The 57,671-nt window shown below is 38.5% G+C and carries 45 protein-coding genes (2 of these 45 cut by a window edge); 21 read left to right on the top strand and 24 right to left on the bottom strand.

What is annotated here, in order from left to right; all coding sequences use genetic code 11:
• Both LVD47_RS00390 and LVD47_RS00395 read right to left on the bottom strand, forming a co-directional pair.
• Window positions 1–2,159 carry the 5' portion of a SusC/RagA family TonB-linked outer membrane protein gene (locus tag LVD47_RS00390; RefSeq protein WP_236973529.1) on the bottom strand. 1,324 nt of this gene lie to the left of the window's left edge, so the window shows 2,159 of its 3,483 coding nt (coding positions 1–2,159); its start codon is at window positions 2,157–2,159; the stop codon falls past the left edge of the window.
• A gap of 44 nt (window positions 2,160–2,203) precedes the next feature.
• On the bottom strand, window positions 2,204–3,163 hold the full coding sequence (locus LVD47_RS00395) for a FecR family protein (RefSeq protein ID WP_236973530.1): 960 nt from the start codon (window positions 3,161–3,163) through the stop codon (window positions 2,204–2,206).
• Window positions 3,164–3,350: 187 nt separating this feature from the next.
• Here LVD47_RS00395 and LVD47_RS00400 point away from each other — a divergent pair, with 187 nt between their 5' ends.
• The 9 genes from LVD47_RS00400 (at window position 3,351) to LVD47_RS00440 (ending at window position 15,210) form a co-directional block, all read left to right on the top strand.
• Complete coding sequence (locus tag LVD47_RS00400) at window positions 3,351–3,881, top strand: RNA polymerase sigma factor (RefSeq protein WP_236973531.1); 531 nt, start codon at window positions 3,351–3,353, stop codon at window positions 3,879–3,881.
• Window positions 3,882–4,280: 399 nt separating this feature from the next.
• A complete protein-coding gene (locus LVD47_RS00405) occupies window positions 4,281–5,354 on the top strand; it encodes a substrate-binding domain-containing protein (RefSeq protein WP_236973532.1) in 1,074 nt (357 codons plus the stop codon).
• A gap of 416 nt (window positions 5,355–5,770) precedes the next feature.
• Window positions 5,771–7,192, top strand: coding sequence for a sulfatase-like hydrolase/transferase (locus tag LVD47_RS00410; protein ID WP_236973533.1), 1,422 nt, complete (start codon window positions 5,771–5,773; stop codon window positions 7,190–7,192).
• Between the two features lie 33 nt (window positions 7,193–7,225).
• The gene (locus LVD47_RS00415) at window positions 7,226–8,563 is read left to right on the top strand and encodes a BNR-4 repeat-containing protein (RefSeq protein ID WP_236973534.1); all 1,338 of its coding nucleotides are present in this window, start codon (window positions 7,226–7,228) and stop codon (window positions 8,561–8,563) included.
• A 743-nt stretch (window positions 8,564–9,306) separates the two neighbouring features.
• Entirely contained in the window at window positions 9,307–11,736 is a 2,430-nt protein-coding gene (locus tag LVD47_RS00420; protein WP_236973535.1) for a sodium:solute symporter family transporter, read from the top strand.
• A gap of 15 nt (window positions 11,737–11,751) precedes the next feature.
• A complete protein-coding gene (locus LVD47_RS00425) occupies window positions 11,752–12,555 on the top strand; it encodes an HpcH/HpaI aldolase family protein (RefSeq protein ID WP_236973536.1) in 804 nt (267 codons plus the stop codon).
• A 4-nt stretch (window positions 12,556–12,559) separates the two neighbouring features.
• Entirely contained in the window at window positions 12,560–13,504 is a 945-nt protein-coding gene (locus tag LVD47_RS00430) for an aldo/keto reductase (RefSeq protein ID WP_236973537.1), read from the top strand.
• 7 nt (window positions 13,505–13,511) lie between these two features.
• Window positions 13,512–14,426: a Gfo/Idh/MocA family oxidoreductase gene (locus LVD47_RS00435; RefSeq protein ID WP_236973538.1), complete on the top strand. Its 915-nt coding sequence runs from the start codon at window positions 13,512–13,514 to the stop codon at window positions 14,424–14,426.
• A 4-nt stretch (window positions 14,427–14,430) separates the two neighbouring features.
• Window positions 14,431–15,210, top strand: a complete 780-nt coding sequence (locus tag LVD47_RS00440) for an SDR family oxidoreductase (protein WP_236973539.1) — start codon at window positions 14,431–14,433, stop codon at window positions 15,208–15,210.
• Window positions 15,211–15,241: 31 nt separating this feature from the next.
• Here the strand turns inward: LVD47_RS00440 and LVD47_RS23930 are convergent, their stop codons facing one another.
• The 18 genes from LVD47_RS23930 to LVD47_RS00530 all read right to left on the bottom strand — a co-directional run bounded on the left by LVD47_RS23930 (window position 15,242) and on the right by LVD47_RS00530 (window position 42,368).
• Window positions 15,242–16,117: an AraC family transcriptional regulator gene (locus tag LVD47_RS23930; RefSeq protein WP_236973540.1), complete on the bottom strand. Its 876-nt coding sequence runs from the start codon at window positions 16,115–16,117 to the stop codon at window positions 15,242–15,244.
• 125 nt (window positions 16,118–16,242) lie between these two features.
• A complete protein-coding gene (locus LVD47_RS00450) occupies window positions 16,243–16,623 on the bottom strand; it encodes a Rid family detoxifying hydrolase (RefSeq protein ID WP_236973541.1) in 381 nt (126 codons plus the stop codon).
• Between the two features lie 208 nt (window positions 16,624–16,831).
• Complete coding sequence (locus tag LVD47_RS00455; RefSeq protein ID WP_236973542.1) at window positions 16,832–17,944, bottom strand: dipeptidase; 1,113 nt, start codon at window positions 17,942–17,944, stop codon at window positions 16,832–16,834.
• A gap of 16 nt (window positions 17,945–17,960) precedes the next feature.
• Complete coding sequence (locus tag LVD47_RS00460; RefSeq protein ID WP_236973543.1) at window positions 17,961–18,947, bottom strand: 3-hydroxyacyl-CoA dehydrogenase family protein; 987 nt, start codon at window positions 18,945–18,947, stop codon at window positions 17,961–17,963.
• A gap of 17 nt (window positions 18,948–18,964) precedes the next feature.
• A complete protein-coding gene (locus LVD47_RS00465; RefSeq protein WP_236973544.1) occupies window positions 18,965–19,714 on the bottom strand; it encodes an SDR family NAD(P)-dependent oxidoreductase in 750 nt (249 codons plus the stop codon).
• Between the two features lie 249 nt (window positions 19,715–19,963).
• Window positions 19,964–21,049, bottom strand: a complete 1,086-nt coding sequence (locus tag LVD47_RS00470; protein WP_236973545.1) for a Gfo/Idh/MocA family protein — start codon at window positions 21,047–21,049, stop codon at window positions 19,964–19,966.
• 293 nt (window positions 21,050–21,342) lie between these two features.
• Entirely contained in the window at window positions 21,343–22,164 is an 822-nt protein-coding gene (locus tag LVD47_RS00475) for a 3-keto-disaccharide hydrolase (RefSeq protein WP_236973546.1), read from the bottom strand.
• A gap of 121 nt (window positions 22,165–22,285) precedes the next feature.
• On the bottom strand, window positions 22,286–23,728 hold the full coding sequence (locus tag LVD47_RS00480; protein WP_236973547.1) for a hypothetical protein: 1,443 nt from the start codon (window positions 23,726–23,728) through the stop codon (window positions 22,286–22,288).
• Between the two features lie 19 nt (window positions 23,729–23,747).
• Complete coding sequence (locus tag LVD47_RS00485; protein WP_236973548.1) at window positions 23,748–26,705, bottom strand: PVC-type heme-binding CxxCH protein; 2,958 nt, start codon at window positions 26,703–26,705, stop codon at window positions 23,748–23,750.
• Window positions 26,706–26,772: 67 nt separating this feature from the next.
• Entirely contained in the window at window positions 26,773–28,110 is a 1,338-nt protein-coding gene (locus LVD47_RS00490; RefSeq protein WP_236973549.1) for a purine-cytosine permease family protein, read from the bottom strand.
• A gap of 47 nt (window positions 28,111–28,157) precedes the next feature.
• Window positions 28,158–29,657, bottom strand: coding sequence for a sulfatase family protein (locus LVD47_RS00495; protein WP_236973550.1), 1,500 nt, complete (start codon window positions 29,655–29,657; stop codon window positions 28,158–28,160).
• Window positions 29,635–30,897, bottom strand: a complete 1,263-nt coding sequence (locus LVD47_RS00500) for a glycosyl hydrolase family 28 protein (RefSeq protein WP_236973551.1) — start codon at window positions 30,895–30,897, stop codon at window positions 29,635–29,637. The genes LVD47_RS00495 and LVD47_RS00500 overlap by 23 nt, the downstream gene beginning before the upstream one ends.
• Before the next feature lie 12 nt (window positions 30,898–30,909).
• Window positions 30,910–32,370 carry a neutral/alkaline non-lysosomal ceramidase N-terminal domain-containing protein gene (locus LVD47_RS00505; RefSeq protein ID WP_236973552.1) on the bottom strand — a complete coding sequence of 487 codons (1,461 nt, stop codon included), beginning with the start codon at window positions 32,368–32,370 and terminating at the stop codon, window positions 30,910–30,912.
• A 211-nt stretch (window positions 32,371–32,581) separates the two neighbouring features.
• Window positions 32,582–34,012 carry a hypothetical protein gene (locus LVD47_RS00510; RefSeq protein WP_236973553.1) on the bottom strand — a complete coding sequence of 477 codons (1,431 nt, stop codon included), beginning with the start codon at window positions 34,010–34,012 and terminating at the stop codon, window positions 32,582–32,584.
• Window positions 34,013–34,022: 10 nt separating this feature from the next.
• Window positions 34,023–35,519, bottom strand: a complete 1,497-nt coding sequence (locus LVD47_RS00515) for a neutral/alkaline non-lysosomal ceramidase N-terminal domain-containing protein (protein WP_236973554.1) — start codon at window positions 35,517–35,519, stop codon at window positions 34,023–34,025.
• 60 nt (window positions 35,520–35,579) lie between these two features.
• Complete coding sequence (locus LVD47_RS00520; protein ID WP_236973555.1) at window positions 35,580–37,109, bottom strand: hypothetical protein; 1,530 nt, start codon at window positions 37,107–37,109, stop codon at window positions 35,580–35,582.
• Between the two features lie 114 nt (window positions 37,110–37,223).
• On the bottom strand, window positions 37,224–38,852 hold the full coding sequence (locus LVD47_RS00525) for a RagB/SusD family nutrient uptake outer membrane protein (RefSeq protein ID WP_236973556.1): 1,629 nt from the start codon (window positions 38,850–38,852) through the stop codon (window positions 37,224–37,226).
• A gap of 21 nt (window positions 38,853–38,873) precedes the next feature.
• Window positions 38,874–42,368 carry a TonB-dependent receptor gene (locus LVD47_RS00530; protein ID WP_236973557.1) on the bottom strand — a complete coding sequence of 1,165 codons (3,495 nt, stop codon included), beginning with the start codon at window positions 42,366–42,368 and terminating at the stop codon, window positions 38,874–38,876.
• 333 nt (window positions 42,369–42,701) lie between these two features.
• Here LVD47_RS00530 and LVD47_RS00535 point away from each other — a divergent pair, with 333 nt between their 5' ends.
• The 5 genes from LVD47_RS00535 to LVD47_RS00550 all read left to right on the top strand — a co-directional run bounded on the left by LVD47_RS00535 (window position 42,702) and on the right by LVD47_RS00550 (window position 46,577).
• The gene (locus LVD47_RS00535) at window positions 42,702–43,259 is read left to right on the top strand and encodes an RNA polymerase sigma factor (protein WP_236973558.1); all 558 of its coding nucleotides are present in this window, start codon (window positions 42,702–42,704) and stop codon (window positions 43,257–43,259) included.
• A gap of 35 nt (window positions 43,260–43,294) precedes the next feature.
• Complete coding sequence (locus LVD47_RS00540) at window positions 43,295–44,446, top strand: FecR family protein (protein ID WP_236973559.1); 1,152 nt, start codon at window positions 43,295–43,297, stop codon at window positions 44,444–44,446.
• A gap of 406 nt (window positions 44,447–44,852) precedes the next feature.
• Window positions 44,853–45,329, top strand: coding sequence for an OsmC family protein (locus LVD47_RS00545; protein ID WP_236973560.1), 477 nt, complete (start codon window positions 44,853–44,855; stop codon window positions 45,327–45,329).
• A gap of 343 nt (window positions 45,330–45,672) precedes the next feature.
• Window positions 45,673–46,116 (top strand): AAA family ATPase, encoded by a 444-nt coding sequence (locus tag LVD47_RS23935; RefSeq protein WP_369427728.1) that lies wholly within the window; start codon window positions 45,673–45,675, stop codon window positions 46,114–46,116.
• Window positions 46,117–46,160: 44 nt separating this feature from the next.
• On the top strand, window positions 46,161–46,577 hold the full coding sequence (locus LVD47_RS00550) for a hypothetical protein (RefSeq protein ID WP_236973561.1): 417 nt from the start codon (window positions 46,161–46,163) through the stop codon (window positions 46,575–46,577).
• Between the two features lie 7 nt (window positions 46,578–46,584).
• Here LVD47_RS00550 and LVD47_RS00555 read toward each other — a convergent pair whose 3' ends face one another.
• Window positions 46,585–47,199 (bottom strand): hypothetical protein, encoded by a 615-nt coding sequence (locus LVD47_RS00555; protein ID WP_236973562.1) that lies wholly within the window; start codon window positions 47,197–47,199, stop codon window positions 46,585–46,587.
• A gap of 137 nt (window positions 47,200–47,336) precedes the next feature.
• Window positions 47,337–48,620, bottom strand: a complete 1,284-nt coding sequence (locus LVD47_RS00560) for an MFS transporter (RefSeq protein WP_236973563.1) — start codon at window positions 48,618–48,620, stop codon at window positions 47,337–47,339.
• A 129-nt stretch (window positions 48,621–48,749) separates the two neighbouring features.
• Between LVD47_RS00560 and LVD47_RS00565 the strand changes: the two genes are divergently transcribed.
• The 4 genes from LVD47_RS00565 to LVD47_RS00580 all read left to right on the top strand — a co-directional run bounded on the left by LVD47_RS00565 (window position 48,750) and on the right by LVD47_RS00580 (window position 53,239).
• Window positions 48,750–49,907, top strand: coding sequence for a Gfo/Idh/MocA family protein (locus LVD47_RS00565; RefSeq protein ID WP_236973564.1), 1,158 nt, complete (start codon window positions 48,750–48,752; stop codon window positions 49,905–49,907).
• A 250-nt stretch (window positions 49,908–50,157) separates the two neighbouring features.
• Window positions 50,158–51,762: an ArnT family glycosyltransferase gene (locus tag LVD47_RS00570; RefSeq protein ID WP_236973565.1), complete on the top strand. Its 1,605-nt coding sequence runs from the start codon at window positions 50,158–50,160 to the stop codon at window positions 51,760–51,762.
• 12 nt (window positions 51,763–51,774) lie between these two features.
• On the top strand, window positions 51,775–52,830 hold the full coding sequence (locus LVD47_RS00575; protein WP_236973566.1) for a sugar phosphate isomerase/epimerase family protein: 1,056 nt from the start codon (window positions 51,775–51,777) through the stop codon (window positions 52,828–52,830).
• A gap of 85 nt (window positions 52,831–52,915) precedes the next feature.
• Entirely contained in the window at window positions 52,916–53,239 is a 324-nt protein-coding gene (locus LVD47_RS00580) for a hypothetical protein (RefSeq protein ID WP_236973567.1), read from the top strand.
• A gap of 235 nt (window positions 53,240–53,474) precedes the next feature.
• On the opposite strand, the gene folE is transcribed toward LVD47_RS00580, so the two are convergent.
• Together folE and LVD47_RS00590 are read right to left on the bottom strand one after the other, a co-directional pair.
• Window positions 53,475–54,149, bottom strand: a complete 675-nt coding sequence (folE, locus tag LVD47_RS00585; protein WP_236973568.1) for a GTP cyclohydrolase I FolE — start codon at window positions 54,147–54,149, stop codon at window positions 53,475–53,477.
• Between the two features lie 115 nt (window positions 54,150–54,264).
• The gene (locus LVD47_RS00590; protein ID WP_236973569.1) at window positions 54,265–55,110 is read right to left on the bottom strand and encodes a prolipoprotein diacylglyceryl transferase; all 846 of its coding nucleotides are present in this window, start codon (window positions 55,108–55,110) and stop codon (window positions 54,265–54,267) included.
• A gap of 603 nt (window positions 55,111–55,713) precedes the next feature.
• Here LVD47_RS00590 and LVD47_RS00595 point away from each other — a divergent pair.
• The 3 genes from LVD47_RS00595 to LVD47_RS00605 all read left to right on the top strand — a co-directional run.
• A complete protein-coding gene (locus LVD47_RS00595; RefSeq protein WP_236973570.1) occupies window positions 55,714–56,478 on the top strand; it encodes a glycine zipper 2TM domain-containing protein in 765 nt (254 codons plus the stop codon).
• A 401-nt stretch (window positions 56,479–56,879) separates the two neighbouring features.
• Window positions 56,880–57,152 (top strand): hypothetical protein, encoded by a 273-nt coding sequence (locus tag LVD47_RS00600; protein WP_236973571.1) that lies wholly within the window; start codon window positions 56,880–56,882, stop codon window positions 57,150–57,152.
• Between the two features lie 142 nt (window positions 57,153–57,294).
• A protein-coding gene (locus tag LVD47_RS00605; RefSeq protein WP_236973572.1) for a hypothetical protein crosses the window boundary here: on the top strand, window positions 57,295–57,671 show its 5' portion. Its footprint extends 34 nt past the window's final position; only the first 377 of its 411 coding nucleotides appear in the window; its start codon is at window positions 57,295–57,297; its stop codon lies beyond the right edge, outside the window.

Below are 57,671 nucleotides of genomic sequence, written 5' to 3' on the forward strand. Positions count from 1 at the left end.
TATTTGTCATCAAAAGAATAATTTACCCGGCTCAAGTATGAAAGAAGTGACCATTCACTCATTTGCGTATTTGCATTATACTCAGTCGCTGCATTCAAAGTAGTAACATAATCATTTGCAAATCCATTAGCTCTTATAAATGATGACTTATTCTCTTGTTTTTGGGCTGTAAATCCCAATATGGCATTTAATTTATGTATATCATCCAGAGTTTTGGAAAAATTAAAAAGGTTTTCATTAAGCCAATTTAAGCTTTCACTTCCCCAAAAAGCTCCTGTAGGAGCTTGATTTCTTCTAATAATTTGATTTTCAAACTGATCTCTTCGATCATTTGAAACATTTGCTCCAAACCTTGTCTTGAAAGTTAAACCGGATAAAAGCTTAACTTCGGCATTTACATCAGCCAATAACTGTAACCGGGTCTCCTTATCCTTTAGATGTTCAACAATAGCCAAATTATAAGGCGACCTGTTAGCCAATAAAAACGTACTATATTCTTCCGATTCTCCCCAATACCCCAGTCTTGGAGGCAATATCGGAGTGGAAGACAAAGCTCTGTGGACAATACCCTCTTTCCCTTCGGTATCTTTATCTCGAGATACAAGATATGTTGGCGATAATCTTAGTCCAATTGACAAATATTCATTTATATCCGTGGTAATATTAGCACGAGCTGAATATCTTTTGTAGGAAGTATTTTTAACTATTCCAGTTTGATCATAATATTCCCCGGATACAAAAAATCGAGTATTTCCAGAAGACCCTGAAGCTGATAAATTATAATTTTGGGTAATTCCTGTTTGAAGAATTGCCCCTATGTGATCATATGAAGGTAAGTTAGGATCGTTTAATAGATTTTGATCGTAACGAAAATTATAAGGCCTTTCTAAAGGAGGCACACTTAGATCACCTCCTGCCTGAACCCAATCACCGTCTTTTTCATCAGCAATTAATTCCATTTGTTCTTTGGCATTCATCATTTTTGGTATGCGCTCTACATTGGAAATTCCTGTAAAAGCATTCAAATCTAATTTTAATTTTTGGCCCTTTTCCCCTTGTTTTGTTGTAACAATTACTACTCCATTTGATCCTCTTGATCCATAGATCGATGTGGCTGCAGCATCCTTAAGAACTTCTATCGACTCAATGTTTGCAAGGTTCATATTTGCAAATGTACTCCCATCAACGGGGAATCCATCTACTACATATAAGGGTGCCACACCCGCTGTTACAGACCCTACACCACGAACCCGAATATTCGCATTTTTCCCGGGTTTACCCCCACTTTGCTGAACCAAAACACCTGACATCTGTCCTTGCAATGCTTGATCCACTCGAGCCACCGGCCTTTTTTGTAATTTTGCACCGCTAACTTTCCCAATTGCCCCTGTTACATCACTCTTCTTCTGCGTCCCATACCCCACGACGACCACCTCATCCAATGTCTGAGAATCTTCCAGTAATGTAATTGTTATTTCGTGCTTTCCGTTTAATGGAACTTCCTGGGTCTGGTAACCAATATACGATACTATCAATACCGCTTCTTCATCGACATCCTCCAACATAAATTTCCCATCAAAATCGGTAGCTGTACCCTTATCTGTCCCCTTGACCAATACATTCACCCCGATCAATGGTTCACCTGCCTGATTCGTTACCGTACCCGACACATTAATTACCAGACGTTTATTGTAAATATCCAATGCCGAATGGGTGTGTAATCGATCTACGGTTTTTCCAGCTCTTTTCGCCATGGTCTTTTTTTCGCTATCGATGATTTTACTCAAATGCTGGATCATATTTTCCAGCGACTCAATCCCTTCTTTATCATTCCTGTACAGGATGACATACCGGCTTTCGAGAATGGTATATTTCAACTCTGTTTTGTCCAATGCAAAGTCCAGCGCATTATCAATGTTTTCCATATCCTCATCCGGAACCTCCACTTCGACAGACTCTACAATTCTCCGGTCGTAGGTAAACAATACGTTATATTTGGCTTCCCATTTGCGAATTAATTCTATTAGTGCTCTCTTTTCACCTTGAATCTCCTTAAAGGTCCCTGCAGTTTTTTTAGCTTTTGCTTCTTTAGGCATTGTGAGGCACAGACACACTACACCCACTACCATAAGGAAGCCCATGGTAAATTTCCATTTCATTTTCACATTATTTTGTATTAAATAATTCCTGCTACTACGTAGCTTTATTTTTTAAGTTTTACTATTTCTCCAACTTGTTCCAGTTTCGCACCCAATGACAACTCCAGTGCACTTTTCATCACCTCCCAATTGGCATACGGGACTCCAACATCCATTGGGATATCAAGCATAGTAGTATCTTCGACTTCAAATTGCTTTCCATATATTCCTTCCAACCGGGTAAGAATTTCCCCCAGGGGCTGATCTATGAACTTCAGTTCTCCTTCGGTCCAGGACGCTGCTTCGGCCTTGCTTACGTCCTTATATTTTTCTAATTTTCCACTGTTTACAGGTTTTATCACCCGGTCGCCACTGGTCATCAACAGCTGTGTCGAGTCACCGGATCCTGAATTGAAACCCAGTTTGATTTTTCCATCGTACAAATACACATCAGTCCCCAGGACATCTTCCCGCACATTGAAAGAGGTACCCAGTACTTGTATACTGGCATTTTCACTTTCCACCTCCAGAGGAACATTATCCATGTGGGCTATATCAAAAAAAGCTTCCCCGGTCAGCTCTACTTCCCGCTGCCCGACCTTTTCCCAGTCCGCATTCCAGCGAATGGTTGAATTGGCATTGAGTAGTACTTCACTATTATCTGATAATTCAATTTGCAACGTCTCACCATTCCCCGTACTGTACTCTTCCCAACCCAGGTCCCGGTTCCAAAACCATATCGAAGCAGCTAACAGCACTGCCAGTGAAGCGGCTACAGACCAGCCTGCTATTCTCAATACCGATCGTCTCTTAACAAGTTTCTCAGGAAAACCGTTTTCCGGCAATGGATGTCGGTCTCCTATCTCACCCCAATTTGCTTTCAGAGGGTCTTCAATCCACTCCTTTACTTCGTCTTTACCAGATAGGTCTAAAAGTTCTTCCAATTCATCCGTCGAGATGGTATTCTCCTGGTATTTATTATATAAAGCCTCAAAACGGACAATATTTATTCTTCTTTCTTTCATTAAATATAATCTCTAAGTATAAAGATTTTACCCCCTCTTACTCTGATGAATTTTATCAATTATTTATTCGGTAGACGGACAACCAATCCAATTGTCCCGGTTACTTTTAATTTTTTTTTAAAATTTTATATCATACCTTTGTGATTACCCCAAACCACAAAAACTAATTCACAACTAGAATACAAAAATGGATAGTATAGAAAATATACTAAAGGTTTATGAAAAAAGAATTTACGCTTTTTTCCTCAAGAACATCAAATTACCTTCTGTGGCAGAGGACCTTACTCAGGATGTCCTGATAAAGTTGTGGATCCGAAGAAAAAACCTGGGGAACATACAAAATATTGACAGTTTTGTTTTTACTATTGCTAAAAACCATGTCATAGACCACCTTCGAAAAGCAAAATCCGATCAATTATATAAAGAGGCTTTAGTCCATCAAATTAAAACCCAGGAACCAAAAGCCCTGGATAATATAATCTATAAAGATTACAAAAATATTCTTGATGGACTACTGAATGATCTCCCACCAAGACAAAGAGAAATCTTCCAATTAAGTCGAATAAAAGGGCTTTCTCATGACGAAATTGCAGAACAGCTCAATATTTCCAATAAAACAGTCCGGAACCATTTATTTGAAGCACTCAAATACCTCAAAACCCAAATTAATTTGGACACTATGTCTTTAATTGGTATAATTATACTAAACACTGCTTAAATTTCCCCATTTTTTACTAAATTAGACAGTTTTATAGAGAATCACAATAGTAAAATCTTCTATTCAGATCGCATAATTTAGAAGGCAGGTTCTTTTAAGAGCTTGTTTAAGTTTTCATAATGGAGGGAAAAAGAACAAATTTGATTTTAGACGAGGATGATTTTGAAGATAAATGCGGGACATTTATCAAGATAATCAGACGAAAAATTAAATCAAATTTGTCTTTTGTAGCCCGTTAATGGATTTTGTAAACAAGCTCTAGTGTCTGATAATCAATCATCATTCCCAAAAGAGAATTCTATTCTTATATTTGCGCAAAAATATTATTGCCTGGAAAACAGACTTAATATCGAATGGAAATGTGTCCAATATTATAATTAAATAAATATTCATCGCTTTATGGATAAGCAAAAAAAATCCAATAAACAATACGGCATCAAAGAGATAGCTAAAAGAGCCAATGTTTCAATTGCTACAGTAGATCGCGTAATTCACAACCGAACAGGTGTGGCCCAAAAGACAAAAGAAAAAATTCAGAAAATAATCAAAGAAATCGATTATCAACCCAATTTATTGGCGAGTCGATTAAAATCCAATAAAGAATTTGTATTGGCTGTCTTAATCCCCAAAGTGTCTGAAAATACTAATTTCTGGGAAGCTCCGTATAATGGTATACTAAAGGCAAAAGAAGAAATCGAAAAGTATGGTGTAATTTTTAAAACCTTCCTTTTCGAACTTTCCAATAAAGATTCATTTATGGAATCCGCCATCGCACTTCTCGATGAAAATGTAGATGGGATCCTGATGGCACCGTCTTTTGTCAAGGAAGCGGAGCAAGTAGTAAAAATTTATGAAAAAGAAAAAATACCTTACTTATTTATTGACTCCAATATTGCCGCAAATGGGAGTATTACCTATATAGGTCCCAATCTATACCACAGTGGTTTTGTAGGAGCTCAATTGACCAAATATGTCCTGCACAATGAAAAAGATGAAATCCTTGTGACCAATATTTCAAAAACGGATACGAATATTGACAACCTTAAACAAATTGAAAAGGGGTTTTCAGATTATATTACCACTAATAAAATTCACAATAGACTTCAATCAATAGCCATAAAAGACGGAGACTATAATCAATTTAAAACCGAACTCGATAGTTTTCTGGAAATTAATCCAAACATAAAATCCATTTTTGTCACCAATTCCAGAGTATTTTCCATTGCACGATATTTAAAAGAAACCAATCGAAGAAATATTACTCTAATTGGATTTGACTTTATTGCAGAAAACGTCAAATATTTAAAAGAAGGGGTAATCGATTTTCTCATTTGCCACAAACCAGAAGAACAAGGTTACAGAGGTATTATGTCTCTTTATCACCATTTGATACTTATGCAAAAAGTAGAAAAAACACAGTTTATGCCGATTGATATTGTTACGAAAGAAAATTGTGACTTCTACCCGAATTAAAAGTGAAATAATTATCATACAATTTGCCCCCAGATTACCCGTAAAATTTTAGTCTTACTAACTCTATTTTTGAAGTCATTTCAAAAAATATTCAATATTGTGGGCGTAAACCTTTTGGGGTTTCAAATTTTTTCTATATCTTTCGGTAACGTTACCGATATAATTGTAAAAGTCATATATAGATATTCAACCTTTACAAAACGAAGTTGTGGTTTTTTTATAGTTAATTGAGGCAGAGCGCTAATTCTAATTAGTTTCTCTGCCTTTTTTGATTATAAAAATTGCTTCATTCCAACGATTCCATTCCCCCAATGTTTGGCATATCATTAAACGCTACCATACTACAAAGTTATGGTATAGAACGCTATCACCTATTTTTATTATATTTCATGAAAATTCTAACGAAACTTACTTTCATGAAAAATACTTTTTATCCCTTCTTTACCTTATTAATTTTATGTATTACCTGTACTATAACCGTTTCAGGTCAATCACATTCAGACAGACCCAATTTTATCATCGTTGTATCCGATGACCAGGGGTATGGAGATGCAGGATACAATGGCAATGAAGAAATTATAACCCCCAATATGGATGCACTTGCCAATTCAGGATTTCGACTGGACAGGTATTACAGTGCACCGGTGTGTTCACCCACACGGGCCAGTATACTCACAGGAAGATATCCTACCCGTACCGGTGTATTTAAATGGGGACACGCCTTGCGGCCGCAAGAACATACTATTGCCAATATTCTAAAAGACAACGGCTACCGTACCGGTTTTTTTGGAAAATGGCATTTGGGATCTCTCCGCGAAGATCAACCTACAAACCCGGAGGCTCATGGATTTGAAACCTGGTACGCCGCAGCAAATTTTTATGAAAACGATCCCTGGATGAGCCACAATGGTCATCCTGTACAATTATCAGGTGAAAGCTCTGACGTCACTGTAGAACTTGCTTTGGAATTTATCGAAGAGATATACCAAAACGAAACACCTTTTCTCGTATTTGTTTGGCTGGGATCACCCCACCTACCCCATGAAGCAGAAGATTTCCTGAAAAACCTTTACCCGGACCAACCGGAAAACATGAAAAATTACTACGGAGAAATTACGGGAATCGATCTTGCTTTGGGTAAATTACGAAACCGATTGAATAAATTAGGTATCTCAGAAAATACCCTTCTATGGTACTCCAGTGACAATGGTGGGAAACTCCCCGAAGCAAATAACGGTATTCTAAGTGATCAAAAAGGTACCTTGTACGAAGGGGGTATCCGCATACCTTCTTTGTTGGAATGGCCGGGAATGATAGCCACGGGAAATAGTAAAGTACCTGCTGGAACGGTCGATGTTTTCCCTACGTTACTGGATTTTGCAAATATCGATATGGATATAGACTATCCGATAGATGGTATAAGCCTCGCTCCTTTACTAAGAGGCGAAATGAAAGCACGAAATAGTCCTTTGGGCTTTTGGGATTACAGCGAAATTAAAGGGCACAGTATGAGAAGCGACCAAATAATTCAAAACTATAAAAAATATTTGGATGGAGAAGCAGACGAAAGTGTAATTAATGATGCCCTGTTAAATACACCTGACCAAAATTATATAGGGTTGGAAAAATACCCGTATTCAGGCGGTTTTGCATGGATTGAAGAAGACTGGAAATTACACCAAAAGGGAAATTCCTTTGAACTATACAACCTGGCAGAAGATCCGGGAGAAAAAAACAACCTCATTTCCAACTACCCGGAAAAAAGTAAAAGCATGAAGTCTAATTTAAGAAAATGGCAAGAATCCGTTATCCGAAGCATCAAAGGCTATGATTACTAAAACCTCTGTTTCATAACTATAATGTAATCTGAAATGCTAAGATGCAACCTTCAAGCCTGTATTAAAATAACACTACTATCAATAGTAGTAGTTGCATGTAATACTATAAAAAAAAGTACCATTAATCACCGAATTGAAAAAAAATCCCTGGAATATGATTTGATTACAGAAGATGGAGCCTGGTGTTGGTTTTCTGATCCCAGGGCATTGTATTACAAAGGTAATCTTGAGAAGATTTATTGGGGATATATCAATAGCCAGGGAGATGTTATGGTCAGTTCTCGCAATCAAAAAAATCAAAAAATTGAAAATTTTATTTTACATGACACTCTGGAGATTGACGATCATAATGTACCCTCACTTTTAATGCTTCCCTCTGGTCACTTACTCGCATTTTACAACGAACACAACGGGAATGTATACATGAGAAAAAGTATAAACCCGGAAGATATCACCCGTTGGCAACCGGAACAAATAATCGCAAAAAAAGAGAGAGACTTCAATTACACATATACTAATCCTGTACGGCTGGAAAGTGAAAATGGACGGATTTATATATTTGGCAGAAAAGTTGGCCCCACCCGATCATTTGATAACTGGAAACAATATTATAAATTTTCTGATGACAATGGAGAAACCTGGAGTGATGAAAAAATAATCTTTGACAACGAAGGTCGGATCAACCCTCCGTATATGAAAGTATTTTCCAAAGGAAAGTCAAGAATAGATTTTCTATTTACCGACGGCCATCCCAAAATTGGGGACGATGTCTCAGTTTACCATATGTATTATGAAAATGGAAAATTCTACCAAACCAATGGGTCCGTATTGTCAAATTCGATACAACTCCCCATTCCTATGTCCAGGGTCAATAAAGTTTACGACGCCCGAAAATCTAAAATAAGGGGATGGATTTGGGATATTGGTTTGAATAATCAAAATCATCCTGTTATTACATATGCCAGATTTCCCAGGGAAACAGACCATAGATACCACTATGCCTACTGGGATGGTCGGGAATGGATAGACCAGGAGATTGCACGGGCCGGTGGCTTTATGACCGCTCTAAATCAAGGGGATGAAGTGAGAGAAGGTCATTATTCAGGGGGAATTGTGCTTAATACCCAAAATACTAACCAGGTTATTTTATCCCGGCAAATAAACGGACACTTTGAACTGGAAGAAAAATTGCACATGCAGTACGGGAATTGGAAAACCACAACCCTAACTTCCAATTCCGAAAAGGATAATACAAGACCTTACATTATTCCTGGCCTATCCAATTATCCTATTATCTTGTGGATGAGCGGTTATTACAACCATTATACTAAATACAATACCGGAATACGATTATTTGAATATAAAAAATGAGTAATAAATGCGTTGTTTTCAGCATTAGTCCTTCGTAACAGATTACCTCAGTTATAGACCGTTATTTTATTTATATCTTACCCAAATTTGCAACGGAAAACCTTAGGCATATACTGAAGATATTTTATAAAAAACCTATTGAATATTAATTCGCTTTATACATGGAAACCCCGCCACGAAGTGATCCTTAGGGTAAAGACTTTCGGAAAACTATGCCGATTTTACATAAAAATATTTGATCCCCAATGTAATATCCCTGAGTAAAGATGATGAGAGTATTCACACTATATCATTTTTAGCACTCCTCATAGCTATTTTCGATATATACCGAAAAGAAAATGCATATAAGGAATAGTAGCATGGTTCGCCAGTAGAATTTTATCCGGAAAATTCAACACAAGGAAAGGAAATGGCCAGAAATGATATTCCTTTACCCCATATATTAGATACTAACTAGAGAATATTGTCATCAAATTCTACACCTCCCGGTTGATATAGCTAATTATTGAAAAATAATACCGGTTTTTAAAAAGATAATAATATCATATTTAAAAATAATACGGGATCTTTGAAAATACAGATATTCCGGGTAAGAAAAGCGAAAGAAATCGGAATTTAATGAAATATGTAGTCATTTTTCTCCACCTCTGTATGAATTTCTTTGGTGCAGAATGTGAAGAAACAAGGCTCGTCTCCCGGATCAATCGTCATGGTTATAGTCTTTAAATTTAAATAATGAATACGTGAAGCAAAGGTACCACATTCAATTTTTTTTAATTATCCTTTTATCTATACTATATAAATCGTCGGTATATGCCCAGGAAATTAATTTTGCAGGCTTTTTAAAAAACACGGTTGAATCCGACCAGGCCTTTTGGGTTAGGGTGCATGCTGCCGAAGCTTTGATTACAAATAATTATTCTCTTAATTCGCAAGATATTTTTGCGAAAGAACTACAAGGAAATAGTTCGGAAAAAATTGGTGCTCTCAGGGTACTCTATAAGGGAAGTGCGCAGGATACTTTGAAAAAAGATAGTATTGCCCGTGAAATATTAAATGTTTTTACCACATCTGAAGATCATAGAACCCGATTAGTAGCACTGGAAACAATGGGAAAATTGGGACTTTTCTTTCCAAAAAATAAAGAAATATCAGAAATTGCCAGTCAGGGGAACGGAGGAATGCAAACCATGGCACAATGGGTAGTAGCAAATTCCGGGAAGGAGAAGGACGTTGAAGCTTTGTGTGATTTTTTATTCTCTAATGATACCACTCAATTCAGATACGCAGCCTACGCATCAGGGTTTTTAAAGCCTTTGTCGAATCATCTGTTCAACCAATTGAAAAGGAAATACGAAGAACTTGAAGAGAACCATCCGTTCAGGGTGTATCTGGTAAGTGCATTATGGGTTCATTCCACTGAAATCGAAAAAAATGGATATTTGGATGATTTATTGTCCTATAGGAATGGAGAAAAATACGAACGATACGAAGTTTTTCAGGCCTTCTCAAAAAAGGGATATCCTGAAGTGCTAAAAACGGCTGAAGAGTCTTTTTCTGATGGAGATACTGATGTGAAGGTCAGTATTGCCCAAGCATACATTTCTAATGAAGAACTTACGCAAAGTCATGTCGGTTGGTTGGATTGGGTTATACTAATTGTATATGGCATCTTGCTATTGAGTATAGGTTGGATTTATTCTTATCTACAGAAAAGTAAGGAAGATTATTTTTTAGGTGGTGGGAATGTGAATCCTTTGGTATCAGGTATTTCAATGTATGTGTCTTTTTTTAGTGCTATCACTTATCTTGCTACCGCAGGGGAAGTTATAAAAAATGGCCCATTGATTCCACTTATTACCATTGCGGCGGCTCCGGTGATTTTTATTTTGGGAAGTTATCTACTCATTCCATTTTTCATGAACCTCAAGATGATCAGTGCTTATGAAATATTGGAAAAACCCCTGGGGGTCAAAGTCCGTAAAACTGGATCTGTTATCTTTTTGATGACCCGAATTGTATGGATGGCGTTATTGATATTTTTAGCTTCCAAGGCAATGGTCGTCATGATGGGCTGGGGCAACAGCACGATCGTTATAATCTCAGTATTATTGGGAATTATAACCATTGTTTATACTACAATGGGTGGTTTAAAAGCTGTCCTTGCCACTGATGTATTACAATTTATCATTCTATTGGTCGGAGCAGTTCTGACCATCGTGATGGTTGCTTTTCAGTTTGATGGGGTAGGTAGTATAATCCCCGATTCATGGTCTTCGAACTGGCAACAGGTAGAAGTATTCAATTTTAATCCTTATGTTAGGTTGTCGGTGTTTTTTGCTTTTATCAATGTAATTACGTGGTGGGTATGTACAACCGGTTCTGACCAAATGGCAATACAGCGGTTTTTATCTACTAAAGACTTAAAATCTGCCCGCAAATCATTTGCCGTTACACAAAGCGGTATGATTCTAATGACTTTTATTCTGATGTTAGTGGGTTTTTCAGTATTGAAATTTTATGAAGCCAAACCCAATTTACTCCCAGACGGGAAAGATATATTAGTGGATGCCGACTTTCTCTTTCCACATTTTATTGCTCATCAATTTCCCATGGGTATGTCAGGGCTTGTGATTGCTGCCTTGTTTTCAGCATCTATGTCAAGTTTGAGTTCCGGGATCAATTCTACCAGTTCGGTCCTAACAATGGATATACTTCCACAGTTTTTGTCAACTAGAAGATCAAATAATGAAATCAAAAATATCAGGATCATAAGTGTAATCGTAGGAGTGGTAGTTGTTCTACTGAGTTTGTTAATTCCATTGGTACCCGGGAATATTATTGAAGTTACAGCCAAAACCAACGGGCTTTTTATTGCACCGTTGTTTAATTTGTTTTTTATGGCCCTTTTTATAAAAAACCCCAGACCGTTTAGTGTGATTTTCGGATCGTTATATGGTTTCTTAGCTGCATTTACCGTCGCATTCTGGGATGTTTTAACGGGAAATCCACCCTGGTCATTTTTGTGGATAGCTATTACTTCTTTGGTTGTCAGTATTCTGTCCAGTCTTCTCTTCAATAGAATATTACCTTCAAAAGTAGGAATGCAGAAGGGGATATTTTTGACAATGGTTTTAGCGTTGCCCTGGATTATATTTTTCATTGTTATTTAACGAATTATAGATTATATGAGGAAAAGTAAAGTTTTAAAGAAATTAAGAAATAATGAATTTGTAAGTTGCTTCAAGGTAAACCTGGTTGACCCTCGAGTATCAGAAATCGTAGGCTTATCGGGTTTTGATTGTATTTGGGTTGACCAGGAACACATCGGGCAGGATTGGTCCGGATTAGCAGCTAATATTTGGGCCTCAAAATCCCAAAATACCGATATCATGGTTCGCGTCGAACGCGGAGGTTATAATGATTATATAAAACCTCTCGAACTAGATGCAACCGGAATCATGGTACCTCATATCATGAGTGCAGAAGATGCGAGAAAGGTGATAAAAATGACAAGATTTCACCCACTGGGAAGACGGCCGTTGGATGGTGGAAATAACGATGCAGCATATACTATGATGGATTTCAATCAATATATCCTCGATTCCAATCGCGAGCGCTTCGTGGTTTTACAAATTGAGGACCCCGAACCACTTGATGAATTAGATGAAATAGCTTCATTGGACGGATTTGATATGCTATTTTTCGGTCCCGGAGATTTTAGCCAGGGTATAGGAGCGATTGGACAATGGGATCATCCGGAAATTAAAGAAGCCCGGTTAAATGTAGTAAAAGCAGCCAAAGAGCATGGAAAATTTGCAGGAACGGTTGGTAGTCCTGAAAATTTACAGGAACTGAAATCTATGGGGTATAATTTTGTGAGTGTGGGTGCAGACGTAATTGGTTTGGTTCAGTATTGCAAAAAAATGCTGGCAGCATTTGGTGAAGATGCCTCCGAAACGGGGTCAGGTAGTTATTTTGAAACAACTTAGATCCATGAAAAAACGGAAACTGGGAAATACCGGGTTCAAAATTTCTGAAATAGCATTTGGAGGTGTAGGCATCGGTATGCCTTATGCTGGCCAGAAAATGCCCGAAGAGTTGGATTCAATTCATTTATTGGAAAAAGCCCTGGATGGAGGAATTAATTTTTACGATACAGCAAGGATGTACGGGAGAAGTGAAGAAATGTTGGGGAAGGCATTTAAGGATAAACGGGAGAAAGTGGTTATCAATACCAAGTGTGTTCATTTCCTAGATCAAGATGGAAAAATACCCGCCAAAAGAGAACTCGTGAAGATAATACATAAATCATTGGAAAACAGCCTGAAAGCTCTCCAAACAGATTATATAGATGTCTATATGCTACACCAATCCTCTTTAGATATTTTGAAGAATGAAGATATTATTGACATCTTTTCACACCTTAAAAATAAGGGTACAATCAGGGCTATTGGTGCTTCCACTTACCTTCCGGAGGAAACTGATTATTGTATCAATAGTGGAGTATGGGATGTTGTTCAGGTCCCCTTTAATCTCATGGATCAAAGACAACAGGTACTTTTTAAAGCAGCGGTTGACAACGGTGTCGGCTTGATCGTGCGTTCTGTCCTTTTTAGAGGAATGTTAACAGGAAGGTCTTTAAATTATCACAAGGAATTGGAGAAGGTTAAAGAACATATTCAACGTTTTAATTCATTGATCGGACAGGACATACCTGACATGATAACATTAGCTACGAAATTTGTACTCTCTTATCCACCTGTTAGCTCAGTACTGATAGGTATGGATCAAATGAAGCATTTGGACAAAGCCTTGCAAATTGCCGACGGGAAATACTATCCTCAAACTCTATTGGGAATATTAGAAGGAATGGCATTTCCGGAACCTGAATTTTTGAATTTACCTCAATGGGATAGGAAAGGCTGGTTAAAAAATTAAAATTAATATGATAAAATTAGGTATAATAGGAATGAGTACGGGAAATGCCCACCCATATTCGTGGTCTTCGATAATAAATGGGGCATATAATGGTAAAGAAATAGACCGCATTGGATATCCTGGTGTCACGGATTATCTGAACAGGAACAAAAGTGACCTTGGCATTGGAGGAGCCAAAGTGACCCATGTTTGGGCACAAGATCCTTCCATTTCCCAAAGCATAGCAGCTTCTTCGGATATTGACTATATAGCGGATGAATTGCATGATATGATAGGGAAAGTGGATGCAGTCATTCTGGGTAGAGATGATCCGGAGAATCACAGGGAAATGGCAGAGCCATTTATTAAAAACAATGTTCCCATTTTCATAGACAAACCGCTTGCTTCCAATCGTGAGGACTTGAATTATTTCAAAAATGAGATAGAAAAAGGAAAGTTTATTTTTTCTTGTTCTTCAATGCGCTATGCCAAAGAAACTCTTATTGCAAAGGACTCAATTGATTCCCTTGGTGAAATTCAACTTGTGTCTGCTACTGGAAAAAAGGATTGGATCAAATACGGAGTACACATGATGGAGGCCGTGTTTGCTGTTTTAGATGATCCATTACCCCGTTCAGTGTGGTCAGTAGGAGAAAAAAACAAGGAGGTAGTGTATGTAGAATTCGAAAATGGGATAGTGGCAACTTTCCATCTATTTATGGACATTTCCTCTACTTTTCAGGTAAATATTTTCGGCAAAAATGACTTTAATCACTATATAATTGGTGATAGCTATTCGATGTTTCGATCGAATTTAGAGGTTTTTATCAAATCTCTCAAAAAAGGGAAATCCCTTTTAGCCTTTGATAAGACTTACAATATCATTAATACACTAATAGGCGCTGTAGAAAGTCAAAAATCAAGTCAAAAAATCAAATTATAAGGGTATGAATGTACTGGAATCGTTTAAATTAAATGGAAAAATTGCCCTGGTAACCGGGGGTGCGGGTATTTTGGGGAAATCTATTGTGGAAGCTCTGGCCGAAGCTGGGGCAACAGTTATTTCTGCTTCAAGGAGTGCAACTTCAGGAGACTCGCTGGTAAAGGAATTTAGAGAAAAGGGTTACACTATTCATTGTATGACCTACGACCAGTCGAAACACGAGTCTATCCTGGGACTTAAAAGGGATATAAAAGCAGCTTTTGGCAGGTTGGACATATTTGTGAATAATGCGGTTGCCCGCCCGATGAAAAGTTATGACGGTTCTATTAGCGAGCTAGAATTGTCTATGAAAGTTAATGGGACAGGAAATATAGATATATTAAGGGAGATGGCTAATCTGATGGAATCCCAGAATAATGGCGGAAGTATAATTAATATAAGTTCAATGATGGGCATGTTTGGTCCTGATTTATCCAATTATGAGGGTACGAAAATGGGGACCCCGCCACCCGATTACTTTTTTCACAAAGGAGGAATGATCAATCTTTCCAATTATTTTGCAAAGATCCTGGCCGGTAAAAATATTAGGGTAAATACCATATCACCAGGTGGAATTTTCAACAACCAACCCGAGCGGTTCCTTGAAAACTATTGTAAGAAAGTACCTTTAGGGAGGTTGGCCAATGGTTCGGACATCAAGGGATTAATTGTACTTTTAGCTTCAGATGCAGGAAATTATATTAACGGTGAAAATATTCTCTTGGACGGAGGGCTGCTAGCATAAAGAAAATCCAATAAAATATTTGCAGGCATTTTTACAATCCCTCCACCTCAATTTTTTTTCTGTAGGTACTGGGATTCATACCTTTGTATTTTTTGAACTGTCGATTGAAGTTAGCAAGACTGTTAAATCCGCATTGATAGGCTATTTGAGCAATGGTACGATCTGTTTCAGACATAATTACACAAGCTTGTCCAATACGGATAGAGTTAACATATTCTACAAAAGTCATTCGAAATCTTTCTTTGAAAAAATTACATAAAGCCGTAATACTCATATTGGCTACATCAGAAACTTCCTGTAAGGTGATTTTATTTTCAAAGTTCTGCATTATATACTCCATAATAACTTTAAATCGGTCAGATGGTCCTGTCGCCTGGTTGTTTAAAAAAGCCGGACTGGCAAGAACTTCATAATCTGTAGTTTTTACAAGCCTGTCAAAGATTTCAAAGAGGGTTTTTAATCGGGCAATACCATTAATATGAAGCATTTCCTTCATCAGGTTATTAATCTCTTTACGAATCTTTCCTTTTATAGCGATTCCTCTTCCTGAAAGGCGCATCAATTTTTCCATGGATTCTAATTCAGGAATATCCGTTAAGTTGGCTCCCAAAAAATCACTTTTAAAATGAATTACGACAGCATCTGCTTCCTCTTTTGCTGTACCTTCGAAGAATTCTGGATCGTTAACCCAGACATGTGGAAGATTAGATCCCATGAATACAAGGTCGTCCCGATCAAAAAATCCAATATGGTCCCCTACCATTCTCCTCCCCCTGCTACTGGTTACCTGGACCAGTTCGAAATGCTCATGGTAATGCCACGGTGCTGGAAAAAATTGTCCTTTTTCACGAAAAACTATAAAAGATTCATGAATTTTCTGCGGTAAATTATATTCAACTGCTTTCACTTAACTAGTCTTTTAATGGGTTATAAAATAACAATTTGAAAGCAAAAAATACTACCTACTAAAATAGACTTTCGCACGGAATATAAAGAAGGCCATAATATTCAATTACGACCTTCTTATTTATTTTATCCAACTTTTGCTATGCAATCAATTTCTACTTTCAAGTTTTCTGCCAAAACAGATTGAACTGTGGTCCTGGCAGGACGAACACCCGAAAAATAGGATGCGTATATCTCATTGTACCTGTTAAAGTCATTGATATCGGCTAAATGCACTGTACACTTTACAACTTTATCCAAAGAGGAACCTGCTGATTCCAATATGGCTTTCAGGTTTTGCATGGTCCGATGTGTCTCTTCCTCAATTGTTCCCAATTCAAATTTGGAACTTTTAAAATCAACGGAAGCTTGCCCGCTGACATATACCATACCGTCAATAACGACTCCATCAGAGTACGCTCCTGTTACGAATCCTTCTGCTCTATCCGGATGAACTACTTTTTCCATAAATTCTAATTTTATATTTACAATCAAATGTTTGTTTCAAATGTAACAGTTGTTTACGCAAACAACTTATATTTTTATTCAGATATTATATACTATTATTCAATAAAAGGTAATTAATTTTAAATATCCCCTAAAACTTCTCAACTAGTATCACTATGAATTTTCTAAGTATAGGATAAAGGATTCAAGTTAATTCCCAATATTGGGGTTACCCCCAGGCATTTTTTATGGCTCTAAGCCAGTTACCGTGCATTATTTTCATTATATCTTCTTTGGTATACCCCCTATTTCCAAGAAGTTCCGGTATTTTTTGTAAATCTGCAATGGTCTCAAGATCATATGGGCTTTGCTCTTTACCGAACATTCCGTCCAGGTCACTCCCCATTGCAATGTGATTTGTATTACCCGCTATTTGACAAATATGATCCCAGTGATCTATTATCTTTTCTAAAGGAGCACCGTCTTTTACCGGGTCCGATTTCCCCCTTATCCATCCGGGAACTATCATCCAAACATCAAGGGAAGCCCCTATCACTGCGTCCCGTTCGATAAGAATCTTTATTTGATCATCCGTTAATTGGCGTTGATGGTCTGCCAGAGACCTGCAATTGTGATGACTAGCCCATACCGGCCCCGTATATATATCCATTGCCTGGTAGAAGCTTTTGTCAGTAAGGTGTGTAACATCGAGGATCATGCCGAGCCTGTCCATCTTTTTTAATAATGCTATCCCTTTGTCACCGAGCGGTTCGGTCATTCCTGTACCATTGGCATATCTTCCGGGCCCATAATGAGCAGGCCCAAGTGCCCTAAGTCCGTATTCCCATGCAACATCAAGATTCTCAAGTGTAACTAATGAATCTGCTCCCTCCAGGCTAAGAATATATCCGATCGGTTTTTCCAAATCGGAAATATTGAAGTCATTCCAAAGGCTCAGGTGTTTATCTAAATCATCAAGATTTTTAATTTGCTTCATTTCACCGGAACTTTCCATTGCTTTATACCAGGCAAGTTGTCCCTGGGATTGGGCCCATGCTTGTTCAGGAGAATGCCACCCGGGCAAATCACTTCCCTCTTCAACATAACGTGCAATTTGTGTAGCAACCACGATTCCTATTCTACCTTCCCTCAGAGCAGGTAACGAAACGACCCCTTTTTCCCGGTCCATTTTGTCAGTCAGGCCCATTTCTCTGGCCCTTATTTTATCTATTGGCTGAGTTAGATCCCGGTTATATTCCAATGCATTCATCGATAAATCGAGGTGTGCATCAATAATTAATGGTCGTTGGATTGAGTTAAATGATCCTTTTTGTTCTGACATTTAAATGATTTAAATTTTAAGATGATTTTTTCTTCGATTCCATTTTCTCTTTTACAATATCAAATGGATATTGTAAGGCCAATTCTCGTATTTTGTAGCTAAATTCGGAATAGGTTTCTTCCCATAATTCAGCTTCACCTTCGGAATATTCATAAAAGCCATTGGCATTAGATACCCCATTACCACCAGATTTAACAATATCGTCTATTAATTTTGGCACTTCAGTGTTATTACTTAAAGTCGGCAGTAAATTTTTCATTACGTTATGGTATGCCTTCACTCCAGTAAGATCCATCCACCGAAAGATACCGGCCAGAGTCATATAATATCCTGGCACATTGCGGCAAGCACGGTCAACGTCTTCAATTGTAGCATAACCACCCTCTACCAGAAAAAGAGCTTCTCTGTACATAGAATACATGATACGATTTGTGATAAAACCCGGGATATCTTTTCGTACCAGGATGGGCTCTTTATTCCATTTATGTGAAAGAGCGTAAAGGTATTCACCTTTCTCTATTTCGCTCAGATCACCACAGATAATTTCCAGAAATCTTGTAGTATGTGAAGGTTCCATCCAGTGAAGCCCGAAGAATCTCTCCGGGTGCTGCGTCAATTTTTGAAGCTGTGTGATTGGAATGGCAGATGTATTGCTGGTCAATAATGCCCCTTCGTCTATATTTTCCTCTATTTTGCGGAATACAGACTCCTTTATTTTAATATCTTCCAGCGTACATTCCAGAACAATCCGGCAAGAGGATAATTGGTTATAATTCTGGGTTATATTCAGGTTTTTTATATAGTGATCCGGTTCTTTATCGATCAAACCATTTTTTCTGGATTTTTCAAAATGTTTACGTATCCTTTTTTCAGCAAACTCAAGATCGTCTGGGATAGGTGCGACACCCACTACCGGATGGCCAGCCATCAAAAGACAAGTGGTTATACTACATCCCATTAATCCCAGTCCAACTATTCCAACCGGAATTTCATTTGTATTCATTTTTTTGATTTTAATAATTAATAGGTAGCCCTACCGCCTGAAAGATCAAAGGTAAAGCCTGTTGTAAAACTGTTTTCCGGTGAAACTATGTATTTTGCTAAATTTGCTATTTCTTCCAGCGTACCACACCGCTTCATTGGAATTTTATCGGTCATATATTTCACCTGCTCTTCAGGCATATTTTCAACCATTTTGGTCCTGATAACAGCAGGAGCTAGAGCATTTACAGTAATACCAGAGCCGGCATATTCCTTTCCTTGCACTTTGGCCATACCAATAACTGCAGCCTTGGAGGCGGAATAAGCTAACATACCGGCATTACCTTCTTTCCCGGCTATAGAAGCAATGTGGAGGATTCTCCCATAATCTTGTTTCAACATATACGGGATTATATACTTAGAAAGCATCCATGACCCTTTGAAATTAACATTGAAAACACGCTCCATGTCCACACTGTCAACTTCATGGCTCATGATACCGGTATTTCCAGTAATACCCGCACTGTTAACCAAAATGTCGATACTACCATATTCTTCGATTATTTCCCTAATGATCCGTTGTACAGACTCTTCATTCGATATGTCCAAAACACGGGAATTTGCTTTCTCGCCTAATTCACCTGTGATTTCTTCCAGTCCGGAAGAGTCTATGTCCAGCAATAGAACTCTCACATTATTCGAAATTAATTTCCGCGCAATTGCCAATCCCAACCCGGATGCACCCCCGGAAATAACGGCTACTTGGTTTTCAAAAGATAATTTCATCATTGTACTTGCTTTATCATATAATTCAGAACTGGCCAATTGCCGGTCTAAGACACCTTGTTTTAATTTTTTGTTTGTTAATATTCCTTTACAGCACAGGAATATCAAATAACATAGAATTATTAATGTCTATGTTGCCTAATTTGCCTACATGACACAATTTTGGATAACCTGTCACATCAAAGCGAAAAAACTTTCAGTCTTTTCTGAATTACCATCACATCTGGCTCTTTTTAGCCTTCAAAATTTAGTTTAATCTAAATTTACCATTTTTCCTGTCCTTACAGACTCATCACAAGCGAAGGCTACTCTCAAACTATTGACTGCGTCCTGACCGTGGTCGGATAAGTCAACATCATTATAGATGGCATTTAACAAAAATTCTTGCTCCCGATCGCATAATTCCTGATGTCCGGGTTCATCTTCAAGGTTCACCCATTCATCTTCTTTGGCAAATCGTTCCTTATCATCAAGGTCTGCATGGTGGAAACGCAGGGATTCAGTTTTGGTATGTGCTTCAATTGACGATGATTTTCCACTACTCCCGGCATCTTTTGCGACAATAGAGAGAGAGCCTTTGGGACCAAAAACATCCTTTACAAAGAATGCCGTTTCACTTACCATCGGTCCCCAGCCGGCTTCATACCAACCAACGGAACCATCTTCAAAACGTATCTGCAGCTGCCCATAATTATAATTATCTTCTGGTATTTCATCTGTGAGTCGCGCACCAATTGCACTTACTTGCACTGGTTTTGCCCCAGTCATCTGGCACATTACATCAATATAATGTACGCCGCAGTCCACAATCGGACTCAAACTTTTCATTAAGTTACGGTGTAAGGTCCACATATCGGTTTGGCTCTGTTGGTTAAGATTCATCCTCATTACCAGAGGTTTGCCCAACTCCTGGGACATTTCGACAAATTTCATCCATGAAGGATGATGTCGTAAAATATATCCAACCACCAATTTTTTTCCAGCTTTCCTGGAAGCTTCTACCACTCTTTCTGCTCCTTCTACCGTGTCCGCCAACGGTTTTTCTACAAAAACATGACATCCTTTTTCAAATGCTTGTATAGCATAAGGTTCATGAGTATCAGGATATGTCGATATGCAAACAACATCAGGGTTGGTAGTATTCAGTGCTTCATCATAATTATCGAACAAAGGGTAATTTGCTTCCAATTTCTCATTGAGTTTCACTTTGCTTTCTCCTCGCGATACTAATCCCACTATTTCATAACCCTCCAAGTTATGATAGGAGGTTGCATGGGATGCTCCCATATTTCCACACCCTACAACTAGTACTCGCAATGGTTTGTTTTTTTCTGACATAGTATATATTTAATTTGGTAATAATTTATTATAAAACCTAATTCTATTAGATTACAGCGGCGTATGATAAATACTCAAAATAAGAGTTGTTTCTTAAATGAACTAAGAGCATGTTTAAATTTAACACTTTGGCCTGCAGCAGGCAAATTTCATCCTGTACTTCGTTGTATGTCGGTCACGTATTCCCGGCTATGTTCCCTCCTTCGGTCTCGTCCAGAACAAAATTTGCTCTGCATCGACTCAAAAGCTAATTTTAAACACACTCTAATGGTTACTTTGAATTCTTACTTTTTTTAAAGTTTTTTCAGTTCAATTTTTCGGAATAAAATCTCTGCTGCCTCAGATTGAACCTGGATTCTCCCTTTACTTGGCTTTACGTTAATTGCCTTATTTACTTCTACACCATTTAGTTTGACAATAATAGTATCACCTTTGGCGATACACTCCATAGTATTCCACTCACCTACAGGTTTTTCCACATCTTGTTCTCCGCGAAAATCGATGGTATCTTTCCATTCGGGGGAACGTCCATACCAATTTATTCTTCCGCTATTTATAGTCGCTAATTCACCCCCGGGTTGATATACAAAGGAACTTCCTTGTTTCTCTTCCGCCACGGGACTGGTAATGGAAAATTTATCCGTTTTATCTCCGACAACAATAAAATCTCCTGATCCCCCTTCTATAATCTGACACTCAATAGAATGCATCCAGGTACCATTGTACCCTCCATCTTCACCCTGGGAATGCAATAAAATTCCACAGTCACGGGCCCTATCCAACCTGGGTTCGTGGGTTCCTCCGCCCCACTTAAATTCTGTAGTCAAATGATAATTCTCATATTCTTCTTCTGTGGTTATACATCCCCATTCCTCACCGGAAATATGCAAAATTCCGTCTTGAACCGTAAAAACATTTTTGGGATCGGTGTTTTTGCCCCGGTCACGAATAAAGGTATACCAACCATCGAGGTTCTCTCCATTGAAAAGCTGTATGGTTGAATCTTGTGCTTTGCTTTCTTGCTTCGGGTCGTTACTACAAGATAAGATGAATACCCATGAGAAGAGAATACATCCAATCGCCAATCCTTTTTTAATTCTTATTATATTTTTCATTTCTTGTATTTTTTAAAATTCTTTAAATTTTTCTTGCCAAGTGCCTTTCACCTATTATGCTTTAATCAGTACAGGGATATGAATGACTATCACATAAGCCGGTGGAAGGCACCTTTTACCTCTACTCTTTCAGCTTTCTCATCATCTCCATCAATGTATCTGTTATCTTTCGGGAAGCATTTACTTCCAGGTAACTTGATTTGGCCCTCCATGTTTCGTATCCACCTAGAGCATGGTGTTCGGGTGTAGGAAGATATCCATTATAACCATTGGCTAATGAGATCGTAAACATATCCTCAAATGGACCCTTTTCTTTTAATTCCAAACCGATTTCAACAAATACTTCACATGGAATAGTAGCAATAACCAAATCACCAATTCGATGAGCTTGTAATAAAAGGTTTACACTCTCTGGAAATTCTTTGAGCTGAAGCGTTTCCCGTGCATATATTTCTTCGAGAGTTTTCATATTTGGTCCAGCAGCTTTTTCAACTATACTTTCTGCCCGTTCAATATCATTTTTATCGGGCATTCGAACACCTAACTCCATTTCTTCTTGGGTTGAATGCAAAGGCACCCAATCTTTATATTCAATATTTTGATATACCTTATATACTTCTGAAGCCACTTTATTCGCTACATAATTCATTTGAACGTATTGGCCTTTGGCTTGTAAGTATTCACCTGAAAAATCGATATTATTGATATCACCGCTTGTACCGTTTGACATAAATCCTACAAATGATGGCCCATCCTTTTTAACGCCAATTAACTCTTCAATTTTTTTCGAAAAAATACCGTAGTAATCTCCGGAAATTTCACCAGGCCCAGTTCCTCCAACATAGTGAAGCGAATAATTTGAAAATATGGCAATCGGATCTCCTTCCAGAGAAACTACAGAAACAACCGGGATTTCAGGGTCTATTGGACCTGCCGGTTCCAGGTTATTGGGATTTCCCACACCTGGGTTCATTTTCACTTTGTCTTGTGTGCCAAATGGATTCATAATCTCAGTTCCTGGTTTCATTCGCCATCTTCTATTAAAAACAAGAGAAGATTCTTTTCCAAAACCCCAACCTATTTTAGCCGGCACTCGATTCTCGTACGCCCGAATAACGGCATCAGCAATTTTTATACGTAAAAATTCTAAATATTCAGGATCCGGATCACTTTGAAAAACGGAACATGCTGTCCCTGCAGAATGGGTGTGGTTGGCCGACATCACAATATTTTTCATGGGGATTCCCGTGAATTCATGTGCACGTTCTTTAGCTTTATCAACTGTTTCCCTGTATATCATACAGAGATCCGAAACCACTATAGCTAATTGATTATCACCGTCATCCAAAACCATTCCCCTTGCATAGGTCTCGTCGTGAATATACCGAACTTGTCTATCTTGCATTCCACCATTAATACTTGTTCCGATGGGTGGAGTAATAATACTTTTGGCAGATCCTGCTCTAAAAGATTTACCACTTACCTGACCATATAAATATGGATTTACAATAGCGGTAATACCCAATAGAATCAAGATTTTTAAATTTCTGTATATTAAGTTCATAAATAAGCGTTTTATAGAATTAAAATGTACTTCCTTGTTTCAAATAAGCAATTAACCCAGCCAACTCTTCTTTGGACATAGCTTGTTCCAGCCCGTTGGGCATAAGGGACAAACCAGTATTCGTCAATGTTGAAATGGTTGACCGTAATATGGTCTCGTCTTCACCTGAACCCATTCTCAGGGTCAAACTATTTTCTGTTTCAGATAATATCCAGCCTGTAATGGATCTTCCATCGGTCGTTTGCACTGATACTGTTTGGTACGTCGGATAGACTTCATAATTAGGCACCAAAGTATGCAATAGGATAGCATCACCTGGTTGGTTCTTAATCCCTGTCAAATCCGGTCCGACCGCCCCTCCCTGGCCATTATATGAATGACACACTGAACATATATTTTCGAAAATTCGCTTTCCCGCTTCGATATCTCCATCCATTTCCAGCACTTCCTTGAAATTTTCATATATTTCCATCCGGTCTCCACCTTCCAGGTCTGCAAAAACTTCTGTTGCTAACGTCCGAATTGAACTGTCTTTGCTTTTTATTAATCTTTGCCGGTTCACGGAAGGTATATCCGTTGCCGAAATTATACCGGCTTCTATTCCCTCTAATAAAATTTCTATAAATGCAGGTTGTGAAACCATTGATGAAACCGCCACGGAACGAACCTGAGGCGTGAACCCTTTCCATATTTCCGATGATGCCAGTAGTTTTCCACCTCTTTTACTGGCCTGTCTGGATATCGCTTCAATGGCAGCTTTTTGGATTTCTGCAGAATGACCGGATTTTAATGCAGTACTCAAAATTTTCAAACTACGAGAATCTGTGGTGTATCCCAGTAATTTTATAGCCCTTATACTCTCCTCTTTCTCCCGTGAATTTTGATTTTCTGAAAGCTGGATAATTTTATCTAAAATAAGATCAAAGGTTCCCTGATCTGAATGAGTAAGTAATAATTTTATAATTTCACGTGTCGAGCTTGCGAACTCCCTGCTGGAACACCCCTCTGATAATCCCAGTAAAGTAGAAAGGTCCGAATTGGTGATCTGGTTGTCATCCACTAGTGAAGAAGCCAAATGCCTGCATTGTTCCAATGAAGCACCGTTTCCAAACATCTTCCCGAGATCTTCCATGACCAGAGAATAGGCAATACTACTTTCTGGTTCTTGCTTCTGTAACTCTTCCAGGAAAGGGAGCATCCTGTCACCGACACCACTCAACAAACCAGCTCTTGTCCAGGGGTCTTCACCATCTGAAAAAGCCAGAGATGCCAATTTATGTAACACGTCATTACCGTCTAAAAATCCCAGGACCATTGCACAATAAAAGCGTACTTGAGGATCTGAATCTTCAGCTTTTGATAATAATACTTCTTTTAAATCCTCGCTTTGTGTGGAATAATTTTCGCATAGTAACACTGCCTGACCACGTACACCTGCATGTGGATCATCCAGGGCTTTTTCCAAAACTGTTGCATCCAACTGATTGATCAAATGTAATAACCACAATGCTTTTACCCTTGATTCGGGGTGTTCGGATTCAGAAACCGATTGTTGCAAACCCTCTTTTAAATCAGGATTTTTATCTTGCAGAGCCAATCGAAAACCGGTTTGACGCAACCACTCTTCATTCGAATTAATTAATTGGATAATTTTATCAGGTGAAGTTTCAATGCCCGGCCATGATATGTCGGAAATAGATTTGTCGAATTTTTCATGGCGAATTCTGTAAATTCTTCCCATATCTTTTCCACTCTTAAAATCCAACTTATCTCGTATACCTTCCGGAACATAAGAAGGGTGATCTATAACTTTACGATGCATATCGGCAATATACATTCCTCCATCCGGCCCCTGGTTTACATATACAGGACGAAACCATTCATTTTTTGAGGCAAGGAACTCTCTTCCTTCCTCTACTAAGTCCGTACTAAATGAAGCACCATCTTGTCGAAAAACCTGGCGTTGAACCAAATTCTGGGCGGATTCACATATAAAAACATTCCCTTTATATTCTTCACCCAATGCCGCTCCGTTAAATACAAAGGTACTACTTGCAGATGTAAACGTACCCTGATGGGATCTCCCCATAAGATTGGGCATAAAATCCGAAGTAGTAGGTACATTACTAATTGGAAAGACCACCGCCTCAGCTTCTACTTTGGATGCATTTTTTACAGTTTGGCTGAAGGATAAATAAGGGTTTCTATTTAAAAATCTTGGTTCTATCACTACCTGCAAAACCGGGTGTCTGTTCGAACATCCAAAACGATTTCCAAATGCATCGATTGTGAGGCCAAATTGGCTTTTTCCACCTACTGTTTCAAACTCAAATGTTTCGGGATGAAATCTCCCGTCCGAAGCATTAAATGACACCGTATCTCTTTCTGGGAAAATAGGGGATGTTATATCTCCTCCATTCAAACCACTGGTGACATAAACCCACCCATCCAATCCCAGCGTAGGATGTGAAACTCTCAGTTGGGATGTCTTCGTATCCTTAAAACCGGTAAGCACGACTTTTCGGACATCTGCCTTACCATCACCATCAGTATCTTTTAAATAAAAAATATCCGGGGCACAGGTAATAAATACGCCTCCTTTCCAGGGAAGTATGCCATTTGGGTACGTAAATCCCGAAGCAAATTCTGTTCTGGAATCATATTCTCCGTCTCCGTCTTTGTCCTCCAATCGAACTACTTTACCTTCTTTGTTCTCAGGAGTCCCCCCTTCTGCAGGATCGGGATATCCACGATCTTCTACTACAAACAAAAATCCGGATTCATCAAATGCAAAAGCTACCGGGTCGATGACCAAAGGCTCTTTCACAACCAGGTCTAAACTAAGTCCCTCATCAAGTTGAATTTCATTCTTCGAATCATTTTCAGAAGTTTCGAAATTACAACTCCAACAAAAAACAATCATCATTACTGCTGTTCCTCGAAGAATTAATCGCCACATTTCAAAGTATTTTTTCATTCCCTATTTTTTGAATCTCTCCTTATCAAAGTTATTTTTCATTAAAATATATTCAATATGTACCCTATTATCCCCAGAGCTTCTTCCATTGTTTTTCCGGTGTTGTACCTTTGTTTATAGCAGCCTTCATCCAAATAAAATATACTATTCCAGATACGATCATTCCGTTGATCAGAGAACTAAAGAAGTTCTGAGTAAAATATCCTATGAGAAATCCTCCAATCCATGCCAAATAGGCTGCTGGATTAATCATCATATCCGGAAGTCCATTTTCGCTTTCATATAAGTTTCTTTTTGTAGGAAAAAGCCAATAATCAACAATAACTGTAATCGCTATGGGACCAATTAACCAGGCTAGGAATTGCAGGAAAAAATTAAAAATTTGATCGGGTCCGTACCAGGCAAAAAACAACGCTAAGGCCCAGCAAATCAAAAGGACCATTTTGCGGGTTTTTTCTTCGTTCTTATATTCAGGAACAGGGGGAGCAGCCATCATATTTGCTGCAAAGTATATGGCAGCCATGCACGTTGACCAGGACCCCAGAAAAATGGCGAAAAATGTAACTTCAAGTAATCCAAAACGGTCCATGATAAGGAATATATTCCATTCGCCCGTTGCCAAAGCACCAATTGTGGCGCCAATATATTGAAAAACCATCAATACTCCATACGTCAAAAATAGCCCGATAGCTGCTTGTTTTCCATTCTTATAGAAACGGGTAAAATCGGAAATAACGGTATTACCATGGAGCCATCCACCGGCAGTAGCCGTAAAAACGACAAGCAATGATGCTGTTGCCGCTGGAGCATTAGATATAATTTGTTTAAATCCACCACCCACATCGAGAGCTCCCCATATCGTAGCAACCAGTATAATAATAATAGCCGGAGCTGCCAGGTAGTCCACATAAGCAATCCATTTCATTGTTTTATAAGCCGGAATTAGAAAAATAATTGCCATTAGTAAAGTAATCCCCCAAAACAACCCCGAACCGGAACTGATACCAACCATATCTACAAAAGCATCCCGGGTAATATTCAAAATGACTGCAAACCAAACTACCGTAGTGATTGAAATAATTAAATTGGGTAAAATCACTCCTTTTTGACCATACGAAAACCGGTATATCATAGCACTTGTATAGCCCGTTCGTGCTCCGATCACTCCGATTAGTATGGCAATAATACTATTAAATGCTCCGGCCATTAATATCACAACGACTGCATCCTTAAACGGAAGTTGTGTACCTACCAATCCGCCAACTAACAAGCTGGATATAACAAGTACAAAACCCCATAAAATAAATGTATTGCTCCAGAATCCCAATCGCTTAGATTGTGGTAATTTGGAACGAACGGCATCTCCCTCGGAGCCAACTAGATTTTGAACGTTTTCATTTTCCATATTTTTCAATTTTATAGAATATTCCACCTGGAACACTATGCCATAGATTACCTCATTATTACCGGAATCGGATTCTCCACTTTACCAGGGAGTCTTTGGTTTTTACCAGGATGACCAAGATCTCCCAGGTCTTCTTTTGCTCTTTCCGACCATACCATTAACTCTTTCACTATCTCAGGATTCTCTTTGGCCACATTGTGATTTGAGGAAATATCTTCTTCTACATTAAACAATATCGGTCCATTTTCACCCTTTTCATTAAAGTGTGGGTGACTACTAAATTCATCTAATGGCAGAAATAATTTCCAGGGCCCCCGCCGGACCGCTTGCAACTGGTTCTTGTCATAGTAATAAAAGATTTCATAAGGGGTTGAGGCTGCAGTTTTTCCTTCTATCAAAGGCCAAACATCATGTCCATCTATAATTCGATCTGTAGGAACTTGAGCTCCTGCCAGGCCTGCGAAGGTAGGCAATAAGTCCATAGTTGTAACCATTTCTCTGCATACCGTTTTCCCAGGAATCGTCCCGGGCCACCACATCAATGCCGGAACCCTGAAGCCTCCTTCAGAAGTAGTATACCCGCGGCCGTAAAGCGGTTGGTTCGTCCCCCTTTCCACCCCGTCCATATCTTGTCCCATCGGTGATCCATTATCAGAAGTAAACAGTACAAGTGTATTACTTGCTATGCCCAATTCTTCTAATTTTTCCATAATCTGACCAGTAGACCAATCTAATTCCTCCACACTATCTCCCCATGGGCCGCTTTTACTTCTTCCCCGAAACCCGACTCCGGAAAATGGTTCTTTAGTACTTCCCGGCATCGCCTGGGGTAGGTAAAGGAAAAAAGGTTCGTCCTTGTGATCCGTAATAAATTCAAGTGCTTTTTCCGTATAATCCCTGGTCAATAAATTTCGGTCCACACCGGCCTGAATCGGATTCTCATTGAGCATTACCGGCAAAGGGGGCCACTGATACCCGTCAAACCTCTCTCCAATCCTCTGACCTACAGCCTGTGTCATATCATCGCTGTAAGGGATTCCATAAAAAAAATCAAATCCCTGTCGCGTAGGTAGGAAGGGGAGCTGATCTCCCAAATGCCATTTTCCAATTATACCGGTTGTATATCCTGCATCCTTTAAAACCTCAGCAATGGTTACTTCATCCGGATTCAATCCATATGGGGAAATAGGACGAAGTACTGCTCCATCCCTAGGGTTTTGGTGCATTCCTACTCGCTGGGAATAACATCCGGTCATGATGGAAGCCCTGGAAGGTGTACAAACGCCTGAAGTAACATAGAAATGAGTAAATTTTCTTCCTTCGCGGGCCATTTTATTGAGGTAAGGTGTACGATTTACCTCAGAGCCAAACGGTTCAATATCTCCATAGCCCAAATTATCGCAATAGATAATGATGAAATTAGGTTGATCAACTTGTAAGGGTTGGTTTTGTCCATATCCAATTTTTATTTGTCCCAGAAGGAAAAAAATACAAATAGATAACCCTTTAAAGTATGTAATGGTATTATTGAACTTTTTTCCAATCATTTTCAGTTATATTTTCAACTTTTGATTTATCAATGTTATACAATGTTGGAGCTTCATTTTCACCATTATACATACCATTCATGAAATGACAATTATGAACGGGAGCCTCAATCCTTACTAATGAGCGCCCGTTTCCGATCACATTTAAGGCGTAAATGTTGTTTATTTTACCGGATAATGATAGTTTCCCATACCCTTTTCCACCTAATAAAATAGCTTCATATCGATCTTGTAGTCCCTTGAATATTAAACCATTGATATACACATCGTGAATACCGGCCTGACCGCTTGCTCTTATGGCTATTCCGCGGTACCGGTTTTCGCAGGAAACATTAGTGATTACGATTTGTTCGATATCGTCTTCAGGACCGTACCATCTGGCCGAAGTAACCATTGTGCTATTAAGACTACCATTGGGTTTAGGAGCATCATAGTTTACATCGAGGTTAGAAAGTGCAATAAAATCGTCACCAGTTTTACCAGATATATTATCAATTCTAAAATACTTACATCCTTGTCGCAAATTAATTCCGTCTTTATTTGAGGTAGCTAACTTTTTCCCCTCTATGTTTATAAATTCTGAGTTTTCTATTCGAATATTGGATAGTTTTGCATTTACAGTCCGCTCAAAACTCACAGACCATGCGTGGGTATTTTCAATTTTCACGTTTTTCAAAGTAAACTTGTTGACATAGGCAATTAATATCAAAATATTTCTCCAATCACCTGTTTGTTTCATTTCTTTATTACCTGCATCGCGGCCATAACTCACTCTATAGTTTCCTTTCTCCATTTCTTTCTGTGGATCTCGCACTAATTTTCGAGCTCCATCCCCTGTTGCACGTGGATGATCTGCTCCTCTCAATGTTACATCGCCCACACCTATTATATCTATATTCTCATTCCAAATGGGATCGCTTATCCCCAATCCGACATTATCGCTTCGAAACATATTATCTCTGCTTTGATCAGAAAGTTGGATAGTACAATTATCGAGTATTAGCTTAATATTACTCGGTAATAGGATAGCACTATCAATCATCCAAATGTTAGTTCCATTTGCATTGTAGCTGGGAATTCGTATTTGACATGTAGTTTCTGTAGCATCTTCAATGGCCTGTTGTATCCTTTCTGTATCACTTCCCCGGTAATCATTGGGCGAAATCTCCTTGGGGAGAGCTCCAAAAGAGTTTGTGAAACATACTAACAAAGCCATCAATACCGTGCATGTAATATTCATGTTAATACTGCGCTATTGGAGTGACCTAAATAACTCTAAAAGTTCACCTACTATTTTCCGTGTTGCATTTTCTTCTACTCTGTTTGTCCCCAGCCAGGTTTCATACCCACCAAGTTTGTGTTGTTCGGGAGTAGGGAGATAACCATACGCTCCATTAGCTAATTCAATCGTAAAAGCATCCTCAAAAGGACTCTTATCTTTTATTTCCAGACCGGTTTCGGCAAAGGTTTCAAATGGGATGGCGGCAATTCCCAAATCACCGATTCGAAAAGCTTGCAGGATTATATCTATCTCATCGGGCCAGGTAGTTTCCAACTGGTGGATACGTTGGGCATAAGTCTTTTCCAATGAATGAAATAATGGATCTTCTGAGTCAGGACGATTTCGAACTTTTTCCATATTGGCTAATAATTCTTTACTTGCTCTGCGTACTTTAAGTTTCAGTTCTGATTTTGCCGCCCCCAAAGTAACATAGTCATTGAATTCCAGGGTCTGGTAAGCATCAAATACTTTTTCAGCCACATCATTAGCTACATATCTCATTTTGAAATAGGGATCATTTTTTTCTCTCTCTCCCGCAAAGTTTATGTTGTTGATATCTCCGCTGGTACCATTAGACATGATTCCTACAAAAGGAGGGTCTTGCCGATCGGCGTCTAGTAATTCTTGCATCCGATCTCCAAAAATAGCAAAATAATCTGCTGAAATATGCCCTTTGGGAACACCCCCTACATAGTGCAGGGAATAATTCCCCAAAACACAAATAGGTTTACCATCTTTCGTTTCTACGGCCAGGAATGAGACCTCAGGATCAATAGGTCCTGCCGGTTTGACAAGGTCCGGGTTCCCTACTCCAGGGTTCATTTTTGCTTGGTCTTTAAATCCCAATGGACTCCATACGGGTTCTTTCATTATCCAGCGCCGGTTGAAAACATGTTCCGGGACATCGACTCCTCCCCAGGCTACTTTGGCTGGCACTCTATTGGCAAGTGCAATTTCTACCCCATCTGCAATTCGTGTGGCCAGGAATCGCTGGTATTCATCCAGAGGTTCTCCGTACTGCCATCCCCTTCTATCCATTCCTTGTTTACCAGCACTGGTACCGGAGTGGGTATGTGTAGCGGCCATCATCACATTCTTCGAGGGCACACCCAGCTTATTTTCGATGATAGCTATAGCTGCATCGAAAACTTCTCTTTTAATACTCACATTATCAACGAGTACAAATACCAGCGTAGTGTTGCCGTCATCCAGCACTAAAGTTCTTGCATGCAACTGATCATGAACATAATCTGCAGGAGGGGAATTCCAATTTCCAACAATTTCAAGTCCAAGCGGAGGAGTTATATTACTTAATGAGGCTCCTGCTTTAAATTCATAATTTTGAGAAAACCCAATTGAAGGCAAAAACGCCAACAGGCAAATTACCAAATTGTATTTCAATTTGAACAATACATCATAGTTCCTAATCACAATACATCGTTTTAGGATGAAAAAATACTAAGAAGAATAATCCATTAAATTGCCAGAATCAAAAATATAGTATTTATAAATCGGTAAGTAATACTATCTTTCAGAAAAGTGGTACTATCTTTCAGGAATGAAAAGATATTTTGATTCAGATATGGAAAATCCTGTTTTTCAAATATAATTATAATTTTAATTGTTTATAGCAAAAATTCATTCAATTTTTTCTAATCTCTTTCAACAACCGAATAGCACTTTCCACCATCATCTCTCCACCTCCCGGAGCCAGTCGTGAATTAATGGTTTCATACCCCCCTCGATCAAAAGCATCTCTGGTGGGAACGTAGGCGATATGAGAATTAGTAAGTTCAATTATCAATGTATTCTTGAAAGGGGACCCTTTCTTTATGGCCAATCCCAATTCTACAAATACTTCACCTGGTAAACCAACGATAGCAACATCACTATTGACCTGAAAAACCTGGACTTCCAAAGGAAGTGTCCATTTTCCGGAAGGTACGGTAGGAGGGATAGCTTCATTATTTCGAATTCGTGCCAGTGACCTGATCTTCATAGGTCGTCTTAACTGGAAAAATTCAGATTCACCATAAAGGTCTGAAGGGTGCATTTGATTGGCCCATTGCAGTTCCTCTTCTGTAAAATGTTGTAATGGTGCATATACGATCTCAGATTCCACCTTTAGTGAATAGCCTGCCAGATTCTCTAGGTTCGGCATATTTGTCAGTACATTGGAAGCCAGGTCCACCCCGATTGATTCTGAAGTCAATTGCTCTTTTTTTCTCACATTTACATGGTTCAAATTCCCACACGCACCCTGTCCATAAAGTGAAATAAATTCATTTCCGAGTTTGTCCTTCAGGACCTGGGATATAAAGGCCGGAAAATCAGCACTGAATTCAGTCCCTCCCTTGGTATCGCAATGATTGGAAAAATTAAACAATCCACCTGACAAATCGCCCGATTCTTGTTTTACCACAAGTATATTAAATTCTGGATCAATAGGACCTTCTGTGCGAATAGCCTCTGGGTTTAAAATTCCCGGATTGGTTTTTACTCGTCCATCTGCCATAATAAACCTACGGTTATACGACAAGCTGTCCACATTCACCGAATTTCTCAATAAAACGCTTTCTTTGGAGGATTCCTGCGCTTTTCTAACACTCAAAAAAATTCGTTCACACAACCAATCCTGGTATTCTACCCCATTTGTTATTTCTGTGGAAGGGGTTTCTTTTCTAATATGTTCATTCAATTCAAGAATATCTTCGTCATATGCAGGCGAAGTATGGGAGTGAGTACCAGATATTAGCACATGAGCAAAGGGAATGCCTAACTCAGAGGCAATTTTTAATCGGGTACGAGTAGACACTTCACGACTAATCCATAACAAGTCACACGATACTACAGCCATTTCAGTTTGTCCTTGTCGTAGGTATAGTGTCTTTGCGTACAAAGAATCATGAACTCCCGTACTTATACCCCTGTAATGAGGGAATCCAACTGGAGGAGTAATATTTTCTTCTGACATACCTGCTATCAATTCCTGGGCGGACAAAGGCCCATTTACGGCAAGCAGCAATGCCATGGCTCTAAAAATAAACTTGAAAAAATTACAATAAATTCTCATATGTCCCATACTATTTTGTTGTATTGCTTTTCGTTACTGTATTCACCTGATTAAATAGATTCATCAGTTCAAGGACAATCTTTCTTGAGGCATTGACCTCCACTTTATTGGTCGTCAACCACGTTTCATAGCCACCCACTTCATGTTGCTCAGGTGTGGGGAGATACCCATATGCTCCATTGGCTAATTCAATGGTAAATGTATTTTCAAATGGGCTTCTTTGTTTTAATTCCAGCCCCGTTTCAGCAAAGGTTTCAAAAGGAATAGCTGCAATTCCAAGGGTTCCGATCCCAAAAGTTTGTAAGATTATTTTAATCTGGTCCGGCCAGTCATCTTCCTGGATCCTGACTCTTTCGGCATATATTTTTTCCAGTGGATGAAATAATGGTTTATCATCATGGGGTCTTTCACGCACTTTTTCCATATTTTCTAACAATTCAGGACTGGCACGACGGACCTGGAGAGTTATTTCTGATTGAGCAGAACGTAATGGGACCCACTCATGAAATTCCAGCCCCTTATATACACTAATAACTTTTTCTGCTACATCATTTGCAACGTAACGCATTTTCTCATATGGGGCGTTTTGTTCCCTTTCCGTACCAGACCAATTGATATTATTGATATCTCCCGATGTACCATTTGTCATTATTCCTACAAATGGCGGCTGTTGACGATCCGCTTCTAGTAGCTCTTGCATTCGGTCTCCAAAAATGGCAAAATAATCAGCTGACAGGTGTCCCCGCGGTACTCCACCAACGTAATGTAAAGAATAATTCCCCATTACAGCAATGGGTTTCCCTTCGGATGACTCCAGTGCGATAAAAGAAACTTCCGGATCAATAGGGCCAGCTGGCTCCACAAGGTCAGAGTTACCTACCCCCGGGTTCATCTTAGCTTTATCCCAAAAACCCAATGGGCTCATAACGGGTTCTTTCATTATCCATCTTCTATTGAAGACATGTTCCGGAACATCAATTCTACCCCAAGCGATTTTGGCTGGTTCCAGATTGCCAACTGCAGTTTGCACACCATCTGCTATTCTCTTGGCAACGAACAACTGATACTCATCTAGTGGTTCGCCGTATTGCCAGCTTCTACGCTCTATACCTTGTTTTCCTGCACTCACCGACGAGTGAGTATGAGTTGCAGCAATCAATACATTGGCGGCAGGGATCTTAAGATTGTTTTGTATCATTGATTTGGCCGCATCATATACTTCTCTCTTTACAGCCACATTATCAACTATTACAAATACCAGTGTCTCATCCCCATTCCACAAAACAATGGATTTGACATTTATTTGGTCGTGCACATAGTCCGCTATTGGCGCATTATATCCCCCCACAATTTCCAGGCCCAGGGATGGAGTTATGTTGCTTATAGAAGCTCCTGCCTGAAAGATTTTTTCCTGAGCATTCAATGCAGTAGAACCGCACAATGATAATAATCCAGAAATAAGAGCAGTTATCCAAAACACAATAAATTGATATTTGTCGGATTTCATAATCTTTTACATTAAAATCTTAATCTGTTACATGATACCTTTACTTAAGAATCTATCTTCTTAATCCAACTGTGGCGGCAAATTACCGTAAGACCAGGCAGCATTAAATTCCGGAGCCAATGGAGGTTCCGGAACGGGTCCAGGGGTCATCTCATTGGCTAGTTGTATACCTACTTCTGCAAATTGTTGTCCAGCGGAAATTTCCAGATTAGAATACGAAGTAAGGCGGGTTTCATATCCTCCACCATGCTCGCTGAATGCTTCTTTCGTCGGAACGTAACCGACACAACCATTGGCGAGTTCAACTACAAATGTAAATGGGAAATTTACTCTTTTCTTGATTTCAAGTCCATATTCCACGAAATATTCTGACGGATTGGAAACCAATGCAATGGGTCCCAATTGAATAACCTGTACCTCTACTTCAGACTGTTTTTTGTTTTTGATTAGTGCATCAAGTACGACCGTCTCTTTAGCAAATACCCATTCCGTAGCACCTACTTCCTCTGGGTCTTTTTTTACCAGGTCTAATGCTTTTTGCACATGCTCCGAAGAAGGTACTCTTCTATCGATGTTCCATACTTTTGATTCAAAATCCAATGTAATATCACTTGCAGCTCCACGACGCACGAGCAATAAGGTTTTATAGGCTTCTGCTCCTACTCTTCCTCCTACAATTTCACACCATTCCCTTGAATCAGGTTTGGCATGTTTTGCAAGGTTATCTACCTGGGTAATATCTCCACAGGCTCCCTGCAGGAATACCACCGGTAAAGCCGCATTGCCAGTAGCCCTTCGAATAGTTCTTTCCATTGTCCAGATCCAATTCGCCGATATACCTCCGGGGTTGGTGGTAGCGTGACAGGAAAAATTAACAATGGTACCGAGCAAACGCCCGTCCAAATCCCATACACCTACGGTCCCTACATCTGGATCTATTGGTCCGGCGTAATCTATAATATCCGGATTTCCGACGCCAGGGTGTGAATACGTCAAACCATTCTTCATCCGCAATCGTCGGTTAAATGAAACTTTATCCTCATGTCCAACACCTACTGCCAATTTTGCCATGGTTTTAGTAGCATCTGCCCTTACCACAGCTTGCACAATCTGGTGTGTCAGGTGTTGGATATAACCCGGATCCGCTGTGATTGATTTGTTAGTAACAAGATCCTGAACAAGTGGTGATACATTATCAAAATCGCCCGGTTCCGACATTGCTATTGGGCCAGAAGAATGGGAGTGCGAGGCTCCAATCATTATTGCTTCAGGTTCAATACCGCAGAGATCCTGTATTCTGGAACGCGCCTCCAGCACCACTGCCCTGGTAATGAATAAAAGATCTACACCCACAATCGCTACTCTTTTCTCCCCATCATCAAATACTGATGCCCGAACTTTGCACCTATCATTAAAATAGGTATTGTAACTTTTACCATAATTTCCAGGCTTTTCCATTCCTATATCCGGAGTGATATCCATTTCTGCAAACCCGGCCTGAAAATCAGAAGATCCTTCTTGAGCAAAAGCTTCTCCTGTCAATAGTAATAGCAGGCTAAACATTAATGTACCGACACTATAATTTATCATAATATGCTTTATTTTATTCTTTTATAATTAGGTTTTGAAAGGCCTGAATCTACACATGGAAAATAATACATATTTTATAAAAAGCCGTTTCTGATCTAATATGTTTGAAAACACCTATTCCCAACCGGGATTCTGAACAAGGTTTTCATTAAGCGTCAACTCTTGTCTCGGAATAGGATATAAATACATTTTATCTTCCCATACTCGGGTTTCCAGACTTGGGTATACATCTTTATATTCTCCTGTACTCGGGTCTCTCGCACCAAGTATTGTCATTTCGTTTTCAAGTAATTTTCCTGCCTTCCATCTAACAATATCATCCCATCTGATTCCTTCAGCACATAATTCTATTCGGCGTTCCCTTCGAATTTCATTCATAAGTGGTTCTACAGCTATTTCCCAATCCGGCCAATTAGGATCATCAAACCCTACCTCAGAATTAAGATGAGGCATACTGACCCTATCTCTCAATTGATTAATGGTAATATCCAGGATGTCTTGTGTACATTCTCCTAACTCCGCTTTAGCTTCCGCATAGTTGAGCAATACCTTGGCATATCGAAAAATAAAATCATCAGTAATCGCTGAACTTGGCAATCGGTCCCTCTCATAGGGAGAATAAGCCTTTGTAATCCAGTAACTGGTCGGGCAATAATTAATAAATTCGGGTAATTCTTTTATCGCTACAGACCCATCATCATAAATCCGATATGGCCGATCTGAAGTATAGATAGATTGTTTCAACCGCGGATCTCTATTTGCGATTTCATCTGCCCATTCAGCATCCCCATTGTACATAGGGCTCAGTGCGATAGGAAGTCCGTCTTTACAGAGGTATGAATTAATAAAATCTTTTGAATACCCCGTATATGCTTCTCCTGACTGACGAGTATTATTGTGCATACGTAAATCAGTTAGATACCTCTGGACCATAATACCTTCGGGATTGCCTTTTAATTCATATTGTACAAAAAGATCAAAGTAATCCTGCGTCGGATTCTGGGTTGAATAAATCGAAAATAATCCGGAATTGATTATTTCTTCACAAGCTTCAGATGCAGATCTCAATAAATCCTCATATCCACCAACAACATCATGATATTTCCGAAATGTTCCTTCATAAAGTAATACATCTGATTTCAGCGCCAATGCTGCGTATTTGGTCAGTCGATCCGCCCCCGAGGTCTCTGGTAAATGATTGATGGCAAAATCCAGGTCACTAACCATATTATCGACAACAACATCCCGGGAATCTCTACCCTTGTAAAGCTCTTCCGAGTCTGTACTCAAATCAGTATTGTACCAGGGAACATCTCCATACCTTTTTAGTTTTTGAAAATAAAAAAATGACTTAAAAAATCTTATTTCACCTTCCCCAACCAAAATGTCAGGGGTTTTTTCCATTTCAGAAATGCGTACCAATGCGTAGTTGCAACTTCGGATATCCAACCAATCGGATTTACCCCAACCACCTCCGGAAGTGGGAACAGTATAGTTCCCCCAGGTATAGGAATTAGGTGTATTGGGAACTTGATTATCTCCAAAATTGTCGTCTCGATACCAGGCCAGACGAAAGTCATAGAGTTTGGTGTAAAATTGGTTTGCAAAAAGTTCAATATCTGATGCCGTTTTCCAATAGTTTGAATCGCTAATCTTATCCAGGGGTAATCGTTCTAGAAATTCATCATTACAGGCGGATATAATAACGAACGCAAGGATTAATGTTATATATTTATTGCTCATTGATTTTAAATTTGTCTGTATTTAAAATTGAATATTTGCACCCAGAGAATACGCTTTGTACAATGGATATGAAATAGGCCCGGCCAATTCAGGATCAGCAATTTCAACCGTTTTAGTGCCGGTCCATAGGTTACTTCCCGAAAAATGTATCCTGAATTGTTCCACACTTATTTTTTGAGTAAATTTCGACGGAATTGTATATCCGAAAGTCAACTGTTTCAACCTAATATATGCGGCATTCTGTAAAAATCTGGTTTGGGTTGCCGTGATATCCTGTGTATTTGTTCTGATCGGCCTGGGATATAAAGCATCCCTGTTTTCAGAAGACCAATAATCCAACATTATCCTGGGCCTTGGAGTCCATTCTCCCGTGTAGGTAGTCAAATAATATCTGGTATTCATCCATCGATCCCTTTTACCAACTCCCTGAAAAAACACAGTAAGATCAAATCCCTTCCAATCAAAAAATGTACGTAAACCAAAACTATACCTTGGAGTGGTGTTACCTATAATTTTACGATCTCCTGGATCATCCAGAGTACTGCTACCATAAGAAATTTCCCCATCATTATTCAAATCAACATGCCATAAATCCCCGGCTTGTCTATCCCTGGCAGATATTTTAGAACCATTATACGCCAAAGCTTCATCATCATCCTGGAAAATCCCCCCTGTAACCAACCCCCAAATCTCACCAATATCTTTACCGATATAATGATCTGAAATTAGGCCTCTCGGATTATCATATTTAGTGATAACGGATTTGTAATCCGAAAGCGTGATCGCAATGCCATAGTTAAATTGATTGACATCATCATTCCATTCTATTTCCAGATCCCAACCTGTCGTCTTTAGATCTGCAGCATTCTCATTGGGCTCCTCTATACCTAATACAGCTGGAAGTGTTACTCCTTTGGTAAGCATATCTTTGGTATCTCTTCTATATATATCAAAGCTGCCCGATAGTCGGTAATCAAGGACTGATACATCAAAACCAAGATTCTTTTGAATAACCGTTTCCCACGTTAACGTAGGACTTACTAGTTGAGGGATCGTGACCTCCACAGGTTTTTGTCCATTGATTAGATAATTTGCCTCTGCAACGCTTAAAGTACCGATATAAGGATAATAACCTGCTACATTCTGGTTTCCCAGGGAACCGTATGAAGCCCGAACTTTTAGCAAATTAAACTCACTGGTTAAATTTTCAAAAAATTCTTCCTGATCAATACGCCATCCAATTGATCCAGATGGAAAAATCGCATATCGATCCTCTTGAGGAAACTTAGAGGTTCCATCATACCTTGTATTAATTTCAAAAAAATATTTGTTATTATAATTGTAGTTGATCCGGCTAAAGACTCCCCGTATTGCATATTCGCTTTCTCCGTCACTTGCATATCTTTCTCCAGAAGCTAAATCAAGGTATGGTATTTCATTTATTATTAAATTCCTCCTTTCTGAATATACAGAAAGAAAATCTTTATACTCTTGATTAAAGCCCAAAAGGAATTTGAAATTATGATTATTTCCGAAGGATTTTGCATAATCCGCATATATATTTAAAGCGTGATATTGGTTATTACCATTCTGTCTGATTACCCTGTTGGGGTTACTCCCCCCATAGTATCCGTTGACGTTACCAGTTACATCGTAAAATGGAAGTAACGATGAATACAGCAATTCTCTTTGATTCATGGGATTATAGGAGTAATCCATATTTATTGACATGCCTTCAAAAGGTGTCAACTTCAATAATCCTGTAAGCCATAAATCAGAAATATTCCTGGTTTGATACCCTCCTTCATCCAACATCTGAGCCAGATTATGGATCGAACCTATATGAGACCAATTGCCATTTGGATCTCTGAGCGCCATTGTAGCATATGTGTTTTGCTGGAAAGGTAAATACCCTTCGGGAAAGGAAGACCTGAACCACGAATCATTAGTAGGAAACCTTTTGTTGCTTAGATTGGCAGAAACCCGAGTTCCTACAGATAGCCAATTTGTAACTTTATAATCCAGGTCCGTCAGAAAATTAAACCGATTGTAATGTTCATCAAACAAATCTCGATTGATTATCCCCTTTTGATTGAGGTAAGAGAAAGATGAATAATACGTTAGCTTCTCCGTACCACCTGATATACTAATTGAATGCTGTTGCATAGGATATGAGTTTTCCATTAATACATCATTCCAATTAGTATTCGCTACATTGGTCCATTCATTCGGATTATTAGGGTGAATGATCGATGCTGGTTGAGAAGGATCATTAAAATGAGCTAAAATTGCATTTCTTTCAATTTCATCATAATATGGATTTCCTGTAGTTCTCAAATAGGCCTCATCCATCCATTCTACAATTTCCTTTGAATTAAACCATTCTACAGTAGTCACAGGAGCATTTATTGAATAATTTGAATTTACAGATATTTTGGGCTTATCACTGACCCTTCCGCTTTTCGTTGTTATCAATATCACCCCAAATGCTGCCCTTGCACCATAAATTGCAGCGGAAGCACCATCCTTGAGTACTGTAACACTTTCAATATCCTGAGGATTTACCATATTAATGTCCATTGCAACACCATTTACCAACACCAATGGGCTACCTCCACTCAGTGAAGTAGTACCTCTTATATTAAAAGTTGCACCCTGGCCAGGGGCACCGCTATTCGGCGAAATATTGAGATTGGAAATCGTACCTTGTAGTCCTTCTCCTATTGTAGTTAGGGGTCTACTCTCCAAAACCTCAGAACCCACATGCGAAACTGCTCCAGTCAAATTTTCTTGTTTCTGCGTTCCATACCCTACCACTACCAATTCCTCCAGGGTCTGAGAATCTTCATTAAGTATAATTTCTATATCTCGCATTCCATTGACAGGTATTTCCTTTGTTGTATAGCCAATATATGAGACTATCAGTATATCACTATCCACCACCTGCAACAGAGTAAACCTACCCTCAAAATCAGTGGAAATCCCTTTCTCTGTTCCTTTTACCAATATATTTACCCCAATAAGTGGTTCTCCTCTGGTATCGGTAACGTTACCACGCAATGTATCTACAATGTTAAATTGGTTGCAAAAATCCTGAATTTTGATACTTCCAAATCTATTTCCAATTTTTGGAACCACCTTTAGTTTCGATTTTCTCACAATTCGTATTACATTACCTCTCTTACTCCAATGTAACGGCTTTTCCCGAAATAACTCTTCAAACACCGCTTTCATATCTGCATTATGTATGTCTATACTTACAATCTCTTGGTCATTAACCACACTAAGATCATACATCAATGCAATCCCTGTTTGTTCTTCGATTGCATCGAAAACCGTTTTCAAAGGCACTCTCTTCAGGGAGATAGTTATATTCTCCCTGGCTTGAGTTGTACCATTGGCAAAAGTAGATGTACAGAAAAAGATAAGCAACAAGAATGTACGTACATTCCACTCCAGTAATTTGATAATAGTTCTGAAAAAACGGGATTGGGAAGTTAGTAAATTTGTTTTCATACCCATTTTGATTTTGATTTGACTAATATTGATTACACCCTTAATACCAACTTTTGATACCGACGGGTTATACGAATGTTAATTTTTTATAAAAAATTTTAAAAATTGAGTGCATTAATCCCATTTCCGATAACTATTATTTGAATCATCCAAAACTGAATAATTTACAATTGACAACGATTAGTTCCTGATTCAAAATCCCCTCCTGTGATTTTCCAGAAATGATTAAGTTCAAAATAATCTTTTATATTTGTTTTGACTGTCTTTTGTGATACCTTACTGGGAATAGGTGAATGGATTCATATAAAAAACTCCTGATAATTTAAGAAATTCATGGATTTTGGAAGCGATACCGAATTTTATAATCAATTAAAATCAGGTAGCCACAAGGCACTTGACCATTTATTCCATCAATACCATTATTGGTTGGTCATTACAGCCCATACTTTTCTCAGAAATGAAAATGAAGCCCAGGAAACCGTACAGGAGTTTTTCATAGATTTTTGGGAAAACAACAGGTATGAATCCTTAACTGTAAATTCTACAGATGCTTTAAAAAACTACCTCTTTATCTGTATAAAGAACCGTTGCCTAAACCGGATATCCAGGAATAAAACCCGAAAAAAACGATATGAAAACTTACTGCTTCCCAAAGACCATATTTTACCTGAAAAACCTTTAGAAAATATTGAATTAAAAAGCAGGCTTGATAACGCTGTTAATCAACTCACTCAGAGACAAAAAGAAGTGTTTGAACTGGGGTATCTGCATGATAAGACGCGAAAAGAAATTGCCACTGAACTAGGGATAGCTCATGAAACGGTAAAAAAATTGATGGCCCAGGCGTTGAAATCACTGAGAGAATCCCTGAATAAAACTCGAAATATATAACCCTACAAAAGGATAAAGCTGTATTTATTTTAGATATGAAAAAGCAAAGAGATAGAATATATCAATTGATGACGGAAAAACTCGCCGGGGTTATTAGTGCTTCGGACGAGGATTATATTGATCAATTGATCGAAAATGATTCTGTCATTCACGAGAAATGGGAGGAAATGCAGTCAATAATGGGGAAGGATTCCATGACAAATAATACTCATAAAGGCTCTCCTCCCTGGAGAATTAAAGGAAAGACTGCAAAACAGATACGTTTCTATTCTTGGTCAAGAGGGGTAGCTGCTTGCTTAGTTTTACTTGTCTTGTTTTCCATCGGATATACCTTTTTGAATCGTTCATCTAAAGAAGAACCATTGATTGTAACTGTGGAATCCCCTTCAGATCACATTTCTCTGCAATTATCCGACGGTCAGGAAATTAATCTTTCAAATTCCGAGGGAAGTATCCAATCCGGAGATATTGTCCTTGAAAATGAAAATCAAACCCTTTCATTCTCTGCAACAGAATTGGCAGGACACAGCTCGGATAAGCATAATATAAATACTTTGTCAGTGCCGGTAGGAATGGACTTTAGAGTTAATCTTGCGGATGGTACAATTGTCTGGCTTAATTCAACAACTGAAATTAAATTCCCATTCAAGTTCTCATCTACAATTCGTGAAGTCGAAGTCAATGGAGAGGCCTATTTCGAGGTAGCGAAAGATTCAAAACGTCCATTTATTGTTCACCTTCCCGAAAGCGATATAGAAGTCCTTGGTACTGCGTTTAACATCAATTCTTATGAGCCAGGTACTGAAAAAGTGGCCCTGGTTGAAGGAGCCGTAAAAATAAAAACACCAGAATCGATTACCAATATTACCCCGGGAACAGAATTAATGTATATCAAAGGGAAGGGAATATCCCATACCTCTTTCGATAGTAAAGAAATATTAGGCTGGCAAAAAGGTATATTTTATTTTTACGATGCCGGCCTTCCGAAAATCTGCAATGTGATTCCCCGATGGTTCGGAATTGATGTAGTGCTGGACAATCCTTCCATTGAAGCCAAAAGATTTGCCGGAATTCTCGACAAAAACCAACCTATCGAAATTTTTCTTGAAGACCTACAAACAATTACGGATATCGAATACTATTTTGAAAAAGGAGGTAAGGAGTTGCACTTTAGAGTACCTGAGTAAAGAAGTTGTTAGTTTTACATGCCTGATATAAGAGATTCCCTAGAACTAATAATGTCTTTCTCTGGGGAACGCGCCCTCCTCATCTTGGCCCTGCGGATACTTCATTTATGTGGAGACTTAACTGTTCTTAACGAAAGCACTTAAAAATTGCGCAGTGAATCATTGAGAATCGAATAGTACCTCGGTGAGAGCGATTCGGATGAGCTTGTCGAACCACTCAATCGAACGCTCGCAATGCTATGCCTCAAAGACTTCTCGCCCCATGATAGTAAATAATATATTATTATACTTTCAACGAAACGGAAACTATCCCACCGGAGAATTCTTATTGCTTTTCTTTTTTCTGCTTCAAATTCATTTTCTTCTTCGAAAATCACTACTTTTATTATAAATACAATAGAGGAAAATGGCAAAAACACACCAATTCAACTCCCATGTAATATGGACGGGAAACAGGGGCTCTGGAACAATGGATTATAGGGCCTATGATCGCGATTACGAGGTAAAGATCAATGGGAAACCAACCATTATGGGATCGTCAGACTCAGTTTTTAGTGGGAATGATTCTATGCACAATCCACAGGATTTTCTTGTGTCAGCAGTTTCTTCCTGCCATATGCTTTGGTACTTGCACCTTTGCGCTACAAATGGTGTTATAGTCCTTGAATATGAAGATAATGCCAATGGGGAAATGAAAGTAGAAGTAGGCGGTCATGGACAATTTACAAAAATTGATTTATATCCCAGGGTTTTAATAGCTCGTGAAAGTGAAGATCAAATTGAACTAGCTAAAACACTGCACGACGAAGCACGGAATATGTGCTTTATAGCCAATTCCCTGAACTTTCCAGTCGAACATGAAGTAGAGATCAGAACACCATAATTTGAAAATTGTCAATTAAAAAAGACATTTTTATCATATTTTGTCTTTTGTAGTTGACAACTTTATGAAAGCTTTATTACAATACAAGGATGCCTTATTGAGACCGGTAAAAATCAATTTCGAAGATTCTTGCATAATGAAATTGACTGGGGATCTCGAATGATTGGGATAAATAGGCCCAGAGGAAGTGGGAAAACCACTTTAATGCTTCAGTATTTTAAATTTCATTTGTGAACACCTTCTGATGCCTTATAATTGACTGCTGACCATTCCTGGTTTTATGATCATACCTTATTAGATACTGCTGTCGAATGGTATAAAAAACGGAGGAAGAATTCTTTTTATCGATGAAGTTCATACATACACGCGATGGTCCAGGGAATTGAAAAACATATACGACCGCTACCTCGACCTTCGCGTTATATTTTCCGCTTCCTCTGCGTTGGACATATATCATGGAGAGAGTGATTTAAGCAGAAGGGTTATTAGTTATTATCTTCCGGGACTATCCTTTAGAGAATACATAATACTCAATAATACAATCGAATTTTCTCCAATTACACTTGAAGAGATTGTTCAATCCCACCGTCGGATATCACTTGATACTACCAATCAATTTCAACCTTTGCCGATTTTTAAGGATTATTTACAATATGGGTATTTACCAATTATTTTGGAAGGCAAGGATAGTTATCTGCCAAAAATAAGCCAAATCATTATGATTCCGACTTATCATATATTCAGTCATATAACGCAGGAACAGCCGCAAAAGAAAAAAAGCTTCTAGCGATTATTGCTCAATCAGTGCCCTATAAACCTTATATTTCTTCGTTGGCCAGAAAACTCGAAATAAGCAGGGAAAGTTTGTATAACTACCTTTCTCAATTGGAAAGTGGTCATCTATTAATCACATTGAAAACAAAAGGGAAAAGCATTTCAACGCTTCAAAAACCCGATAAAATATACCTGGAAAATACCAATTGGGCGTATTCGTTAACGACCAATCCCGACCCCGGTAATTTGCGGGAGACCTTTGCTCTCAATCAATTACTACACGGAAAGCTAAAAGTAAACCTTCCTGCAAAAGGAGATTTTGTAATCAATAAAGACCTCTATATAGAAGTACGAGGTAAAAAGAATGGCCAGCAGCAGGTAAAAAATTATAAAAATCATATAGTAGCATCCGATGGCATTGAGACTGGTTTTGGGAAAAAGTTCCCTCTTTGGTTGCTACGGTTTTTATACTAAAGAATCACTACAAAAACAAGACAACCAAACCAGTTGCAATCAATATAATACCCGAAATTATCCCGGAATAATGCTCTAGCTTATGCCAGTTTTGATTTAATTTCTCAAGCCCCTTATATACTAAATATACCCAGGCCAGCATTCCAGTTAATGTAACTGTTGTATACAATATAGAAAGGAGAGCAACCGAAATCCATCCATCTTGTCCTGCCAGAAGGTAAAGTGCTTCGATTTCCAGACAGGGGCTAAAAAACATAGCCAAAACAATTACCTGTATCTTTTTTGCCTGACTTAATCCACTATAGTCGGTGCCAATATTAAAGTGATGATGGTGATAATGTCTGTAAATAAAAAAAATCCCTAAACCAATCAACAATAAAGAACTGATCCAGGACATATAAGAGGAAAAGTTATCTGATAAATGAAAACTCAAAAGACTAATGAATAGACCAATAGCGATCGTACTCAACACATGAGCACCTCCTGCAAAAAATGTAATCCGAAGTGTTTTTCTTAGATCCCAGTTTTCTTTCTTTGAAATAGTCACCAGTGGAATCCAGTGATTGGGAATCACAGCATGTAGTATACTTAAACCTAATCCACTAAGTAAAATTGATACCATATTTTTTAGAAAAGCACAAAGGTATGTAATTGTTCATTGTAAGAATTCAATTTACCTTCTTTTTTAATTGGATCCAAATAAAGTACAAAGATACAATTCGATTTCATTGACCAACCGGATTGCAAACATTTCTTCTATCAGGCCAGATTCCCTTTAAATGTAGGGGAATTAGTGCTCTTTTTTCTCATATAAATAAACAGACCTGCAAAGGCAACAATCAAAATTAGTGGAATAATCAACGTAACCCGCAAGATTTCAGGGCCGGCAGCAGTTTGAGCTTCTATAAAAGCTTCCGCCTCCGGACTGCCGGACTTCGAAATTTGATAGGTTACCAAATCAGCCCCCTCGGGTAATTGGTTTAATATCAATTGATCGTAATAGCCTCCCATAAAAACCATATAAATGGTTACGGCAAACATGCCCATACCTCCTATCAGATTCATTCCTAATGCCCCGGATTCCGGAATGTTTTCAGATACAAAACCCAACATTGTTGGCCAAAAGTACGTGATTCCCATTCCAAATATAAAAGCACCTAAAAACAATAACCCTCCGCTCACCTGAGATAAAATAAAAAGACCGGCAGCAGATAAAATCGCCGATACCAATAAAGTTCCAGTCGGTGAAAATTTCTCGACCATCGGCCCGGCAAATGCGCGTCCTACGGTTTGAACCCCTGCTGTGATGGCTAATAAAATCAATCCACTATCAGTAACCTTATTTAATAAAACTTCAATCCATTGATTCGTAAACAATTCAGTAATAGCGGTTCCCAACATACAAAAAACCATAAAAATAAATAAGGGTTTCAAAAGCGACCTCAACATCTCATTGTAAGTAATCCCGGAAGCCACCCTTTCGGTAACAGGGAATGATTTCCCAAAAGTCATAAACAAGTATATAATAGCTGGCAATAACATTGTTCCCACTTGAATTTGCCAGCCCCACCCCAACCGTGTAAAGAAAAAGGAAATTAAAGAACCAATAACAATACCCCCCGGAAACCAGAGGTGGAAGTGATTTAATTTCGTGGTTTTGTTTTCAGGAAAAATCGTGGCAACCAATGGATTGCACGCAGCTTCCACAGTCCCATTTGCAACACCAATTAACAAGGTAGAAAGGAACAAAGTCCAAAACCCCTGGGATAATACTGTCAATAATATACCAAGTATATGCAAAAAGCCGGCAATCACCATAAGTCTTTTAATCCCCACAATATCAACAAGAAATCCACCAATAATTATAGCCAGCGGAAAGCCCCAAAATGCCGTACCTGCAATCATCGCCAATTGCTCGTTAGATAGTCCAAATTCCATACCCAAAGGGGTCAGAATCCCTGCCCGGATCCCAAAGGATAATGAAGTTACCAATAAAGCCAGGCAGCTCAATAGGAACAAAGACTTCCTCTCAGCGTTTTGCATTTCAAATATTTTTAATCGAAAAGGGTCCTAATATATAAACTTTTCGCTATAGTCATTCAAATTTTATTCTTTCGTGGGAGATTGGTTATATTTAGGTTTTTCAAACTAGATATAAAATAACAGTAAACTATGAGTCGAAAAATCAGAATGGGCATGGTCGGAGGCGGTCCCGGTGCATTTATTGGCAATGTTCACCGTATAGCTGCGCGTTTAGATGGAGAAATAGAATTGGTATGTGGATCCTTTAGTTCCAACCCGGATAAGTCAAAAGAAACAGGCAAAGAACTCAATTTACCCGATGACAGAGTATATGATACTTTCCAGGATATGATCGAGAAAGAAAAACAACTTCCCGAAGGAGAACGAATGGATTGTATCAGTATCGTTACTCCCAACCACCTCCACTTTCTACCCGCTAAACTGGCTTTGGAAAATGGGTTTCACGTAATTTGCGACAAACCCATGACCCGTACTCTGGATGAAGCGAAAGAATTGGAGGAAATTGTAAATAAAACGGGGTTGATTTTTGCACTTACACATACATATACTGGCTATCCAATGGTCAAACAAGCCCGGGATATGATAAATGAAGGTACCTTGGGTGAAATACGGAAAATATATGTAGAATATCCCCAAGGGTGGTTAACTGAAAAAGTAGAAGAAACGGATTCCAAGCAGGCAGGGTGGAGAACAGACCCTTCCAAATCAGGTATAGCTGGTGCAATGGGGGATATCGGAACCCATGCAGAAAACCTGGCCGAATATATTACCGGGCAAAAAATTAGCAAAATGTGTGCGGATTTAAATACGGTTGTCGATGGAAGAGTATTGGATGACGACGGGGCTGTATTACTTAAATTTGATGGTGGTGCTTCCGGGATCCTCACGGCCAGTCAGGTAGCTGCAGGGGAAGAAAACAGCCTTGCTATCAGGGTCTATGGCACAAAAGCCGGATTGGAGTGGCACCAGATGGAGCCTAATAGCCTTCAGGTCAAATGGTTGGATCAGCCTATGCAGGTATACAGGACAGGAGTAGGACCATTAAGTGAAGGAGCTACTGCGCACACACGCGTCCCAGCCGGTCATCCCGAAGGATATCTGGAGGCATTTGCTAACTTATACCGCAATTTTGCCAAAACCATACAAGCGAAAATTGAAGGAATAGATCCTGATCCACAGCATTTGGATTTCCCTTCGGTAACTGATGGGGTAAGAGGAATGCAATTTTTATATAAAGTAGTAGAATCGGGAAAGAGTGATCAAAAGTGGACGGATTTCGATGACTAATTAGAGCTTGACTTAATTAACGAAATCCTCTGCGCAACTCTGCAGATTGCGTATAAATAGAAATCTCAAGGGTTCTTTGCGTAGGAAGCCAAGAAAATTACGCAAAGAACCCTTGAGCAATACGAAGGTTCGCATAGTTCTGAGTGTATAGTCTTATATTTCAATTTAAATAAAAAATGTAATTCTTTACGCAAAAAATAATTATTCGTACAGACATTTATTTTTTACTATAAATTTTTAAACATTCAATTTGGATCAAAAGGCTCGTATAGTTACTGGCATTGTTCTCATCAATCTTATCCAGTCTTTTTTTACAGAACTAATGCACGATGAAGCATATTATTGGATGTGGTCGAATAATCTGGCGTGGGGTTATTTTGATCACCCTCCAATGATTGCCTGGGTAATTTGGGTCGGTAAGTCCCTTCTGGAAAGTGAATTGGGTGTGCGATTAATGGCTGTTTTTCTTCATGGATTGACATTGTACTTTCTCTTTACCTTTCTTGAAGAAAAAAACTGGTTTAAAAAAAACTGGTTGTACTATACGATTCCTATCTCCATTCCTCTTTTTCATATTTTCGGCTTTATTGCAACACCCGATGCCCCATTGCTTTTCTTTGTATTTGTATATTTTATTCTTCTGGAGAAGTATCTGAAAACCCCCCACTGGGGTAAAGCCATTTTAATAGGACTAGTTATTTCTGGCATGTTCTATAGCAAATATACTACAATTTTGGTTCCTATATTTACGATCATCGGTTTACCCAGACTGTTAAAAGACAAGAACATTTGGATAGCTTTTTTTGTCGTTATCTTGACCTTTCTTCCACACGCATTTTGGCAAATAAATCATGAGTTTCCCAGTTTGAAATACCATTTGATTGAACGGTCAGATAGCATAGAATGGGAGTTTTTGACAACGTATTTTGTCAATTTTTTTGCATTTAGTCCTGTCTACCCTCTTATATTTTGGTTGGTCTTTAAAAACAAGGTTTCATCCTCTTACGAAAGAATACTGAAATCAGTCTTCTTCGGATACCTGGTTTTTTTCCTGATTATGATCTTTCGGGGACGTCCGCAGCCACAATGGTTTCTACCGATCGTATTCCCCATGGCTTATTATACGATTAAGTACGGCCTTCCCAATGACATCTATCGAAAGTGGGTTAAAGGTTCAGTAATTTTTGTTTTGTGTTTATATGTTCCTTTGCGAATTGTATTAATGCTGTCTAATTTGGATCTTAAAACGGAATTCCACAATAATGAACGAAGCCTGACAACTATGGCAGATATGGCAGGTGAGAAACCGGTTGTGTTTTCCAACAATTATTACTGGCCTTCAAAGTATATGTTTTACACAGGAAATTTATCTTTTGGCATGAGTGATATTAATTACCACAAAACTCAGTTTGACTTTCAGCCCCAAAATGAAATTGCCGTGGATGGCGACACAGTTTTATTTGTAAATTATTTTAAACCCCAAAGTTCAATAACCCGGGAAGATATTAAATTGGAAGTGATGGAAGATTATCCATTGCATTATTGGGTCGCTAACAAACTGGAATTAAACTCTGACAACTCCCAACTCCTGGTCACTTCTCAAAACACTTATCCCGATGAAATCACACTGTCTGCTAATGCCCTGGACCTGACAGCGGTTTATATTGACGACATATCGGGGGAGAGAATTATGCATAAACAAGAATTTAAAACAATCAGGCTTTCACCGGGTGAAGAATATCAATTTACTTTGCCATTTCAGGCGGATCGAGATTTTAAAGGAAAAGTTTTCGTTTCGTTTCATTTAAAGAGATTTGATCCGTATTTTCCAGATTATTTTCTAACAATAAATTAAATAATTACCAGTATGAAAAACATAAAAGGTCCTGCCATTTTCCTAGCCCAATTTGCTTCGGGAGAAGCGCCATTCAACGATTTCAGGTCTATTTGCAAATGGGCAGCTTCATTGGGTTATAAAGGAATTCAGGTACCTACTTTTGTGCCAGAGTTTATTGATCTTGAAAAAGCAGCTACAAGCAAGACATATTGTGATGAACTCAAAGGCATAGCAGCAGAAGAAGGCATTCAAATAACAGAGTTATCTACGCATTTACAGGGACAATTGGTAGCAGTTCATCCGGCGTATAATGAATTATTTGACGGGTTCGCCCCCGAAGAAGTTCACGGTAAGCCCAAAGAACGTACAGAGTGGGCTGTTCAGCAGCTTAAATATGCGGCTGCAGCCAGCCGGAACATGGGAATTGATGTTCATGGCACTTTTTCCGGTGCGCTTATCTGGCAAACGGTATATCCCTGGCCGCAGCGACCCAAGGGGCTCGTAGATTCTGCTTTTAGTGAATTGGCCAGTCGCTGGAAACCAATCCTCGATGAATTTGATGACAAGGGCGTAGACGTATGCTATGAATTGCACCCCGGCGAAGACCTGCACGACGGAATTACATTTGAGCGGTTTGTAGAGGCTGTCGATGGACATTCACGAGCAAATATTCTGTACGATCCATCCCATTTTGTTCTGCAGCAACTGGATTATTTGGATTTTATAGATATTTACCACGAACGAATCCGGATGTTTCACGTAAAAGACGCAGAATTCAACCCTACAGGCAGGTCTGGTGTATATGGAGGGTATCAGGACTGGGTAGAGAGACCCGGAAGATTCCGGTCCCTGGGAGACGGACAGGTAGATTTCAAGTCGATTTTTACCAAATTGGCAAGGTACAACTACGATGGCTGGGCTGTTCTCGAATGGGAATGCGCTATCAAGGACAGTGAACAGGGCGCGAAAGAAGGAGCGCCTTTCATAGCAGACCACATCATCAAAGTAACGGAAAAAGCTTTTGATGATTTCGCAGGGGTAGAAGCGGACGAAAGCTTCAACCGGAAAATAATGGGATTAGAATAAAGTATAAAACTTACATACCAAACGGAAATCCAAAAAGGTTATAACTGCGTATTGTATTTATATTACGTACTTATAACCTTTTTTTATGACTAAGAAATTTGTATTTTTTATTTGTTTGCTGGCAACAGTAATAATTGCATGTACGGATGATCCTATAATGACGGGTGAAGAAGTATCATATGCCGGGGATATCAGACCATTGATCGATACAAAATGTAGTAATCAGGCATGTCACGGACCGGGTTCAACGGTTTTTGAATTGACTACCTATACACAGGTGCAATTGAAAGCATCGCAAATCCGAGAACAAGTGTGGGAATTTCAGACTATGCCACAAACCGGATCGATGACCCAGGAACAACGTGCTCTATTCCGAGATTGGGTAGATGCAGGTGCACCGAATAATTAATATTATTTAATCGTCCAGATTGGGTAACAGAGGATTATTTTGTAGATGGGTTGAATTTTATGTCTCGAGTAAAGAATGATCAGTTCGTTTTCATACCCTAATCACCTCGTGACTCATCGTTTGCAACTCGTAGATTTTTGGAAATCATTTGTTTCCCAAAACTCACGGCTCACCACTCCAAATTATTTTTTCCCGATCGATTATTAACTTCGGCCTCCAGACTCCGGATTCCTAGCTATTTAAGGGCATCCATAAATTCTTTACGGTTAGAAACACTATTAAAGGCACCCGAATAATCCATGGTAATAGTACTACTATTATCATCTTGAATTCCCCTGGTAGTTACACAGAAATGTTTGGCGTCAACCACTACAATCACATCTTCGGTGTTCAAAGCTTCTTTTAACTCTTCGAGAATTTGTCGTGTCATTCGTTCCTGTACCTGTGGTCTCCTCGCACAATAATCCACGATGCGGTTGATTTTGGAAAGACCAATTACTTTACCTTTGGAAATATAAGCTACATGTGCTTTCCCTATAATAGGTAAAAAATGGTGTTCACAGGTGCTTTTTACTGAGATATCTTTCTCAATAATGAATTTGTTGTATTGGTATTTATTGTCAAAAACAGAGATCTTTGGTTTATTCGCGGGATCCAGACCGTAAAATATTTCTTTGACAAACATTTTAGCTACCCTGTAAGGAGTGCCTTTCAAGCTATCATCCGTTAAATCCAACCCCAGGGTCTCCATGATTTCTTCAAACTTTTCGCTTATGATCTCCAGTTTTTCATCTTCGGAAAGGTCAAAAGCGTCATCCCGCATCGGGGTATCAATACTGTGGGTAATGTGCGCGTCGCCTTTAGACTCAATTTCTTCCAAAATTTCCTGCGCCAATTCGTATTTCTTCATTTCTGTCTATATGTTATAAAATCTTCCAGGATTTAAAACGTCGGATTGTGTAAATATGTTCAATAATAAGTAATTTCTCATTTAGATTCGGGTTCCTTTTTGAAGTCACATTTATTTATTTTTTCCCTTTTTTTCTGGCTTTTACCCAACTGAAATCCGGCTCATAAGATTTGGTATTAAACAAAAAATAAACTCCAATCAACACAAAAGGGATACTCAATAGTTGTCCAGTAGATAGCCCCAGGTTAAAAAATGTCTCAATCCCACCCTGGCTTTTCTTAAAATATTCGAGTCCAAAACGTGCTCCCCATAACAATACCATAAACCAACCGAAAATATAACCGAGTTTTTTACGAGCTTCGGTTTTCCAGTAAAGAAAGTAAAGAAACGCAAAAATTATCACACACCCGATGGCTTCATATAATTGAACAGGATGTCGGGGAATATCATCTACCAACGCAAACTTGAAGGCCCAGGGGACCTCTGCAGGTTTGCCAATAATTTCATGGTTCATCAGGTTCCCGGTCCGGATAAAAGCTCCGGCCAGCGTCACAGGAATAACGATCCGGTCCAGAATCCATAAATATGGCGTTTTGCTTACTTTCCTGGAAAACAACCAAAGAGCAAAAAGTATACCTATGGCGCCTCCGTGCGATGCCAATCCGCGGTATCCAATAAACTGGAATTCCGGCTCGAAGCGCACAGGAAGGATAATCTCAAGTGGATGTTGGGAAAAATAAGCCCAATCGTAAAACAGACAATGTCCCAGTCGCGCACCCAGAATGGTAGCAATTACCATATAAGTAAGCAAAGAATCTAACCAATCCAGATTGGCGTTTTCCCTTTTAAATATTTTTTTCATCAGGATGTACCCAATAAAAAAGCCAGCGGCAAAAAGTACACTATACCATCTTAAAAATCCCCACTGTGGATCAACGTTCCAGTCGATGTAATAAATCATTTCTGCTTTTTTGCAAAAGTACAGTATATTTTGAAGATTGAGGAAAAATGAGAAATTTAGTGGAAGTCCAAGGGACTAAAACATACAAGCTGATTTAAATTTCATAAATTTCGAATAGTTATATTTTATTCGCATAATAAACCTGAATGTTTTTTGTTTTTAAAATAAAATATTTCTATATTTGACTTAATACGTTTTAAATATTATTTTTTAAGCTCTGTCTGTTTTTTTGAAGCAGTTGGAGCAAAACAACAACTCGACAACCCAATATAATTGTCCGGGTTGTATAATGTCTTCTAATCCCTCGCCGATAGTACTTTTTGACGAAATAATAAAATTCAATTTACTATGGCACATCTATCCAGCCTATGGGCTTACGCTTTCTGGTAGGTACTATTTACAAAACTACTTACCCATTCAGGGTGGAAGCGCTTTCGAAGTGGTTTGCGCTCTCTCAATCAGGACCGAATATTCACTTTTACAGTCATTTTACGATCCAAAACCCTTACGTAAAAAAGCAAAAAACCTCATTCCGACGGATTTAGGCAAAAGTCGGAATGAGGCTAAAATTAATTAGTATAACAATATAAAAATAACAAAAAAATGAAACGTAATGTTTTAATTTCAATCTTTTCAATTATTGTAATTTCTCTATTGGTAAGTGCTTGTGAAAAAGAAAACCATAGACAACAGACTTTGGAAGTGGATTATAAAGAGTTATCCAATAAACTTACTCCAAAAGCAGTAGGTGAAATTCATTCGAATCTTTCTGTAAATGTATATAATAAATTGAATGAATGGAACCTTCAAGTTCCTAAAAATGGACCTGAAATAGTTTATGATGAACTACTAATAAAAAAACAATCAATTCAAGCAAAATTTTCTCCAGAGAAGACAAGAATAATGTATTTAGAACTTTTTGATCTGAATAAAGAAACTTTGTCAGGTTGGTCAATACATAATATAGAATTTAAAAGGAAAATAGATAGCTTGTTTTATGAGGATATTATGCATATAGTTGATCTATGGTTAGATTTCGATGAATTTGAGTCTACGCTTTCTTCGATAATTACTCAATATTCTGATCATTACTTAAATGAAAACTTATTAAGTATAAAGGCTGTTTCGATTAGTTCCTATGAATTTTGGAAAGAAAATTATCCAAAATTAGCACAAGAAAATATTCGAGCATTGCCTCCTGAAGAAGAGGAAAAAGAAACTCATCCTTGGGCGCGTTCTGTTATAGGAGGAGATATAAAAGGAGCAATCGGCGGATCAATTTTTGGAGGCCTAGCAGGAGCACTTATTGGAGCTAATGCAGGTACTTTACTAAGTATAGTTGAATGCATAGGTTTTGGATGTGAATAAATTTTAATGAAAATGAAACCAAGAATAACCAAAGGAATAAAGTGGGGACTTTTAATGTTTTTGTTTTTCGAGATTACTAATATTTTGTTTAGAATAAGGCCAAATGTGGAGTATTTTAGCATAAAATATTGGCTATTTATACTTTTCTCACTTGTTTTCTGGCTAATAATAGGACAAATTTGGAGTTATTTAAGATATAAACGAAATTGGAAATAGGGGTTTTACTTGGCGAAAGCTAAGAAGGAATTGGTTTACTAAATGGGGAAATTCAAAAGCACTTGGAAAACTTATTATAAATGATGCTGCAGGCATGGTGGCTGGTGCTATTAATGCAGTTATTTCAACTGGTGGTGTAGTTGCGGCAATAGAAGTTTATGAACTTTCGGAAAAAATAGTAAATCATGATTGCTAATGTAATGAAATCAAAAAAGGTTGAAATTTCTGGGAAAGCTCTCATTTATATTGGCCTGATTGCCATATTGATTACAAAGCTTAAATGGATTGCTATTCCTTATTTAGATGATATAGGATTTTGGATACTTGTGATTGGAGCTATTTTAGTCCTAATGTCAAGTAAGCGTAGTGAAAACAACAAATTATTGATAGTAGGTGTGTTAAGTCTAATCGGTGTATGTTTGCTTTTATACTATTTTGTGTATGTAGCCCAAAAGTAATAAAGTACTAAATTTAGCCGATGATTTTGACTGCATAATTATGGTATGACATGCAGAAGGAGTTTCTTCATGGTTTCATTTTTTCAAAAACGACTGGAAAGACCAGTAAGCAATTGCTTTTGTTGATCATTAAAAACGAGCGATGCAAAAAATCGGATACAATCAAAAGCAATTTTTTAGAAATTTCCCCGGTTTATGGGTTGTTCTTTTCGTTGTATATTTGTTTCTTCAACTAATAGACAATCATTTTTACGATGCTCTTTTCAAAGCTTTTTATACGTCAGTTTTGGCTTCAGGGGTCATTTCTTTAGGTGTTTTTCTTTGGGATAAGCGATATTTACATCGACTGAATATTGAGAAACATAGGTTTATTGAGGAAGTGGAACACTCAAAGTTTAAAGATCGCTTTATACAAAGAACAAACGGAGACTTTTTGATTCGGTCCAACTTATTGTTTGGAGATATCCAGGGGAAATTTGAAGAAGGATTTGTCGTCTTGACAGGCTCAAAGTATCAACT

The organism is Membranihabitans maritimus, from assembly GCF_021729145.1.
Lineage (GTDB): Bacteria > Bacteroidota > Bacteroidia > Chitinophagales > Saprospiraceae > Membranihabitans > Membranihabitans maritimus.

Coding starts and splice junctions, on each gene's coding strand:
- LVD47_RS00475 (WP_236973546.1), bottom strand. CDS start 22,164: ATGAAAAATATAATAAGAATTAAAAAAGGATTGGCGATTGGATGTATT.
- LVD47_RS00500 (WP_236973551.1), bottom strand. CDS start 30,897: ATGAATATTACATGCACGGTATTGATGGCTTTGTTAGTATGTTTCACA.
- LVD47_RS00590 (WP_236973569.1), bottom strand. CDS start 55,110: ATGATTTATTACATCGACTGGAACGTTGATCCACAGTGGGGATTTTTA.
- LVD47_RS00515 (WP_236973554.1), bottom strand. CDS start 35,519: ATGAAATCCGACAAATATCAATTTATTGTGTTTTGGATAACTGCTCTT.
- LVD47_RS00440 (WP_236973539.1), top strand. CDS start 14,431: ATGAATGTACTGGAATCGTTTAAATTAAATGGAAAAATTGCCCTGGTA.
- LVD47_RS00480 (WP_236973547.1), bottom strand. CDS start 23,728: ATGAACTTAATATACAGAAATTTAAAAATCTTGATTCTATTGGGTATT.
- LVD47_RS00540 (WP_236973559.1), top strand. CDS start 43,295: ATGAAAAAGCAAAGAGATAGAATATATCAATTGATGACGGAAAAACTC.
- LVD47_RS00510 (WP_236973553.1), bottom strand. CDS start 34,012: ATGAGAATTTATTGTAATTTTTTCAAGTTTATTTTTAGAGCCATGGCA.
- LVD47_RS00430 (WP_236973537.1), top strand. CDS start 12,560: ATGAAAAAACGGAAACTGGGAAATACCGGGTTCAAAATTTCTGAAATA.
- LVD47_RS00595 (WP_236973570.1), top strand. CDS start 55,714: ATGAAACGTAATGTTTTAATTTCAATCTTTTCAATTATTGTAATTTCT.
- LVD47_RS00415 (WP_236973534.1), top strand. CDS start 7,226: ATGCTAAGATGCAACCTTCAAGCCTGTATTAAAATAACACTACTATCA.
- LVD47_RS00545 (WP_236973560.1), top strand. CDS start 44,853: ATGGCAAAAACACACCAATTCAACTCCCATGTAATATGGACGGGAAAC.
- LVD47_RS00450 (WP_236973541.1), bottom strand. CDS start 16,623: ATGGAAAAAGTAGTTCATCCGGATAGAGCAGAAGGATTCGTAACAGGA.
- LVD47_RS00410 (WP_236973533.1), top strand. CDS start 5,771: ATGAAAAATACTTTTTATCCCTTCTTTACCTTATTAATTTTATGTATT.
- LVD47_RS00580 (WP_236973567.1), top strand. CDS start 52,916: ATGACTAAGAAATTTGTATTTTTTATTTGTTTGCTGGCAACAGTAATA.
- LVD47_RS00395 (WP_236973530.1), bottom strand. CDS start 3,163: ATGAAAGAAAGAAGAATAAATATTGTCCGTTTTGAGGCTTTATATAAT.
- LVD47_RS00535 (WP_236973558.1), top strand. CDS start 42,702: ATGGATTTTGGAAGCGATACCGAATTTTATAATCAATTAAAATCAGGT.
- LVD47_RS00555 (WP_236973562.1), bottom strand. CDS start 47,199: ATGGTATCAATTTTACTTAGTGGATTAGGTTTAAGTATACTACATGCT.
- LVD47_RS00600 (WP_236973571.1), top strand. CDS start 56,880: ATGATTGCTAATGTAATGAAATCAAAAAAGGTTGAAATTTCTGGGAAA.
- LVD47_RS00560 (WP_236973563.1), bottom strand. CDS start 48,620: ATGCAAAACGCTGAGAGGAAGTCTTTGTTCCTATTGAGCTGCCTGGCT.
- LVD47_RS00485 (WP_236973548.1), bottom strand. CDS start 26,705: ATGAAAAAATACTTTGAAATGTGGCGATTAATTCTTCGAGGAACAGCA.
- LVD47_RS00530 (WP_236973557.1), bottom strand. CDS start 42,368: ATGAAAACAAATTTACTAACTTCCCAATCCCGTTTTTTCAGAACTATT.
- LVD47_RS00455 (WP_236973542.1), bottom strand. CDS start 17,944: ATGTCAGAACAAAAAGGATCATTTAACTCAATCCAACGACCATTAATT.
- folE (WP_236973568.1), bottom strand. CDS start 54,149: ATGAAGAAATACGAATTGGCGCAGGAAATTTTGGAAGAAATTGAGTCT.
- LVD47_RS00470 (WP_236973545.1), bottom strand. CDS start 21,049: ATGTCAGAAAAAAACAAACCATTGCGAGTACTAGTTGTAGGGTGTGGA.
- LVD47_RS00565 (WP_236973564.1), top strand. CDS start 48,750: ATGAGTCGAAAAATCAGAATGGGCATGGTCGGAGGCGGTCCCGGTGCA.
- LVD47_RS00495 (WP_236973550.1), bottom strand. CDS start 29,657: ATGATTGGAAAAAAGTTCAATAATACCATTACATACTTTAAAGGGTTA.
- LVD47_RS00575 (WP_236973566.1), top strand. CDS start 51,775: ATGAAAAACATAAAAGGTCCTGCCATTTTCCTAGCCCAATTTGCTTCG.
- LVD47_RS00460 (WP_236973543.1), bottom strand. CDS start 18,947: ATGAATACAAATGAAATTCCGGTTGGAATAGTTGGACTGGGATTAATG.
- LVD47_RS00465 (WP_236973544.1), bottom strand. CDS start 19,714: ATGATGAAATTATCTTTTGAAAACCAAGTAGCCGTTATTTCCGGGGGT.
- LVD47_RS00525 (WP_236973556.1), bottom strand. CDS start 38,852: ATGAGCAATAAATATATAACATTAATCCTTGCGTTCGTTATTATATCC.
- LVD47_RS00490 (WP_236973549.1), bottom strand. CDS start 28,110: ATGGAAAATGAAAACGTTCAAAATCTAGTTGGCTCCGAGGGAGATGCC.
- LVD47_RS00405 (WP_236973532.1), top strand. CDS start 4,281: ATGGATAAGCAAAAAAAATCCAATAAACAATACGGCATCAAAGAGATA.
- LVD47_RS00435 (WP_236973538.1), top strand. CDS start 13,512: ATGATAAAATTAGGTATAATAGGAATGAGTACGGGAAATGCCCACCCA.
- LVD47_RS00520 (WP_236973555.1), bottom strand. CDS start 37,109: ATGATAAATTATAGTGTCGGTACATTAATGTTTAGCCTGCTATTACTA.
- LVD47_RS00425 (WP_236973536.1), top strand. CDS start 11,752: ATGAGGAAAAGTAAAGTTTTAAAGAAATTAAGAAATAATGAATTTGTA.
- LVD47_RS00400 (WP_236973531.1), top strand. CDS start 3,351: ATGGATAGTATAGAAAATATACTAAAGGTTTATGAAAAAAGAATTTAC.